Source organism: Pseudoalteromonas sp. P1-8, from assembly GCF_001399985.1.
Lineage (GTDB): Bacteria > Pseudomonadota > Gammaproteobacteria > Enterobacterales > Alteromonadaceae > Pseudoalteromonas.
Genome location: NZ_LJSO01000020.1, coordinates 1 through 57,437, shown reverse-complemented (window position 1 = coordinate 57,437; position 57,437 = coordinate 1). Strand labels below are relative to the sequence as shown.

At 41.8% G+C, this 57,437-nt stretch carries 53 protein-coding genes and 4 tRNA genes; 34 read left to right on the top strand and 23 right to left on the bottom strand.

What is annotated here, in order from left to right; genetic code table 11:
* Window positions 1-222 precede the first annotated feature (222 nt).
* From AN213_RS19160 to uvrD, 4 genes are all read right to left on the bottom strand, one after another.
* Window positions 223-1,071: a CZB domain-containing protein gene (locus AN213_RS19160; RefSeq protein ID WP_055199374.1), complete on the bottom strand. Its 849-nt coding sequence runs from the start codon at window positions 1,069-1,071 to the stop codon at window positions 223-225.
* Window positions 1,072-1,138: 67 nt separating this feature from the next.
* Entirely contained in the window at window positions 1,139-2,263 is a 1,125-nt protein-coding gene (locus tag AN213_RS19155; RefSeq protein WP_095209797.1) for an ABC transporter substrate-binding protein, read from the bottom strand.
* Entirely contained in the window at window positions 2,226-4,295 is a 2,070-nt protein-coding gene (locus AN213_RS19150; RefSeq protein ID WP_055199373.1) for a GNAT family N-acetyltransferase, read from the bottom strand. Before AN213_RS19150 ends, AN213_RS19155 begins: the two co-directional genes overlap by 38 nt.
* A complete protein-coding gene (gene uvrD, locus AN213_RS19145) occupies window positions 4,273-6,438 on the bottom strand; it encodes a DNA helicase II (RefSeq protein ID WP_055199372.1) in 2,166 nt (721 codons plus the stop codon). The genes AN213_RS19150 and uvrD overlap by 23 nt, the downstream gene beginning before the upstream one ends.
* Before the next feature lie 258 nt (window positions 6,439-6,696).
* Between uvrD and AN213_RS19140 the strand changes: the two genes are divergently transcribed.
* Window positions 6,697-6,921: a hypothetical protein gene (locus AN213_RS19140; RefSeq protein ID WP_054554878.1), complete on the top strand. Its 225-nt coding sequence runs from the start codon at window positions 6,697-6,699 to the stop codon at window positions 6,919-6,921.
* A gap of 121 nt (window positions 6,922-7,042) precedes the next feature.
* Window positions 7,043-7,411, top strand: a complete 369-nt coding sequence (locus AN213_RS19135; RefSeq protein WP_055199371.1) for a YacL family protein — start codon at window positions 7,043-7,045, stop codon at window positions 7,409-7,411.
* A 32-nt stretch (window positions 7,412-7,443) separates the two neighbouring features.
* Here AN213_RS19135 and AN213_RS19130 read toward each other — a convergent pair whose 3' ends face one another.
* Window positions 7,444-8,073 (bottom strand): peroxiredoxin-like family protein, encoded by a 630-nt coding sequence (locus tag AN213_RS19130; RefSeq protein ID WP_055021757.1) that lies wholly within the window; start codon window positions 8,071-8,073, stop codon window positions 7,444-7,446.
* A 133-nt stretch (window positions 8,074-8,206) separates the two neighbouring features.
* On the opposite strand from AN213_RS19130, the gene AN213_RS19125 reads away from it, so the two are divergent.
* A complete protein-coding gene (locus AN213_RS19125; protein ID WP_055199370.1) occupies window positions 8,207-8,827 on the top strand; it encodes a dUTP diphosphatase in 621 nt (206 codons plus the stop codon).
* On the opposite strand, the gene yrfG is transcribed toward AN213_RS19125, so the two are convergent.
* A complete protein-coding gene (gene yrfG, locus AN213_RS19120) occupies window positions 8,828-9,484 on the bottom strand; it encodes a GMP/IMP nucleotidase (protein ID WP_055199369.1) in 657 nt (218 codons plus the stop codon). It lies immediately after the preceding gene.
* A 61-nt stretch (window positions 9,485-9,545) separates the two neighbouring features.
* Here yrfG and nudE point away from each other — a divergent pair, with 61 nt between their 5' ends.
* The 8 genes from nudE (at window position 9,546) to AN213_RS19080 (ending at window position 22,204) form a co-directional block, all read left to right on the top strand.
* Complete coding sequence (gene nudE / locus AN213_RS19115; protein WP_171040476.1) at window positions 9,546-10,118, top strand: ADP compounds hydrolase NudE; 573 nt, start codon at window positions 9,546-9,548, stop codon at window positions 10,116-10,118.
* Complete coding sequence (gene cysQ / locus AN213_RS19110) at window positions 10,111-10,908, top strand: 3'(2'),5'-bisphosphate nucleotidase CysQ (protein WP_055021754.1); 798 nt, start codon at window positions 10,111-10,113, stop codon at window positions 10,906-10,908. Before nudE ends, cysQ begins: the two co-directional genes overlap by 8 nt.
* A gap of 138 nt (window positions 10,909-11,046) precedes the next feature.
* Window positions 11,047-11,123 (top strand) — tRNA-Met (locus tag AN213_RS19105).
* A 633-nt stretch (window positions 11,124-11,756) separates the two neighbouring features.
* Complete coding sequence (locus tag AN213_RS19100; RefSeq protein ID WP_055199368.1) at window positions 11,757-15,743, top strand: two-component regulator propeller domain-containing protein; 3,987 nt, start codon at window positions 11,757-11,759, stop codon at window positions 15,741-15,743.
* 297 nt (window positions 15,744-16,040) lie between these two features.
* On the top strand, window positions 16,041-19,544 hold the full coding sequence (locus tag AN213_RS19095; RefSeq protein ID WP_150114741.1) for a PKD domain-containing protein: 3,504 nt from the start codon (window positions 16,041-16,043) through the stop codon (window positions 19,542-19,544).
* A 53-nt stretch (window positions 19,545-19,597) separates the two neighbouring features.
* Complete coding sequence (locus AN213_RS19090) at window positions 19,598-19,969, top strand: hypothetical protein (RefSeq protein WP_054563936.1); 372 nt, start codon at window positions 19,598-19,600, stop codon at window positions 19,967-19,969.
* A gap of 70 nt (window positions 19,970-20,039) precedes the next feature.
* Window positions 20,040-20,654, top strand: coding sequence for a trimeric intracellular cation channel family protein (locus tag AN213_RS19085; protein WP_055199366.1), 615 nt, complete (start codon window positions 20,040-20,042; stop codon window positions 20,652-20,654).
* A gap of 38 nt (window positions 20,655-20,692) precedes the next feature.
* A complete protein-coding gene (locus tag AN213_RS19080) occupies window positions 20,693-22,204 on the top strand; it encodes a YifB family Mg chelatase-like AAA ATPase (RefSeq protein ID WP_055199365.1) in 1,512 nt (503 codons plus the stop codon).
* Between the two features lie 8 nt (window positions 22,205-22,212).
* On the opposite strand, the gene AN213_RS19075 is transcribed toward AN213_RS19080, so the two are convergent.
* Both AN213_RS19075 and AN213_RS19070 read right to left on the bottom strand, forming a co-directional pair.
* The gene (locus tag AN213_RS19075; RefSeq protein ID WP_055199364.1) at window positions 22,213-22,917 is read right to left on the bottom strand and encodes a response regulator transcription factor; all 705 of its coding nucleotides are present in this window, start codon (window positions 22,915-22,917) and stop codon (window positions 22,213-22,215) included.
* 165 nt (window positions 22,918-23,082) lie between these two features.
* Complete coding sequence (locus tag AN213_RS19070; RefSeq protein ID WP_055199363.1) at window positions 23,083-25,578, bottom strand: S9 family peptidase; 2,496 nt, start codon at window positions 25,576-25,578, stop codon at window positions 23,083-23,085.
* A 144-nt stretch (window positions 25,579-25,722) separates the two neighbouring features.
* Between AN213_RS19070 and AN213_RS19065 the strand changes: the two genes are divergently transcribed.
* A complete protein-coding gene (locus AN213_RS19065) occupies window positions 25,723-26,787 on the top strand; it encodes a hemolysin family protein (RefSeq protein ID WP_054563948.1) in 1,065 nt (354 codons plus the stop codon).
* Here AN213_RS19065 and AN213_RS19060 read toward each other — a convergent pair.
* Window positions 26,784-28,004 (bottom strand): EAL domain-containing protein, encoded by a 1,221-nt coding sequence (locus tag AN213_RS19060; protein WP_054563931.1) that lies wholly within the window; start codon window positions 28,002-28,004, stop codon window positions 26,784-26,786. The genes AN213_RS19065 and AN213_RS19060 overlap by 4 nt on opposite strands.
* Before the next feature lie 175 nt (window positions 28,005-28,179).
* On the opposite strand from AN213_RS19060, the gene AN213_RS19055 reads away from it, so the two are divergent.
* The gene (locus tag AN213_RS19055; RefSeq protein ID WP_055199362.1) at window positions 28,180-29,196 is read left to right on the top strand and encodes a metalloprotease; all 1,017 of its coding nucleotides are present in this window, start codon (window positions 28,180-28,182) and stop codon (window positions 29,194-29,196) included.
* A gap of 50 nt (window positions 29,197-29,246) precedes the next feature.
* Here AN213_RS19055 and AN213_RS19050 read toward each other — a convergent pair whose 3' ends face one another.
* Window positions 29,247-30,560, bottom strand: coding sequence for a short-chain fatty acid transporter (locus tag AN213_RS19050; protein ID WP_055021747.1), 1,314 nt, complete (start codon window positions 30,558-30,560; stop codon window positions 29,247-29,249).
* A gap of 115 nt (window positions 30,561-30,675) precedes the next feature.
* A complete protein-coding gene (locus AN213_RS19045) occupies window positions 30,676-31,629 on the bottom strand; it encodes a chemotaxis protein CheV (RefSeq protein WP_054563928.1) in 954 nt (317 codons plus the stop codon).
* A 145-nt stretch (window positions 31,630-31,774) separates the two neighbouring features.
* Between AN213_RS19045 and AN213_RS19040 the strand changes: the two genes are divergently transcribed.
* Both AN213_RS19040 and AN213_RS19035 read left to right on the top strand, forming a co-directional pair.
* Window positions 31,775-32,839: a potassium channel family protein gene (locus tag AN213_RS19040; protein ID WP_054563927.1), complete on the top strand. Its 1,065-nt coding sequence runs from the start codon at window positions 31,775-31,777 to the stop codon at window positions 32,837-32,839.
* Between the two features lie 43 nt (window positions 32,840-32,882).
* On the top strand, window positions 32,883-33,095 hold the full coding sequence (locus tag AN213_RS19035; RefSeq protein ID WP_054563926.1) for a hypothetical protein: 213 nt from the start codon (window positions 32,883-32,885) through the stop codon (window positions 33,093-33,095).
* 26 nt (window positions 33,096-33,121) lie between these two features.
* Here AN213_RS19035 and AN213_RS19030 read toward each other — a convergent pair whose 3' ends face one another.
* Together AN213_RS19030 and AN213_RS19025 are read right to left on the bottom strand one after the other, a co-directional pair.
* Complete coding sequence (locus tag AN213_RS19030) at window positions 33,122-34,153, bottom strand: hypothetical protein (RefSeq protein ID WP_055199361.1); 1,032 nt, start codon at window positions 34,151-34,153, stop codon at window positions 33,122-33,124.
* Between the two features lie 86 nt (window positions 34,154-34,239).
* On the bottom strand, window positions 34,240-34,701 hold the full coding sequence (locus tag AN213_RS19025) for an EVE domain-containing protein (protein ID WP_055199360.1): 462 nt from the start codon (window positions 34,699-34,701) through the stop codon (window positions 34,240-34,242).
* A gap of 79 nt (window positions 34,702-34,780) precedes the next feature.
* Between AN213_RS19025 and tesB the strand changes: the two genes are divergently transcribed.
* Window positions 34,781-35,638, top strand: a complete 858-nt coding sequence (gene tesB / locus AN213_RS19020; protein WP_054552365.1) for an acyl-CoA thioesterase II — start codon at window positions 34,781-34,783, stop codon at window positions 35,636-35,638.
* Here the strand turns inward: tesB and plsB are convergent.
* Entirely contained in the window at window positions 35,635-38,085 is a 2,451-nt protein-coding gene (gene plsB / locus AN213_RS19015; protein WP_054563923.1) for a glycerol-3-phosphate 1-O-acyltransferase PlsB, read from the bottom strand. The two genes, tesB and plsB, sit on opposite strands and share 4 nt — an antisense overlap.
* A 431-nt stretch (window positions 38,086-38,516) precedes the next feature.
* On the opposite strand from plsB, the gene rpsJ reads away from it, so the two are divergent.
* Genes rpsJ through rpsQ form a run of 11 tightly spaced genes read left to right on the top strand, consistent with a single transcriptional unit; the run spans window position 38,517 to window position 43,484 of the window.
* Window positions 38,517-38,828 (top strand): 30S ribosomal protein S10, encoded by a 312-nt coding sequence (rpsJ, locus tag AN213_RS19010; protein ID WP_002957900.1) that lies wholly within the window; start codon window positions 38,517-38,519, stop codon window positions 38,826-38,828.
* Between the two features lie 27 nt (window positions 38,829-38,855).
* Window positions 38,856-39,491 carry a 50S ribosomal protein L3 gene (gene rplC / locus AN213_RS19005; protein ID WP_036974218.1) on the top strand — a complete coding sequence of 212 codons (636 nt, stop codon included), beginning with the start codon at window positions 38,856-38,858 and terminating at the stop codon, window positions 39,489-39,491.
* Between the two features lie 17 nt (window positions 39,492-39,508).
* Window positions 39,509-40,114: a 50S ribosomal protein L4 gene (rplD, locus tag AN213_RS19000; RefSeq protein WP_054552367.1), complete on the top strand. Its 606-nt coding sequence runs from the start codon at window positions 39,509-39,511 to the stop codon at window positions 40,112-40,114.
* A complete protein-coding gene (gene rplW, locus AN213_RS18995) occupies window positions 40,111-40,413 on the top strand; it encodes a 50S ribosomal protein L23 (RefSeq protein ID WP_054552368.1) in 303 nt (100 codons plus the stop codon). Before rplD ends, rplW begins: the two co-directional genes overlap by 4 nt.
* A gap of 17 nt (window positions 40,414-40,430) precedes the next feature.
* Complete coding sequence (rplB, locus tag AN213_RS18990; RefSeq protein ID WP_054552369.1) at window positions 40,431-41,255, top strand: 50S ribosomal protein L2; 825 nt, start codon at window positions 40,431-40,433, stop codon at window positions 41,253-41,255.
* A gap of 16 nt (window positions 41,256-41,271) precedes the next feature.
* Window positions 41,272-41,550 carry a 30S ribosomal protein S19 gene (gene rpsS / locus AN213_RS18985; protein WP_010376377.1) on the top strand — a complete coding sequence of 93 codons (279 nt, stop codon included), beginning with the start codon at window positions 41,272-41,274 and terminating at the stop codon, window positions 41,548-41,550.
* Window positions 41,551-41,564: 14 nt separating this feature from the next.
* A complete protein-coding gene (gene rplV, locus AN213_RS18980; protein WP_004588690.1) occupies window positions 41,565-41,897 on the top strand; it encodes a 50S ribosomal protein L22 in 333 nt (110 codons plus the stop codon).
* Window positions 41,898-41,908: 11 nt separating this feature from the next.
* The gene (gene rpsC / locus AN213_RS18975; protein WP_054552370.1) at window positions 41,909-42,610 is read left to right on the top strand and encodes a 30S ribosomal protein S3; all 702 of its coding nucleotides are present in this window, start codon (window positions 41,909-41,911) and stop codon (window positions 42,608-42,610) included.
* A gap of 12 nt (window positions 42,611-42,622) precedes the next feature.
* Window positions 42,623-43,036, top strand: coding sequence for a 50S ribosomal protein L16 (gene rplP, locus AN213_RS18970; protein WP_036974208.1), 414 nt, complete (start codon window positions 42,623-42,625; stop codon window positions 43,034-43,036).
* Complete coding sequence (gene rpmC, locus AN213_RS18965) at window positions 43,036-43,227, top strand: 50S ribosomal protein L29 (RefSeq protein ID WP_054552371.1); 192 nt, start codon at window positions 43,036-43,038, stop codon at window positions 43,225-43,227. Before rplP ends, rpmC begins: the two co-directional genes overlap by 1 nt.
* Window positions 43,227-43,484, top strand: a complete 258-nt coding sequence (rpsQ, locus tag AN213_RS18960) for a 30S ribosomal protein S17 (RefSeq protein ID WP_054552372.1) — start codon at window positions 43,227-43,229, stop codon at window positions 43,482-43,484. The genes rpmC and rpsQ overlap by 1 nt, the downstream gene beginning before the upstream one ends.
* Window positions 43,485-43,712: 228 nt before the next feature.
* On the opposite strand, the gene AN213_RS18955 is transcribed toward rpsQ, so the two are convergent.
* The 8 genes from AN213_RS18955 to AN213_RS18925 form a co-directional block, all read right to left on the bottom strand.
* Window positions 43,713-44,597, bottom strand: a complete 885-nt coding sequence (locus tag AN213_RS18955) for a hypothetical protein (protein ID WP_055199359.1) — start codon at window positions 44,595-44,597, stop codon at window positions 43,713-43,715.
* Window positions 44,598-44,726: 129 nt separating this feature from the next.
* Entirely contained in the window at window positions 44,727-45,920 is a 1,194-nt protein-coding gene (locus tag AN213_RS18950) for a dipeptidase (RefSeq protein ID WP_054563921.1), read from the bottom strand.
* 60 nt (window positions 45,921-45,980) lie between these two features.
* Window positions 45,981-46,238, bottom strand: a complete 258-nt coding sequence (locus AN213_RS18945) for a YheU family protein (RefSeq protein WP_054563920.1) — start codon at window positions 46,236-46,238, stop codon at window positions 45,981-45,983.
* Window positions 46,235-47,215, bottom strand: coding sequence for a hydrolase (locus AN213_RS18940; RefSeq protein WP_055199358.1), 981 nt, complete (start codon window positions 47,213-47,215; stop codon window positions 46,235-46,237). Before AN213_RS18940 ends, AN213_RS18945 begins: the two co-directional genes overlap by 4 nt.
* A gap of 142 nt (window positions 47,216-47,357) precedes the next feature.
* A complete protein-coding gene (locus AN213_RS20205) occupies window positions 47,358-47,498 on the bottom strand; it encodes a DUF3149 domain-containing protein (protein ID WP_119852677.1) in 141 nt (46 codons plus the stop codon).
* Between the two features lie 237 nt (window positions 47,499-47,735).
* Window positions 47,736-49,892, bottom strand: coding sequence for an ATP-binding protein (locus AN213_RS18935; protein ID WP_055199357.1), 2,157 nt, complete (start codon window positions 49,890-49,892; stop codon window positions 47,736-47,738).
* Between the two features lie 112 nt (window positions 49,893-50,004).
* The gene (locus tag AN213_RS18930) at window positions 50,005-50,661 is read right to left on the bottom strand and encodes a response regulator transcription factor (RefSeq protein ID WP_054563917.1); all 657 of its coding nucleotides are present in this window, start codon (window positions 50,659-50,661) and stop codon (window positions 50,005-50,007) included.
* A gap of 230 nt (window positions 50,662-50,891) precedes the next feature.
* A complete protein-coding gene (locus AN213_RS18925; RefSeq protein WP_055199356.1) occupies window positions 50,892-51,263 on the bottom strand; it encodes a histidine triad nucleotide-binding protein in 372 nt (123 codons plus the stop codon).
* A 105-nt stretch (window positions 51,264-51,368) separates the two neighbouring features.
* Here AN213_RS18925 and AN213_RS18920 point away from each other — a divergent pair, with 105 nt between their 5' ends.
* Window positions 51,369-51,998, top strand: a complete 630-nt coding sequence (locus AN213_RS18920; RefSeq protein WP_055199355.1) for a DUF2057 domain-containing protein — start codon at window positions 51,369-51,371, stop codon at window positions 51,996-51,998.
* Between the two features lie 52 nt (window positions 51,999-52,050).
* On the opposite strand, the gene AN213_RS18915 is transcribed toward AN213_RS18920, so the two are convergent.
* Complete coding sequence (locus AN213_RS18915) at window positions 52,051-53,895, bottom strand: M1 family metallopeptidase (protein ID WP_055199354.1); 1,845 nt, start codon at window positions 53,893-53,895, stop codon at window positions 52,051-52,053.
* A 145-nt stretch (window positions 53,896-54,040) separates the two neighbouring features.
* On the opposite strand from AN213_RS18915, the gene murB reads away from it, so the two are divergent.
* From murB to AN213_RS18885, 6 genes are all read left to right on the top strand, one after another.
* Complete coding sequence (gene murB / locus AN213_RS18910; RefSeq protein WP_055021741.1) at window positions 54,041-55,051, top strand: UDP-N-acetylmuramate dehydrogenase; 1,011 nt, start codon at window positions 54,041-54,043, stop codon at window positions 55,049-55,051.
* Window positions 55,048-56,040, top strand: coding sequence for a bifunctional biotin--[acetyl-CoA-carboxylase] ligase/biotin operon repressor BirA (gene birA / locus AN213_RS18905; RefSeq protein WP_054563912.1), 993 nt, complete (start codon window positions 55,048-55,050; stop codon window positions 56,038-56,040). The genes murB and birA overlap by 4 nt, the downstream gene beginning before the upstream one ends.
* Complete coding sequence (locus tag AN213_RS18900; RefSeq protein ID WP_055021739.1) at window positions 56,037-56,735, top strand: type III pantothenate kinase; 699 nt, start codon at window positions 56,037-56,039, stop codon at window positions 56,733-56,735. Before birA ends, AN213_RS18900 begins: the two co-directional genes overlap by 4 nt.
* 214 nt (window positions 56,736-56,949) lie before the next feature.
* Window positions 56,950-57,034: transfer RNA gene (locus AN213_RS18895), tRNA-Tyr, on the top strand.
* A 44-nt stretch (window positions 57,035-57,078) separates the two neighbouring features.
* Window positions 57,079-57,153 (top strand) — tRNA-Gly (locus tag AN213_RS18890).
* A 13-nt stretch (window positions 57,154-57,166) separates the two neighbouring features.
* A tRNA-Thr gene (locus AN213_RS18885) sits at window positions 57,167-57,242 on the top strand.
* The last annotated feature ends 195 nt before the right edge of the window (window positions 57,243-57,437 follow it).

Sequence of the window (57,437 nt, the reverse complement as noted above, 5' to 3'; positions counted from 1 at the left end):
CTAGAACCTAGAACCTAGAACCTAGAACCTAGAACCTAGAACCTAGAACCTCCGGCAGAGGAAGACGCAGCACTAAACACCCATACCGCGCGGCTGAACGCTGACGGCTGAAAGCTGATAGCTCTGTGATGTGTTGGGTTTCGCTTCGCTCTACCCAACCTACGCCAGGCCTTTCAACTTTCTCCTCGCTAACTTTACTCTTTCTAGCTCGCTAACTAGCGACTAAAAAAGCCCATACTCTTCGGTTTCTTCTGCTTCGTGGCGCATGAGGTGCTCTGGGCGGAAGATGGCACTTGGGTCTAATAACAAGCTGTGTTTATGCTTCATTTTGATTAGTCCGCGCATCATGTTTTTAGTTTGCGGATCAACATCAAAACCAACCGAGGTAAGTTGGTCTAACGGTTTGATGTCTTCTTTTTTTACGTTGATGTTGTCTTCTACTTTGTCGACTAGAAGGCCTATATGAGGTGTTACACCGTCTTTTGTGGTGAAGATGATGATTGGCTTGTAATCAAGAATGATCTGCTCACGTGCCGATTCAAACAATCTAATAAGCTGGTTGAATGTTTGGCGCTTTTTCTCTGCAAATAGGCTAATCACCTTGTCGTGAGGTTGGCTTTTTTGCAATTCTAATAACTCACCGGCCATAGCATGTAATTCACGGTGTGGCTTATCAAACTTGGCTAAGATACTTTGTAAGTCTTCGTTATCGGTTTCAAAGTTGTTATACCAACGACCGAATGCACATTTGTCTGGATCTGTGGCTTTTGTAAAAGGTGCACCTGTTACTAGGCTATTTTCTAAGGCATCTAGCCAATCTAAATGGTCTTTTTCTCTTTCGACTAAAAGGTCAGATAATTCAGCATTGGTTTCTTTGGTTGAGTGATTGTTTAATACAATTCCTAAATCAAAGATAGGCGTTGGAGTTTCCATATAATCTTTAACTCCAATGAAGCTTTTATTTTCATTTGGCAACGACGTTAAGTTTCCTTCGTAACGCTCGGTTAGAAGAATATCGAGAATTTTTAGTGAAATGGTCTTTTGGCCAACTCGAAAATTAATCAGATCCATATTTCCCTCAAAGCCTTGTTAAGTCTCTATAGCATAGAACATTATTGTAATTTAGTCGTAGTTTAACCTAATTACTTTTAAAATATGAGCGGTAGATTTTTTTGTTATTTCCCGCAGTGTGAGTGTTAAATAGATCAGCGAAATCTGATGTGTCAGTAAAGAGACGATTTAGCTCAGTCAGCAGACATTGATTGTTTAGAGGCGTTGGACATTTTTGGGCAGCGCTAACCAATGCAACGGCATTCAAATAACCTTCAAATATAATTCTATTCGCACTCGTGTGATAAGGCTCGATATCTTCAATAAACTGCTTACACCAAGGGTTTTTACAGTTATTAGGGTCGGGAACCACTTCAGTGACCATAATGTTGGCGGGCTGCTTAATTCGCTGATATAAATCATGACTCGATACAAAAGACACCGAAGTATAGTCTGGGTTGAAGTTTTGTTTGTTTGCAGCGTTAACAAATTCAGCGAGAGGCTTGTAGGTACCGACTAAACAAATTGCGGTTGCATTACTTTCTTTTAGAAGCGCTAAAGCTTTTGAAATATCATCACTATTGCGCTTAAATCGCGTGACTTCTACAGGTTTAATACCATGTATTTTTAGGGCGTTAACGAGATTGCTCTCTACCATATAACCAAACTCATCGGCTTGGATCATTAAACCAATTTTTTCATGCTTACGCTCTTTAACTAGGTAGTTAATTTGCTCTATGGCTTCATCTTGGTAGCTCGCACGAAGATTAAATACATTTGGCATTGAGCTGTTATGTAAAAAGTCAGCGCCTGTAAATGGCATGAGAAATGGAATACGGTGTCTATCTAGCAGGGGCTTAATTGCATGGGCTGTTGGTGTGCCCATAGAGCCAAAAATCGCATGGATTTTTTGGTCAAATAAAAACTCGCGGGTATTCACTACGGTATTTTTTGGCTCGTAGCCATCATCAGCTAATATCAGGTCGATACTTTGGCCGTTAACACCGTTTTCTTTGTTGATTTTATTAAAGTAAATATTACTGCCAAGCGCCAGTTGTTCGCCTATTTGCTTTGCAGGTCCTGTGAGTGCAGTGGACATTCCGAGTTTAATGGTAGGCTGTGAGTGTTCAGCTAAAGCTATCTGAGATAGCAGCAAGGTACAAATACTTAAACACTTAATAGCTGTTATTTTGAAGTGATTTATAGTGAGCATACCAACCTTGCACTGCGGTTTTGAACTGTGAGTCTAAGTCTTTTTTACCTGTAAAACCGGCTTCTTCGATTAAGCTATTTACAGAGGTTTGCTGTAATACTAGTCGAATAAGGATGAATTTTGTATGTTCATCTAATAAATTTAGACTAATTGGTGTGCTCCAAATCATTTGCCATAGCAATGGCTGCACTTGGAAGAGGTTAATATCACCGGTTAACAGCCGCTCAGCTCTTGCATCTAAGGCAGAAGATAGGTCACTTTTTGGTAAGCGTTTGAATAGCTCTGCAATAAGCTGCCAAGGAAGTGAGCTAAAGTGACCAAGGAGTTGCAAAGACAGGTCTTGTTTAAACTCTTCTATTAAGAGTGCTGCGCTATCTGTGCTTTGCTTATCTAACGCTTTAATCACTAAAGCAGCATGTTCAGCCGTTGCTTTGTCATGACTAAATCCAAGCTTAACAATATTAAAGCCATTACTTTGCCAAAACTTAACTAACGCTGCATTTGCGCCAAAACTGGCACCAAAATAACTGCAATTATTTAATTGGCTTTCGCAGTAGTTTAACAGGGCTGAGCCAATACCTTGTTGATGACATTCAGGTGCAACAGCTATTCTCACAACTCTCGCTGAGCGTTTACACAAGTCTTCTGTATTTCGGCTCAATTGAGTCAGAGTTTGCGCCATTAAATGACCATGAGGCCTGCGCTTTCCTTTTATAACTTGCTCAGCAATCTCAGGCGTTAAGCCACCCTCAATAGCAATTAAGCAAACGGCTTTTAATGCATTTTCTTGTTTGCAGATCGATAGCTGTAACTCTGGGGCATCAAGCAATTGGCGTAAGTCATTTACTGTGGTTTGGTAATGAGCCAGCGCCAGTAGCGCCATAATTTGACTAAGCAGCTGCTCATCTTCAACGAGTTGATCTTTGCTTATATTTTCAAATTGGTAAGACTTACCACTCTGCATATCTAGGTACTTTGCATCGAGTAGTAATAGTTCGCGTAGGCTATTTTCGAGGGGGTCATGTTTAGCAAAACGAATAGGTTCATCCAGAGTAACTGCCTTTAGCGATTTATATTGGCTACGTAAGTAATGTAAAAAGCGTAACGTGTAACCACGCCCATTTCCTTCATAACCAACCATAGTGCTAGCAAATACGATTCGTGGATAACTTTTTAGGATCTGCAATAGCATAGGAACCGGAATCGCCGCTGCTTCGTCGACAAATAACAGATCGCAGTCAGGTTTTTCGTTTAGTAGTGTATCTGGCGCAATATAGCTAAGATTAGCTAGTTGCTTAAAGTTTTGTTCTTTGCTAACACCAAGCTCAGTGGCTAAATGCTTAAAACTTGTTTGTACGGCTTTGGCTTGCGTGGCACAAATAAGGATTTTTTTATCTTGAAGACTTGCTGCTGCAATCCCTAAAGCAGCTGACTTACCACGACCTCGGTCCGCACTGATCACAAAAGGGCGATTAGCGCGCCCTGTTGCGGTTTTAATAATTTGCTCAACACATGCTTGTTGTTGCTGATAATTTATCTCAGCAGTTGCTGGCGATACTGATTGGTAAGCAGGGAGCGAGTGTTCAGTAAAATAATGTGGCTGCAACTTTAGCTTGGAGAATAAACGCTGATTAAAAAAGCTGTGTTTAATCACTTGGCCATAAGAGGTAATACTTGTGAGTGCAGGGTCTTGCCACTTGCGGTCATCGGGCAGCAACATTATCAGTACACCACCTGCTTTTACGGTACCTGCAAGCGCTGCGAGTTTATCGGCATATAAGCCGCTAAAACCATCAAAAATTGCGTGTTGAAACTCTTGGCCAAGAATTTGGTGAGCATGTTTTGGAAACTCACTATTTGCTAATAATGAGCTGCTACTGAAAACATAGGTATTTTTGAGCGCTAATTGGTTTGCAAACTGGTAGCACCAAGTTTCGCTGCCTTGCACAATGACAAGCTGGCGATGCTTTGCAATCACCAGCTCATTACACAGTGCTGTTAAGTACTCATTATAAGGCTTGAAGTCTTGCATACTGTGTTACAAGCCATTTGCTGCCTAGGTCATCAAAGTTCACTTGAATACGTGACTGTGCGCCGCTACCTTCGTAATTGAGTACGGTTCCTGCGCCGAACTTGGCGTGTAATACGCGTTGTCCTAAGTTAAAGCCGCTATCTTCAAATGCGGCATGTGTTACTGATGGACTAAAGCGACCTGCCGCTGGCGGTCTTGAAACCTGTGTTTTAATACGGATTTCTTCGATACAGTCTTCAGGCATTTCACGTAAAAAGCGTGATGGGCTATGGTACTTTTCTTGTCCGTATAAACGGCGACTTTCTGCATGGCTAATATATAGTTTTTCCATCGCGCGAGTCATACCAACATAGCAGAGGCGGCGTTCTTCTTCTAAACGACCAGACTCTTCATTACTTTGTTGTGATGGGAACATGCCCTCTTCAACACCAACCATAAATACCAATGGGAATTCTAGGCCTTTTGCTGAGTGTAGTGTCATCATTTGCACCGCGTCTTCGTGCTCATCAGCTTGACCTTCGCCAGACTCTAGTGAGGTATAAGCCAAAAATCCCTGTAGTGGTGAGCTGAACTCTTCATCTTCAGGAAGTTCGTATTGACCACAAGCACTAATAAGCTCTTCTAAGTTTTCTACGCGGGCACGGCCTTTTTCACCTTTTTCAGCTTGATACATTGCCATTAACCCTGAGGTTTGAATGGCATATTTCGCTTGCTCTTCTAAGGTGAGATCGCTGATTTTATCTTCGATATGCTCAACAAGTTCTAAGAATTTAGTGACGGCACTTGCTGCACGGCCAGATAGGTGTTGTTGCTCTACAATTGCTTTTGCGGCATACCAAAGTGGCAATGACTCATTGCGCGCGCAATCACGGATATGACTTAGCGTTTTATCACCAATGCCGCGGGCAGGGGTGTTAATAACGCGCTCGAAAGCAGCATCATCTTGACGGTTACCCACTAAACGTAAATATGCAAGCGCATCTTTGATCTCTTGACGTTCGAAGAAGCGCATACCGCCGTAAATGCGGTATTTTAAACCTTCTTGTAGCATTGCTTCTTCGAGTACACGAGATTGCGCGTTGTTACGGTATAAAATCGCGGCGTCTTGTAATGCATTACCTGCATTTAGCCAGCTACGTAGTTTGCTGCTGACAAAGCGTGCTTCGTCTAATTCATTAAACGCAGCGTAAACAGAAATAGGCTCACCATCATTGCCGTCTGTCCAAAGGCTTTTACCCATGCGTTCAGCATTGTTTTTGATCAGTGCATTTGATGCTTTTAAGATTGTTGCCGTTGAACGGTAATTTTGTTCAAGGCGAATAGTTTCGGCTTCGAAGTCAGTTAAAAAGCGTTTGATATTCTCAATTTTTGCGCCACGCCAGCCATAGATACTTTGGTCATCATCACCTACGATCATAATACTGTTGGTGTTACCTGCGAGTAATTTTAACCAAGCATATTGAATAGTGTTGGTATCCTGGAACTCGTCTACCAGCATGTGGGCAAAACGCTGTTGATAGTGACGTAAAAGTGTTGGGTGATTCTTAAGTACTTCGTAGCAGCGCAGCAGTATTTCTGCAAAGTCGACTAAACCTGCACGGTCACAAGCCTCTTGATATGCAGCATAGACTTTCAGCATCATTTGCTCATTAATATCGTAGGCTTGAATGTCTTTAGGGCGCAGACCTTCATCTTTTTTCGCGCTGATATACCAACCAAATTGTTTTGCTGGCCACTTTTTATCATCGATGTTCATCGCTTTAAGTAAGCGTTTTATCATGCGTTGTTGATCGTCAGAATCTAAGATTTGAAAGCTTTCAGGCAAGTTCGCTTCACGGTGATGGGCGCGTAAAATACGATGAGATAAGCCGTGGAAAGTGCCAATCCACATACCACCAACCGGTGCTTTTAACGTTTCTTCTACACGGGTACGCATTTCTTTCGCGGCTTTGTTAGTGAAGGTTACCGCAAAGATGCTGTATGCAGAAGCTTGCTCAACTTGCATGAGCCATGCGATGCGATGAACAAGTACTCGAGTTTTACCAGAACCTGCACCTGCAAGTACCAGCATATTTTGCAATGGGGCTGCGACAGCATCCCGTTGTTTGTCATTTAAGCCATCGAGTAATTCAGAAACGTCCATCGTTACGCCTTTTCAATCTATAATGGGTGGAGTATAACAGGTGTTTATGCAAGGCTAAATAAAATACTGTTTTTATAAACAGCTATTTTGGCAAGTTATTAAAATTGTAAATGAAAATTGTGAATTTGACCGATTTTTAGCAAAAAGAACTAAAATTAAAATAACGCTACTTTTTAACACTTTGATTTGTAAGTCATAATAAGTTGGCATAAAGTGTGATTATAAAAAGTATAATCATTAAAAACTACAGAGGTTAGTATGGCAGAGCAAGGTTCTGGCGGTAATGTAATCGCAGCAATATGTAATATCTTTTTTCCTGGTTTAGGACAATTGGTACAAGGTCGTTTAATGGCGGCTATTGCATTCTTTTTAGCATGGGTTATTAGTGGTGCACTAATTTATGTGGCAGTTGGTTTTATTCTACTGCCAATCGTATACCTATGGGCGATTATTGATGCTGCACGCTTCAAGTCGCGACTCTAGCTATTTAATTAGCACAAACACGAGCGCCACTTAGGCGCTCGAGTTGTTTTAAGGCGGCTAAACTCGCCACGTTTAGCTGCAAACGGTATAATCAGCAGATAACGTATTAAGAGTACCCTCCATGGAATATCAATTTATCCGCGACCCTATTAGCGGTTTACGCATTAAAATTTCCTCTGAACACGCCATCATAGGCCGTTGGCTAAACGAAGAAGTCGGAAAAGAAAAAATTGCGATGGTGCAAGCGTTGATCTCTGCTGTTAAGAACAGTCATGAGTCTTTAACCTTACAAGGTCAAGAAATTGATTTGATCTTAAGTAAAGACGAAGCGCTGTTCGAAGCACATGCATTACATCAAGATAACGAAGACTTAGTTGCCTACCAAGATGATGATTTAATGCTTGAAGAAGAAGGCCTGTGCAGTGGCTGTGGCTTTGAAGATTTTGTTGATTTAATTGAATCTTGGCAAGAATTTACACAAGGCCGATAAGCAGACACATGTTCTGCTTATCGGTAGCTAATTTATTGCTCACTCACTGATTTAACAGCAGCTAGTAATAAATCTTCTGTTAAGCGTACTTTGTAATTTGGGTTGGCGTATTGAAAATGAACTAACCCATTTGTATCTATCACGAATACTGCGGGTACTGGCAGTGCTACTTTTGGCTCACCTTCTAACGAGACAAAGTTAACCCCAAGCTTATTACGGTAAATCTTTGCTGTTTTGTCATCTAAATAAAATGCTAAACCTAACGTTTGCGCCAAAGTAAGGCTGTCGTCAGAAAGCAATTGATAGCTAGGAGCTGTAATTTTTGTTTCAGCGAGTTTTTCAGGACTATCTGGTGAAACGGCAATTAGTTGCGCGTCTAAGCTTGCTAATTCTTTCTCTATTTTTTGCACGCTGGCCAATTGTTTTGAACAATATGGGCACCAGCCACCACGATAAACAATCAGCACGGTAGTTTTTTCTTTAAAGCGCTCAGCTAGCGAGACGGTTTTACCGTATTGGTCTTTCAATTCAACATTTGGCACCGTTAAGCCAGGTAATAACGGACTAACTTGCTCTGCTGACTCGGCAATATTAGTCGCAGTTGCAGCGATAACGTGGCTTGATAGTACAAACAGTGCACTAATGAATAGAGATTTAAACATGGGCTTCCTCGGTTATTTTTATCAACTACAAAGATGACCTGATTGTTGCGGGATTTATTTCATCTTTACCTACATCAAACTCAAATTTAACTGTAGTATATAGGCAAATAAAAAATGCAAGTTGGGATAAAGAATGTCTGCTAATTTACAAAAACTCGTTGTTATGCTCGAGATGCAAAATGCGATGAATACCAAAGTTCATGAGCAATGGTTTAGCCAAGGTTTTGAATGGTATCGTGCAATTTGGGTTGAGTGTGCTGAAATGCTTGACCACTACGGTTGGAAGTGGTGGAAGAAACAAACCCCAGATACAGAACAAGTTATTTTAGAGTTAGTTGATATTTTCCATTTTGGTTTATCTTTACGCATTGATGGTGAAACCAGCTATGAGCAGTTAGCTGCGCAACTTGAAGCTGAGTTAAGTGCACCAGTTCAAGCCGATGACTTTAAACAAACACTCGAATTATTAGCCGCGTCAGCAGTCGCTGAAAAGAGTTTTAATGCAGCTGCATTTGCAGGTTGTATGGCGCAAATCGGTATGGATATCGATGATTTATACCGTGGCTACGTTGGTAAAAACACCTTGAATTTCTTCCGCCAAGATCATGGCTACAAAGACGGTAGCTATATCAAGGTGTGGAATGGCCAAGAAGATAACGAGCACTTGGTTGAAGTGGTAAAAAGCCTAGATACAGAGCATGCAGATTTTGCAAAACTTGTATATCAAGGCTTAGAGCAGCGTTACCCGAAGTAATCATTCAACGGGTATAAGCTCGCGAAAATCGATGGTTGATAAAAAGCCATCGAACTGCTTATGCGGTTGCTGGCTATCAGGGTTGGCAACCGCAAGTATATGACCAATACCAAACTCTTTTGCTGCATCTAGCACGGCAGGGCTGTCGTCCACAAATAAAGTCCGTTCCTTATCAAACTGCCATTCTTGATGTACTTGTTGCCATAATGGTTGATGCTCTTTACTCACGCCATATTGATGAGTTGAGATAACCCCATCTAAGTAATTATCGATAGCAGTGTGTTCAAACTTTAACATGGCACAATCTGGGTGTGCGTTAGTAAGCATGATCAATTGCTTGCCTGCTTTTCTAAGCTCAGTTAAAAACGGCGGAACATCTTCACGAATTCTGATTAAATGTTGTATGTCACGTTTTAGCGCCATAATTGGTAAATCAAGTTGTTGTTGCCAATAATCTAAGCAGTACCAATTAATTTGTCCGTGAACTTGTTGATAACGATGTAAAATGTTAGCTTTTGCTTCGTCTAAGCTGATTTTATGTTTACGCGCATATTGCTCGGGAATGACAGTTAGCCAAAAGTAATTATCGTAATGCAAATCGAGTAGGGTGCCATCCATATCTAACAACACTGTATCGATTTTTGACCAATTTAACATAGGCAATTCACTTTAAAAGATTTATGATGAGCATAACTGCCATGATAGCAAATTAATGCCAATGACACAGAAAAAGCATCCTACACCACCGCAAATTTTGTCTAATGAAGTTGTCGCTAAAAGTCGACTATTTACTGTTGAATCTCTCGAATTGAAGTTCTCAAATGATGAGCAAAGGCAATACGAAAGAATTCGTGGCGGTGGCAGAGGGGCAGTTATGATTGTGCCAGTAACGGCCGATAACGAACTGTTATTAGTGCGAGAATATTGTGCAGGCACCAATGATTATCAGTTGGGTTTTCCAAAGGGCTTAATTGACCCAGGCGAAACCCCACAGCAAGCTGCAGACCGTGAGCTTAAAGAAGAAGTTGGTTTTGGTGCTAAACATTTTGCTGAACTTAAAAAAGTCAGCATGGCGCCGAGTTACTTTAATGCCACTATGCATATTTTGTATGCTGAAGACCTCTACCCTGAAACCTTACCCGGTGATGAGCCTGAACCGCTTGTCGTGGTAAAATGGCCAATAAGTGATTGGCAATCATTATTGCAACAAGAAGACTTTACTGAAGCACGAAGTGTCGCAGCTTTGCTATTATTAACAAAGTACTTAGAGTCGGGAGCGGGCAATGAATGATTTTTTAGAACCGTGTATTCGGTTAGCTGAGCAAGCAGGCGATGCCATTATGGCCATTTATCAGCAGGATGATATTGGTGCTGAGCAAAAGTCAGATCATACTCCGGTCACCAAGGCTGACTTAGCATCGAACGATGTATTAATGGCTGGTTTGAAAGCCATAGCCCCTGATATTCCAATTATGTCAGAAGAAACACCCATTCCGGCGCTGGCAGACAGAAAAGATTGGCACCGTTATTGGCTGCTTGATCCTATGGATGGTACCGGGGAGTTTATTCTCGAAAGCGGTGATTTTGCAGTTAATATCGCGTTAGTTGAAAATAATCGCCCAGTACTGGGTGTTATCCATTGGCCAGCGAAACAAGTGACTTATTTTGCTAGTTATCAAAATGGCGCCTTTAAACGTGAAAATGGCCAAGATCAGCAAATTTCGGTAGCAACGCCGGATAATTTAACCTTAGCTGTAAGCCGCAGACAAAAAATTGAAGCGGTCAGCCAGTATTTAAATACTCAGTTTGCGACGGTGGCATTAGGCTCATGTTCATTAAAAGCGTGTATTATCGCTGAGGGTAAAGCGGACTGCTTTTTACGTATCGGGCCAACGGGTGAGTGGGATACTGGTGCGTCACAAGTGATTGTCGAAGAAGCTGGTGGCTGTATTACCGATGCCGAATTCAACCCGTTAACTTACAATCAACGAGAAAGCACAGAAAACCCTGACTTTATCGTGATGGGTCACCCTGATTGGGAGTGGCAAAAAATGATTAGTCCTCATCAGCGTGCATTCTAACGGTGTTTTGTGTGCTTTTTGTTCGCTTGAATTAAATTTGTCACTATAACCCTTGATTTCTAATCTTATTGCTATATGATAGCGCTCTCTCTGAAACAGGGCAGCAATAACATGCTTATGTTACTTAGAGATTACAGGCGCGGGATGGAGCAGCCTGGTAGCTCGTCGGGCTCATAACCCGAAGGTCGTCGGTTCAAATCCGGCTCCCGCAACCAACTGAAATTACATAATAGGCACGCGAAAGCGTGTTTTTTTATGCCTGAAATACAGGTTCAGAGCCCGAAGGTTGTCGGTTCGCCCTCAAAATTCACAGCTCCTGCAACCAACTGAAATTGAACATTAAAATTAAATGAGTTTGATAAGTAGGCACGCGAAAGCGTGTTTTTTTATGCCTGAAATTCAGGTTCAGAGCCCGAAGGTCGTCGGTTCGCCCTCAAAACTCACAGCTCCCGCAACCAACTGAAATTGAAGATTAAAATTAAATGAGTTTGATAAGTAGGCACGCGAAAGCGTGTTTTTTTATGCCTGAAAAAGCTGGAAGCTTTAAGCTATAAGTTTTAAGTAGAATGAGAGTGTTGTTTAGTGCAGTGTTTTCACTCGGGTTCACCCAGTTCATTCTTTGTGTAGGTTGGTTTGAGCGTAGCGAAACCCAATACAATTCATGTTAAACCTTTCTTCTGATTGTGCTTGACCTAGCACCTAGCACCTTTACCCCCTAACTCACACCTAAATCCAACCCCTTGATATCTATCCTAGTTATTCATCCCTAAATTGGGAAATGATTATGAATGTTAGCTGAACTGAACTACGCTTGATTAATAACTAATAATAAATAAGTAGATTTAGGGATGATCCGTTTTTTAATAGCGCTGTTAGCACTTCTGTTCTTACCTTCAGCTTTGTGTGCATTTCAAAACTACGATATTGATGATGGTCTATCGCAAAGTGTTGTGTTTGATATTGTTCAAGACCAGCAAGGTTTTATCTGGATTTCAACACAGGCAGGCTTAAATCGTTTTGATGGCAATGAATTTACTGTATTCACAGCATCCGATAAGGAAAATAGCCTAGCGAATAACTATATCTATCCGTTGGCACTTGATAGCGAATCACAGCTGTTTATAGGTACTCGAAATAGTGGTGTAAACCAACTCGCATTACATAATTATCAATTTTCTAAGCCGCTTCTAAAAGAGCGTCGCATTACTAGTTTATTGGTGGCGCAACAGCAAGTTTATATTGGCACTTACGACGGCAGCCTGTTTCGTTACGATAAGCGAACAGAGCAGCTTGAAACGTTAATAACAGGGTTAAAAAAACCTATTTATGCGCTATCAAAAATCGCTGACATCCTTTGGATAGGAACGCATGGAGCTGGGTTACTTCATTATGACCTTATTAATAATCAACAAATCAATTCGGTTTTTTCTGGCTTTGCTGAGCCTGTAGATATTCATGCTAGTATCTTTGCTATCAAACAGTCTTCTGATGGCAGTATTTGGTTGGCAAGTCAGGGCGGCGGCTTATATAAAATTGCGTTAAGCACCCAAACAATAACGCAGTGGTTAACTTCTAATGATGATAATTCTGGGCTTAGTAGTAATGAAATTCGTGATATTGAGTTTGATAGCCAAGGCCGAGTTTGGCTAGCAACGCGAGGCGGCGGAATTAATGTTTACGACCCTATTGATGCAAGCTTCACCGTTTTAGCGCATGACCCGTTTGATAAATATAGTCTTGCTCATGACCGGGTATATAGTATCTACCGAGACAGTAGCGACATTATGTGGTTTGGTACTGCACATGGGATCAGTAAGCTCGACCCTGCATCATTGCAATTTAGTAAGTTAAAAAAGCCAACGCCACTTTCAAGTAACGATGCGTGGGCGTTATTTGAAGACTCAAAGCAACGTATTTGGTATGGCAGCTGGGGTGGCGGTATCGATATTCTTGATCAGCAATTAAATCGTTTAGATCGCATAACCACCGAAAGTTCACCGTATTCAATCAGTAGCAATGCAATTAAAGCCATCGCCGAAGATCGTAATGGCGATATATGGATTGGCAGCTGGCAGCAAGGGATTGATGTTTTGCATACCGATGGCAGCATCAGTCACTTTCGGGCAGATGAAGGCGGGCATGGCTTAACTGAAAACAGTATATATGACCTTTTAGTCGATGAGAAAAATAATGTTTGGGTCGGCACTAATGGAGGGGGGCTGTTTTGCTTTGATAGGCAGCGCGGCAAATTTATTAGTTTTGCACAGCCTGTAGCAAATACACAACTTGTAATTCCAACGGCGCGGGTGACGAGTTTATACAAAAGCTCGCAAGCAGATCTGTGGATAGGCACAGATGGTGATGGGGCTTATCACTACAACGCAGCAACCGATACCCTCACTAATTATCGCAAAGGAGACTTGGCTTTATCTGATAATACAGTGCGAGCGTTTTTAAAAATTGATCAGCAAATGTGGCTCGCAACATCGAACGGCTTAAATATTATTGATTTGAGCAACCAGCAAGTTCATCAGCTTAATGTCGCTCAAGGCCTTCCTAATCAAGTCGTTTATGCGTTGCTAAAAGACAATGAAGATAGGGTCTGGCTAAGTACCAACAACGGCCTCGCTAAAATAGACCCTGTAACCATGAGCATAAAAAATTATAAAGCTCGACATGGCTTACAAGGTAATGAATTTAATGCCGGTGCTTATTTAAAAACCCGTGATGGCCGCTTGATGTTTGGTGGCACTCAAGGGGTTAGTGTCATTAATCCTGCTGACCTTGAAGTTAATACTATTGGCGGGCAATTAGCACTCACTAGTTTGCAGTTTGATGATGAGGATGTGGTAAATCAGGGAGTCAGCCGTTTAGGCAGTTTATACCAAATAGAAAAAAGCCGTTCAGTGACTATTCCTGCGGGAATTAAACGGGTTCATTTTCAGGTTAGTTACCTACACTACTCTGAGCCACAGACTAACCAGTACTCCTATCAGTTAGCAGGCTTTGAACACCAATGGCGAAAAGCTACAGGGTCGTTTTTATCTGTTGACTACACTAATCTTCCTGCTGGTAAATATCAGTTGAAAGTTAATGCTAGTAGTGAAAATAGGGCAAATGCGCTCACCCCATTACTGTTAAACATAACGGTTCTTGCGCCTTGGTGGCAAACAAGTGAGTTTTATCTGCTAGCAGCCATGCTGATTTTGGCTATGGTGTGGTTATTCACAGTGCTTTGGACTCGCCGTATACGCAAACAAAAATATTATCTGGAGCAAATTGTTAGCGAACGCACTGACGAAATCGCAGAGCAAAAAATGCTAATCGAACAGCAAGCTGACGCTCTGAGTGACTCACTCGAAAATAAAGTGCGTTTTTTCACACATGCATCCCATGAATTACGTACTCCTTTGAGTTTGTTAATTGCGCCGTTGCAAAAGCTCGTAGCAGATGAGCGAAATACTGAAAAGCGTGAGCAACTGAATTTGGTATTGCGTAATAGTCGGCGTTTAGAAAACTTGGTCGATAAGCTACTAACCTTGACTCGCTATGATGAGCGCCATGAAGAGATTATTAAAGTTGTATCATTATCGGCAATAGCCAGAGAGGTCGCGGGGCAGTTTGCTGTGTTAGGTGAAAAGCCCATCGACTTTAAGGTTGATATTGAAGAGGCTGTATTTATTGAAAGCACCCGAGAAGGGGTGATCACGATTCTTACTAATCTCTTAAGCAATGCTTTTAAATATACTCAGCAAGGCCAAGTCAGCTTAATCATAAGCGCATCAGGTGAGCTTGCCTACATAGAAGTAACAGACACAGGTAAAGGCATCGCAGACGCTGAAAAAGACAAGGTGTTTGATACTTTCTACAGAGTAAGTAGTCATGCAAATGTAGAAGGCAGTGGCGTAGGTTTAGCTATCGTTAAACGTCTGGTCGATAAATACAAAGGCAATATTGTGTTGGCAAGTCGTTTAGGAGAAGGAACCAACTTTAAACTCGCATTTAAAACAGCACAATTTGCAGAGCAAGTTCCTGTTGATAGTACAAGCCTAAAATCAAAAGTGAGTCATGACAAAGCAAGTGTATTAATTATTGAAGATAATGACGAGCTACGTCATTACCTAAAAACAGAGTTACAGCACCGCTATCAAGTATTATTAGCTGAAGATGGTCAGATCGGTTTGCAAATAGCGCTGAGCCAAGTACCAGATTTAATAATTACTGATCTAATGATGCCAAAAGTCGATGGCTTTACTGTTTTAGATTCATTACATAATTCGCCCGTTACTTGTCATATTCCGGTGATTATTTTGACCGCCAAGGGCGACTATGAAACCCGAGTAAGTAGTTTGCAACAGCATGCGCTAGATGTGATCACCAAACCATTTGATAGAGAAGAGCTATTTTTAAAAGTTGAGAATTGGATACATTGGGTCAATTTATATTCTCAACAGCAAACTATGGATGCACCTGATCATGTTGAGACAAAGCAACCGGTTGTGGTTGATCCTCGTGACAAACAGCTGCTTGAAAAGCTTGAGTTGTATGTTGCTGAGCATTACCAGCAACAAGGTTTCTCTATGGTGAATTGTGCGAAAGAATTAGCGCTTAGTGAGCGTCAATTACAACGTAAGTTAAAAGTTCTATTAAACATTACTCCTAGTGAGTATTTGCGTAATTATCGACTGAGTAAAGCTGCTGAATTACTAAGACAGGGGCGACAAATAAGCTTAGTAATAGATGATGTGGGCTTTTCGTCACGCTCGTATTTTTCTAAATTTTTTAAAGCAAAATATGGCATGACAGCGAAAGAGTACCAATGTCATTACATATAACATGTTGTTTATATAGGAAATGTCGTATTTGAGTACATTTTTGTCGGCATTCAGCATACTTATTTCTTGTAACTAATCTACCCTTGAACCTTAACGAAAAATGAATCGCTTTGATGGGATCTCGGGTGTTCATATTTGACGGGCAAACATGACTGAATTCAGATTATGGTTAAGGACGACACTGAGATCCCGCCTTTATTTCATGTTCAAAATAGGTTTTGCTTCCCTTGAGTTATGGCAACTGTGTATGCAGTTGCCTCTTTTTAGGGAAATACAGTACTCAATGTAAGGATTAGCATGATGAGCCCCCCTAATTTTCACTCCATAAAGTATTTAAAACAATTATTACTAGCGACAAGTCTTGTCGCTTTAACCGCTTGTGGTGGAGGCGGTGGAGGTGGTGATGACGATGATGATACCCCTCCCGTCGCTACAAACAAAAATCCCACGGTATCTATTAGTAGTGATAGCAGCGTAACAGAAGGTGGTGATTTAGTCCTACAAGCGACGGCAACAGACAGTGATGGCACAATTGCAAGTTACGCATGGCAGCAAACATCAGGTCCAGATCTAACACTTACCGGCAGCGATACAAGTACACTTACGATCACCGCGCCTGAAATCGAAGATGATGCAGATGTCGTTGTTTCACTGACAGTCACCGATGATGATGGTGCAACCGCCACAGCAACAGTAACGATTGAGCTTAAACGTAAAGTGCTCAGCGTAACGATCACCGGTATTGTAACCGATGAGCCGATTATCAACTCAAGTATTGTGGTGCAGATTGGTGATGAACAATTTGAGATTACCGCTGATGCTCAAGGCCGCTATAGCGTAAACATTGAGGTTGATGACTCAGATGCTGATGAACTGGTTAAGCTGGTGGCGTTGGGTAATAACTCCATTGATCCGGGCGTTGAATTTGTATCCCAACTGAAGTCTATCGCAACGCTTGTTTCACAAGCAGGAGCCGATGGCACATTAAGCAAAGATGAAAACTTTGGCGTAAACATTACTAATGTCAGTACTGCAGAGTTTGCACTTTTAAGCCGCGACGGTACAAACATCGATTCTGAACAAGCATTAGATGAAGCTTTGCTCGCTGTTGATGCTGACGAAAAACTGCTACTTGCAGCGTTAATCAAGATCATTGTAGATAATGATGACTACGAACTACCTGAGGGTGTCGATTCGACCCTTGATTTAATATCTAGCGCTGAACAAATTGATGACTTTATAAATACAGTTGAAAGCCAAGACCCAGGATTAATTGACTCTACAAAAGAAGAGATTAAAGATGATGATGAATTAGTTGATCAAACAATCAATAATCTGACCGGCAACTATTTATTAATGCAGCCACAATATTATCGAACTTCAGTTGGGCAGTTTGAGTTTAATAATGATGGTACCGGGTATGTCAGTTTACTGGATGTTGATACTGACTTTAGTTGGTCGCAACAAGAGCAAGACATCACAATTACTTTGGCTGAGCCAGCATTAATGAGTTGCTTTGTGGTTACTGATGGAAACGATGAACAGCTAGATGTTTGTGAGTACTTAGTTGAGTTAGACCTAACTATTCTTCTTGAAAACGATGCAAACAGAACGGTTGAGTTTTTCCGTAAAAGCGAAACACGCATAACCAGTTCAGATGTTGTATATAGAACTACAGAATCGAACTATAACGCCACCCTTATTGAACAACAGCAAACACTTGCTGTGACAGCTGATGAACTTATTGGTAATTGGGTTATTGATAACCTAAGCGAGTTTGGTGGATATAGTAGTGCAGTAAGTGTTGAGTTACTTTCTGGTGGAACAGGAACGCTCATTGATAACGATAACGCGCCTGTTAGTGTGACTTGGCAAGTTGATGGGAATCGACTGCTTATAAGCAATAATGCAGAAACTATTAGTTATGACATCGCTATTTGGCTCGTTAAAAATGTACAAGTGGGCTATCAATTTGCGGCTTCACTCGAAGCTAAAGCGGACGATAGCTCACGTACAGTCACAGGTTTAATGGTGAGAGATAATCAGCTTTCATTTACTAAGTCAGACCTATTGGGTAAATGGACTGTTTACCAAGGCTATAACTCACCTCAAACAGACCTCCACTATGATGTGTATGATGATGGTTTAATGAACTTTAACCTGAATCAAAACTTTCGTTCTTGGCAAGTAAGCAGTGAGGGAGTGTTCTTAAGATATAACTATTTTACGAGCAATGGTGTTCAGCCAATTTGTCCTGAAGGGGAAGTTTGCCAAGTATACAGTGAGTTCTCGCAGCGATTATTAGCCACTAACAATGGTCAAAACTTTACCTATCGTAAATATCGCTTTTTTAACTATGATGGTTCGGAGCGTGTCGAAGATTATTCATCTCATCTACGTAACTTCTCTGTGTCAGATGAGTATGGGGTCACCAAATTCGCACCCTATTGGTTAGAAGAAAACGCAAGTTTTGATAATAATGGCTACCCAATTACAACTAACTACATTGAACTTTATTCACCAAGAGAGCTAGGTGTAGAAACCATTAAAATAGCGACTATTTATGATGAGATGACGGCAGAGTATAGCCATCAAATCACCTTCACTTACCTTGGAGTGGTCAATCAATACGACTACAGTTTAGCGTCAGGGAAATTACTATTTGATAGCATGAAGGCTGAAGTGAGTGACTTTGATCGAAACTTCTTAAATATTTGCGTGTATGAGCAAGCAGGTAGTTGTACTGAAGATGCTAAACAAGCGTGGTACTTTGATAAGGCAATGGCTGAAGAGCAAGTCGTTGTAGAGCGTCCTGCAACGGATCATCCATTAGATGGGGCTTGGCAGCTTGCTGATGAGCCTGATGTCGCGGTAATTATTCGTGATGGAAAATGGTTACAAATTCAAGCAATGGACGACCCTGATGATGACACCGCATTCCCTGGTTTTGAAATTGGTGACTTTACTTGGGATGAAACAACAGGCGCTTTTGATGTCACTATTACGGAAGATACCAATGGTAGTTTCGGTATAGATGATGCTGGCAGTATTGTTGCCAGTGTTGATGGAGATACGCTGACATTCGATATCGAAGGTGAGGGTACTATTACGCTAAGTAGAATCTACAGTGAATCAAATCCGCTAATAGGGGGTTATACATATGGCTCTTACGATGGAGATTTCTTCATTGCTGTATTTAAAGAGGATGGCACTTTCTTAGAGCTTGCTCATGATACTGAGTTTGATGAGTTAGGTATATCAGGTGGTTACTACACCTATGATGCAGAAACTCAAAAGGTAGTGGTTGATTTCTATGTAAAAACCTATGGTGACCCAATTGAATTTGCTGACCCTTACTTTATTGTGAAGCCACAAGGTAACTTTATACAGTTCAAAGACGGCGATGATTTTGGCCTCTTCGAACGCGTTACACGAGTTATTGATCAAGCAGCTTTCACTGAAGCAGATCTTATTGGCTCACATGTATTTACCTTTATGGCTGATGATGGCAGTGGTTTAGAAACCTCTAATGTCGTTATAAGTAATGATGGTACTGCAACATTTGAGTTAGATGGTGAAGTACGCTCAGCAGAGTGGGCATTAGATCTTGGGTCGTTGATGATGTATAGCGAACCAACAGCTACGCAAAATTATGGCTATGGTGTGACTATGACCCCCGTGATAACCATTGAAGGTGGTTTTAGTGTAGCAACGCTAGGTTTCGAAGTACCTGAAACCTACGATGATAATGATGATCCCGAGTTACACACTTTTGTATCGGGCAGTTTAATTAAGCAGTAATTTTCTGAGCCCAGTAGCAGCAATGCTACTGGGCTTTTTTGAGGAGTTAGTTTATGAAAGCGTTATATTTCTCAGTATTACTTCTTACCCTTAGTGGGTGCCAAACGATGGATGCAATGCAAGAAGACATTAGTGATTTAAGTAATAGCTTGTTTTCAAGTGAAGATATGAGCGAAGAATCACAAGATGCATTCTTAAAAGCACAAGAGGCATTTTATGAAGCCGACAATGTTCGTAAAAAACATGCGCAATTAAATGCTCAAGAACGAAGCTTATGGGTCGAGTTAGAAGATGATTATAACATCTTGTTGGCAGCTCCTAGTAAAGCCACTGAGAAGGAATCTTACTTTTCAGACTCTACGCTTGCAGATAACGTTATGATGCAAAGTTTAAAGTTTATTGAGCTGGTCGAAAAAGGCGAGTAATCGAAACTTCGCTTAAAAGATTGAAAAGTTTATGTTACAACGGCACTAACATTACTTTTTAGTTACAAACATGACTGAACTTTACCATTGGTTTGATTTATTCGGCGTAGCCGTGTTTGCAGTTTCTGGAACGCTACTGGCGTACAACAAAAAAATGGATGGCTTTGGGGTTGTTGTGTTGGCCACAGTCACTGCTATTGGCGGTGGGACTGTGCGCGACGTTATTTTAGATGTTCCTGTATTTTGGCTACATGATCAAAGCTATTTCTGGGCTATTTTATTGTCTGTATTTGTCACCACTCGATTAATCAATAAGCAGCGTTCTATTTCACTTAATGCGCTGCAAGTTGCTGATGCTTTCGGTTTGGCATTTTTTGCGGTGATGGGCACACAAAAAGCCATGCTCGCAGGTATGCCAGACACCACGGCGATTATCATGGGTGTAATAACAGCCTGTTTTGGCGGTGTTATCCGTGATGTGCTGGCTGGAAATATGCCGATGCTATTAAAGGGCGAGCTTTATGCAATTGCTTGTATCGCTGGTGGCATTGTTTATACATTAAGTACTTCGCTGGGTTTAGTGGCCGAAGTAGCTATGATATTAGCCATGCTAATGACCTTATCACTGCGTTTAGCTGCAATGAAATGGCAACTGACATTACACGTTTTTAAATATCCCGACTAAACTTAATTTAAGGATGAATGATAGGGACATCATGGATCGTGTCTTTAGCTAGAATATTTTCACGCGCACAAGTGGGTGTGCAAGCTCCTGAAGTGATTGTAGAAGTACACTTAGGAAATGGCTTGCCCGCTTTTCATATCGTTGGCTTACCTGAAGCGTCAGTCAAAGAGTCGAAAGATAGAGTGCGTAGCGCACTCGAAAACTCTCAGTTTGGTTTTCCAGATCAACGAATAACCGTCAACCTTGCACCTGCTGATTTACCTAAAGAAGGCGGCCGTTTTGACTTGGCTATTGCTGTGGGTATTTTAGTCGCCTCTGGGCAAATAAACTGCCCTGATATTCATCGTTATGAGTTTTACGGAGAGTTGGCTTTAAATGGTGAGGTAAGAGGGGTTAACGCTATTTTACCTTCGGTGTTAGGAGCGAAAGAGCAGGGTCGCTGTTGTTTTTTACCCGCTGAAAACGACAATCTCGCAAGCCTTGTTTCGGGCGTCGCTCGAAAAGCCGTTTACTCCTTACAAGATGTTTGGAATGACTTATTAAATCAGCAACCCCTGCCACTTAATATTAGCTATCCTGAGCAGCAGTCGCAGCGTGACTCGCTACTCGATTTAAGTGATGTGAAAGGCCAACCTGGCGCCAAAAGGGTACTCGAAATAGCAGCCGCTGGTGGCCATAATTTACTGTTTCTTGGCCCTCCAGGTACTGGCAAGTCAATGCTTGCCCAACGTATGCCTACGATTATGCCAACCATGTCGGATGATGAAGCAATTAGCACTGCCGCGTTATATTCGATAATTGGTCAGTCGGTTGATTTATCTAATTGGCGTGAACGCCCCTTCAGAAATCCACATCATACTTGCTCTGCTGTGGCCCTTGTTGGTGGCTCTTCGAACCCTAAGCCGGGAGAAATTTCTCTTGCTCATAATGGTGTACTGTTTTTAGACGAGCTGCCTGAATTTGAGAGAAAAGTGCTCGATTCACTGCGTGAACCAATGGAAACGGGCGTGGTGACTATATCGCGAGCGGCACGACAAATGGAATTTCCATCGCAATTCCAGCTGATCGCCGCATTAAACCCTAGCCCCACAGGAAGCCATACAGATAAGCGTGCAACGCCTGATCAAGTATTGCGGTATTTATCTCGAGTATCTGGACCATTTATCGATAGGATTGATCTACAAATTGAGCTGCCGCGACTCACCAGTAGCCAATTACAGAGCACGCAAGTAGAAGAGAGCAGTGAACAAGTAAGAGCCAGAGTTGAAAGAGCTTATGCAATTCAACTTAACCGGCAAGGCAAAGTGAATGCGCGCTTGAATAATAAAGAAATGAGCATTCATTGTGAGTTGGCAGCTGCTGAGCTGCAGTTTTTAGCAAAAGCCAGCGAAAAACTGGCTTTATCACCACGCTCATATCATCGTGTTATTAAAGTTGCGCGTACCATTAGCGACTTGAAAGCACAGCCAGCAATTACCTTAAATGAATTAAAAGAGGCGCTGAATTATCGCGCCTTTGAGCGGTTAATTAGTCAATTAACGCAGTATTAGATAACTTGCTAAATAGAGAGCATGTAACCTTTGCCGCGAACGGTAACGATACGTTTTTGGTCTTTTTCATCGCTTAATTTTTTACGTAAGCGGCCAATAAGTACATCAACGGTACGATCGCTTGGGCTCCAGTCAGGTTGACCTATTTCTTCGGAAATTTTTTCACGTGATGTCGCTTTACCTGCATTTGCAATAAGGCAAATAAGTACCTTGTGCTCTGCTTCGGTGAGACGAGACTCTTCACCATTAGGGGTCACTAATGTGCGGTTATCTGGGTGCAGTTTAAAGTCGGCATATTCAATAAACTCTTCACTCTCATCATCTTGCTGAGAGCCTTTTATGCGCTTAAAAAGGGCGCGCATTCTTAGTTCAAGCTCTAGTAAGTCAACCGGCTTGCAAATATAGTCATCGGCACCTTGTGCAAGGCCTGCAATACGGTCAGCTTGCGAGTCACGACTAGACAGCACAATAACACCAATATCTGTTAGTGCATTAAGTTCTTTGGCAAGCAAAAGCCCATCGCGTTTTGGTAACACAATGTCGATAACGGCTAGAGAAACTGCTTTTTTAGTTGAAGCACGCGTTTGCACAATGCTTAATGCATCGGCCCCCGTTGAATCTACCTCAATATTAAACTCAGTTTCTTTGAAATGATTAAGAATGCGTTTAACGAGTAGTTCGTCGTCTTCAACCAATAAAACTTGAATAGTCATTCGCTTTAATTTCACACTTGATTTGTTGTTATGTTAGCACTGTATAGCAAAGGCTGAGAAGTGTATTGGCGAGGTTTGTAACTATTTCTTACAATTTAATGGCTTAGCTATAGTTGAAAAGGGTGAAAGCTGAGCACTCGCACAGTACTCAGCCAAGTTATTAATCTACTTTTCAGGATAAAGATATTGCCACCATTGTGGCTGATCTTTTAAGTTTTTATCGAAATAAGCCAACATGGTATTCCACCAGTCGAAACGTTTATCTCGAGCAAAAATTTGGTGATCTGCACCTTTGTACTCAATCAGGTCAACATCTTTACCTAATAACTTTAATGCGGTGTACATATTGTGGCTTTCACCAACTGGTACGTTGGTATCCGAATCCCCATGAAGGAGTAATAGCGGCGTTGTTACTTTGTCAGCATGAAACACCGGGCTGTGCTGGCTATAAAGTGTAGGATTGTTCCACGGGTAGCTATTTTTAGATGCCTCAGCTGAGTATAAGTAACCCCACCAACCTTGGCCCCAGTACGAGGTGATATTTGAAATTCCAGCATGAGCAATCGATGCACTGAACATATCTGTTTTAGTTGCGAGTAGCATGGTCATAAAGCCACCGTAAGAGGCTCCTAAATTACCTACACGCTTACTATCTACAAAGCTATATTTATCTAAAAAGGCTTTTGTGCCGTCGATGATGTCGTTGGCGGTGTATTCACCCCATGCGTTGACGTGTTTAGCCGAGAACTCTTGGCCAAAGCCGGTTGCGCCAGTAGGTTGTACAACGTAAACAACATAACCATGCTCAGCCCATAGGTTAAATGGGTAGCGACCGGTAAAACCACGAGTTACTGGCGATGTACCGCCATAATAATAAACCAGCGCAGGATATTGTTTATTGCTATCTAAATCATGCGGTAAATAAACGCGACCCTTAATTTCAATGCCATCTTTATTAGTAAAGTTAAACTCTTCCAATGAGGCTACATGCGTATTTTCATAGCCAATTGGCTTAGAGTCCCACATTACTTTAGCGCGGCTCTTACCTAAGCTTAGTTGTTTTAACTGCTGAGGTGTTGACGCTGTGGTGCCGGTAACCAAAATGCGCGGGGTGCGTTCGTGTGAATAGCTAACTTGCTCAACAACATCAAAGCCCGTATTCACTTTATTAAAACGCTTTTTGCTTAAGTCGAATTGATAAAGTTGTACAGTATCTTGCTCGGTAACTTTAATCAGTGCATCACCGTTTTTAAGAACGTTTAACTGGCCGATAGCCGGGTTAAACTCTTTACTTAAAGGGGTTGCTTTTTTACCGTCACGGCTGAGTAAATAAAGTTGACCATCATAGTTATTAGCAAGCATTCCTTTAGGAAGATTGCGACCTAAGCCATTATTAAAATCTGGTCCGGCAGTGACATAAATTCCGTCGTCAGTATATTTAGCCTGATTAAATGTTTTGTATTGACCAAGTACCGTAAGAGCCGATGAAGCTAAGTTTAGCTCAACAAGTTCTGTTGCTGGCTGTGGTGAGAGTTGCATAGCTTGTGCTGAGCGGCTCATTAAGACGTGACCGCTTTTAGCGTCAAAATCTTCAAGTGAATGGCTAAGTGGTCCTTGGCTTAAGGTTTTGCTTAGACCTGTTGATATATCGAGTAAATAGACTTGCGATGTAGTACGAGCATAAGACCAACGGTCTTGCAGGCCTTGATAATGTTTAGTGAGCTTGCCATTGTCTGTTGGGGACTTTGACCAACTAAAAATTAAGCTGTTGTTATCAAAAAACTGAAAGCCATTTGCACCAGAGAGGTTTTTAGCAATGACGCTAAGTTGCATGGTTTTTAGGTTCAAACGCTTAAGCTCGCCATCTAATAAATACACTAAACTTTTGCTATCTGGGCTCCAAGTAATGTTACTTGGTTGGGCTGACTCAAAGCGATAAAGTGTATTGTTTTTTTCGTCTTTAAGTTCAGTAACATATTGCGCTTGATTAGCGCTTGCATCTTCGTAATGACGTTGGCTAGTAATGAAGTAATCGCCATTTGGTGCCATTGAAATATAACTGACCGTTGGCGCATCAAATAATTGTTTAGCAGACAAACCGTGTTGTTGTTTAGCACTAAATTGCACAGCGTCTAGTTCTGACTTAGCCGTAAAATCAAGCTCAACCTCATTCCAGTTGGCTACTTGCTCAGTGATGATAACAAACTGATGATCGCCTTGGCTTAAAGCTAGCTCATAGCTTTTATTTTTTTCTGTTTGCTTTTCACCATCAATAAATAGCTGTGCGTTTTCAATGCCTTTAAGTGTTAATGAGCCTTGGCTAAAACGCTCTGTCGAGGCGGTAAATTTGAGTGCTTGCAAACCACCAAGTGTTAGCGCGCTCACTTTGTCGAATGATTGCCAGTCAAGCTCATTACCAAAAACGCGTATGCTATCGGTGCTTTTTTGCAAGCTAGGTAATAGGTTAGCAATAATGGCATCGCGATGATCCGTTTGATATGGCTTAAGTTGCATATCTTCGCCAAGAGGGCCAATAAATTGCACCGCTGATTTATCAATGACATCGGCCATCGCTGTATTACTTAACGCACATAACGCTAATGCACTGAATGTTGTTTTTAGCTTGGCTGATTGGCTTAGCCAAGTAGTTGAAAGTGTCATAGTTTCGCCTGTTGAAGGTAATTTAAACCAATATAGCACGCTGCAAATTACCCAAAAAGTGCTCTGCGTTAGATTGCAGTCGGGTTTGAGCTTGTGGTTTTCAATTGCTATGGTGAGCAGGTTAACTTTTTAAGAGGGCTTACAGTGACATTGTTACTTGTTTATATGTTTGTTGCCATTGCGGTTTCGTTTTTGTGCTCAGTGATGGAGGCGGTACTGTTAAGTATTACGCCCAGTTATGTTGCCATGCTCAGAAAGCAACAACCACAATTAGCAAAACGTGTTGGTAAGCTTAAAGACAATATAGACCAACCTTTAGCTGCAATACTTACGTTAAATACCATAGCGCACACAGCAGGTGCCGCTGGCGTTGGCGCACAAGCTGCAGTGGTGTTTTCAGATGCTGCGGTTGGTGTTGCCTCTGCAATTATGACGCTATTGGTACTAGTGCTTTCTGAAATTATTCCTAAAACATTAGGAGCTAATTATTGGCGAGGATTAACACCCATTGTTAGTGTGAGCCTAATTTGGTTGGTGTTTATTCTAAAACCCTTTGTGTGGTTTGCAGACATTTTAACGCGCTTTTTGGGGCGTAATTACGATGAAGCCTATTATATTCGCCAAGAGATTGAAGCCATGGCTGATATCGGTACTGAGTCTGGAGCACTTGGGCAAGATGAATCTGAAATCATTCGTAGCCTGCTGCACTTTCGTCATGCCAAACTCGATACCTTAATGACACCACGTACGGTGCTTTTTAAAGTGCATAAAGACTTAACCGTAAACCAATACTTGGCGGAGCATGGTTCTTCTTCGTTCTCTAGAGTATTGGTTTATGACAAAAATGGTGATGATATTATTGGTTTTGTGCATAAAAATGACATTATGCTGGCTTATCACCGTCTGGGTGAAGACTATAAAATTAGCAAGCTTGTTAAGCCTATTTACACCGTACCAGAAACCTTGCATGTGCCGACCTTACTCGAAACCTTACTATCTGAGCGCACGCATATTTGTTTAGTCGTGGATGAATATGGTGATGTACAAGGTATTGTCACTCTTGAAGATTTAATTGAAGCATTAATGGGGCTCGAAATTGTTGATGAACATGATCAATCAGCCAATATGCAAAAAGTCGCCAAACAGCGTTGGCGACAACGCTTAGCATCGAGTAATACCATCGTTAGTGACGATAAGCGTAAACCTTAGCGGCGATGTCCTGCTGCAGTTTTTACCATTTGCCGCCATGAGAGTGACCAATTTAAAAAGTCTTCTTTAGCTTTCGGGCGGCACAGCAAAAAGCCCTGCATTAAAATAAACTCTTTGTAGCGGTCGAGGTATTCAAGTTCTTCAACTCGTTCAATCCCTTCGGCCACAATAGCGAGATCTTCTTGTATCGCTATATTCACCAAGCTACTAACAATCACTTGGGAAAACTGATCGGTTTCAATATTGCTAATCAAGGTGCGATCGATCTTAATTTCGGTAAACGGTAGTGTTTTTAGCTGCTGAACATTGGTAAATCCTGTACCAAAATCATCAAGAGAAATACCAAAACCGCGCATTCGTAAACGGTTGAGTGTTTCGAGTTGTGCAGTGCTGCGTAGAGCATACTGTTCGGTAATTTCTAAAATAACTTCACTGGGTGTTAGGTTGTTAAGGTGCAGTATTAAAGCCAGTTTATCTGGGCAGCTTAAGTCCTCGAGCTGCGAAGGAGATAAGTTAAACGCCAGTTTTAAGTTAGGATCAAACTGCTCTTTGATTTCTGCAAAATCGTTAGTGGCTTTTTCAAACAATTGAAAAGTAATAAGGTTTATTAAATCTAGGTCTTCAGCGATACAAATGAAGCGCTCCGGTAAGATAATTTCATCTGCTTGGCTTGTGTTGATACGGGCAAGCACCTCAATACTTTCAACCCGATTATCGTGGCGATTTATCTTAGGTTGATAAAACGGAATAATTTCATTATGACTGATGGCATGTAGTAGCAGTGACTCAGAAATAGGGGTTTTTGTACGCTCAACATGAATAGCAAAGTGCTCAAGCTTTTGCAGTAGTAAATACACTTGATTGAGTTGCACTGGTTTAGTGACGTTACCAATTAAGTGAGCGTTATGTTTACGAGCAAGGTCTGCTGCAAGGTCTATAACTTTAGGATCCATCTCAGAAATAATGGCAATTGCACCTTGGTATTTCATAGCGCCTAAGTGACGAATAAGCTCCATACCATCCATATCTGGCATATTGAGGTCGGTAAAAATAGCATCAAAGAATCGAGGTGCTTTTTTAATTTTTTCTAAAGCTTCTTCTGCACTTAGGCAGGTTGTGATGTGCGGAACCTCAAGCTCATTCAAAATGGCATGCATAACAATCAGGATGGCTTTTGAGTCATCCACTACGAGAATGTGTCTATTTGACTTCACCATATTCACTCCATGAACAAGAACGCTATAGTTAAAAGTAGTAGATAAACGGTGTTTCGTCATGTTTTTTGCTTGTTTTGTGGTGCGAAAAGTATACCTCCTTGTACCTAAAGGAAATTCGTAATTTTGTAAGGCCTCAGTATAATAGCCGCACTTTTTATTCGTATTTATAAGAACTATGGTCAGACTTCAGCTGAGCCTCGCAGACGAAACCTTTATTTTGCATTTAAACGGCTCACAGTTAATTCAGCTTTTTCATCAACAACAAGCAATTGCCTTCGATAATCCAGAGTCAGATCTTTATGAGTTTGATTTTCAGGGGCAGCGTATTGGCCTTGATACTAGTAAAGTGCAGGAAAAAAGCTTAGCAATCTTTGTTAACCAGCAGCAGGTGAGCCAACTTGCTTTACCTGAGTTACAAGAAGCTGAACCAAAACGCGGCATTATTGGTTTGCTGGCACTGGGCTTTAAATTATTCAAAAGTGCAAAAGTCGTCAAAGCGGCTTTAGCGGGTGCTTCGGTGGCAGGCTATGCGTGGTTATTCTCAATCGAGTTTGCCTTGATGCTAATTGCTTGCTTGGTGGTGCATGAATATGGTCATGTGCGCGCTATGAAATATTTTGGCATTAAAACTAAAGGTATTTACCTTATTCCCTTTGTCGGTGGTTTGGCTGTTTCTGATGATAAAATTACCACCCGGTGGCAAGACGTGGTGATCTCACTCATGGGGCCCGCTTTTGGCTTAATTACCTCAGTGCTGGGAGTGGTGCTTTACTACGCCACAGAAATGGAAATATTCGCAGGTGTGGCGGTACTTAGTGCACTGTTAAACCTATTTAACTTGTTACCTATTCTGCCCTTAGATGGCGGCCATGTACTTAAAAGCATCAGTTTTTCGATGCGTTCATGGATAGGCCTTAGTGTGTGTTTATTAGGTGTGTTATTTGGCTTGTGGTTAAGCTATACCTTCGGCTTGATGCTACTGGTGTTTTTCTTATTTGTAGGAGCACTTGAGATTATCTTTGAGTGGCGCGGACGTCACTACTCACACCTCATCCCTCTCGATACTTATGGACAAGGTTTTTCAGCGGTAATGTACGCACTGGTTGTTGCAGGTCACGTTGCGGTGATGATGCACTTTGCTGACTCAGAAAGCCCAATCCTCAGCTTACCAATGAAGATTTTAGCAAGTTAGCATGCACCGCCAGATATTAGGAAGTGTTTTTAACACTTCCTAATATCGTGTTAAGGGTAAAAACTCAGCATTAACGATATAAACACGCCGGTGATGATCAGCTGCACAAGACAAAAGCCCATGATGTCTTTGGCTTTTAAGCCGGCAATAGCAAGTACGGGGAGTGCCCAGAACGGCTGAATAAGGTTAGTCCAAGCATCGCCCCATGCGACAGCCATAGCCACCCGTGGCATATCTGCGCCAAGTGTTTGTGCTGCAGGAATGACAATTGGCGCTTGCACTGCCCATTGGCCGCCACCTGATGGCACAAAAATATTCACAAACCCTGCACTTAAAAAACTCCAAAAAGGCAGTGTTTCGGCTGTTGCAATGGCAATAAATCCTTCAGAGATTTGTTGAGCAAGTCCCGTTTTTACCATAATCGCCATGATCCCCGCATAAAATGGAAATTGAATCACAATACCAGCGCCACTAGGGATTGCTTGCTGTAAGCTACTAAGTAAATTATGCGGTGTTTGATGCAGTAAAATTGCGCTAAATAAGAAAATTGCGATCACGCTATTTAAGTTTAAGCCGCCTCCGTTTAGCACAAAATAATAGAATAAATAGGCAAGACCAAAGGCACCTACCCCCATACCAAGCAAACGACTATGCTCTATTACTTCAGCAGGGCGGGTAGGCGTATCTGCTTGCTGTGATTCATCTTCAAGCTTTGCAGGGTCAACATACACACTGTCTTTTTCGCTCGGCAACATATAGCGATTTACCAGCGGCATGACGATAAACAAGCCCACAACAATAGCGATATTAAATGCCGAAAAAATCGTGTTTTCGGTGCCTATTACCCCAATACTTTGCTCTGCAAAGTGGCCATCGGTTGCGATTGTCAGCGGCACTGAACCGGCTAAGCCGCCATGCCAAACAATAAAACCCGAATAGGCACTGGCCACTAACAAACGGTAATCAACGCGGGTATGTTTCGCAATTGCTTTGGCGAACAAAGCGCCAATCACTAAACCAAAGCCCCAATTTAGCCAGCTTGCTAATAAAGACACGAGTGTAACGAGTATGATCGCTTTAGCAGGGCTGTTGGCAAGAGTCGCGAGTTTGTTGAGTATACTGCGCATTACCGGGGTGCTCGCTAGCATGTAGCCCGTTAGCAGCACTAGCAGCATTTGCATGGCAAATTGTAATAGGTTCCAAAATCCACCACCCCAAGCCGCGAGCACTTGCGTGGGCGTTGACGGCGTAAAGAGGCTCGCAACGATAAAGCTCAGCAAGGTGAGTAATATAACAAATACAAACGGGTCGGGTAGATAACGCTCTACTAGTTTAGTGAATGGTTTAGCAACGCGATTTAGCATAGTTTTTATTGTTGTCGTGGAATCGATAATGCCAATAAATCATGATTAACGATGATTGGCAAATTGCGACGTCGTTGCTTTAGCTTATGCCTTTAAAAACTGATGCTAAATGCGCTTACTGTGAATCTTGCTCTAGCACGGCTTTTAAGCGGGCTTGAACTTCTTCTACTAATAGTATTGGCTGGAACTTTGATAAGAAGGCATTACAGCCAACCTTCTCAACTAAAGCTTGGTTAAAGCTACCACTCAAAGATGTATTAAGCACAATATGTAGGTTCTTCATTCGGCTGTCGTTACGAATTTCGTGTGTTAAACGGTAGCCATCCATTGCTGGCATTTCAGCATCGGTGATCACCATGAGTAGCTCTTTCTCAACATCTTTGCCTTGATCAGCCCAGCCTTTTAGCATTTCGAGTGCTTCAAGTCCGTTACGAGCAGGTATGATTTCGATGCCAAGTTGCGACAAGGTATCGCTTACTTGCTTACGAGCAGTTGGCGAATCATCGGCGTGAAGAATTTTGCGGCCTGCAAACTCGTTCACGATGCTTTTATCTAGAATGTCTTCAGATATTTGAACTTCGTACTCAACGATTTCGGCGAGCACTTTTTCTACATCGATAATTTCAACCAGCTGCTCTTGGCCATCGCGTTTTACTTTAGTTAAGGCTGTTAGGTAATGATTTTTACCAATTGCAGTTGGTGGCGGCATAATATCTGACCATGTCATATTGATGATTTGATCAACTTTACCAATTAAAAAGCCTTGCACGGTACGATTGTATTCAGTGATAACGAGGTTTGTATCTTCGATGTGTTTAGCTTCAGGCATGTTTATCGCTTTGCGCAAATCAATCACCGGAATTGATTCGCCACGAATATTTACAACCCCAGAAACTTTAGGGTGGGCGTGGGGAATTTTGCTAATTTGCGGTAACTTCACCACTTCTTTAACTTTAAACACATTGAGAGCGAATAAGTGGCGACTGTGTAGGTAAAATAGTAAAAGCTCTAAGCGGTTTTCACCGACCAGTTGCGTACGCTTATCGACGGAAGCAAGAACACCTGACATATTTCACCCTAAACACCTAATACAGAGATAGTATAGTCTACTATCATTTTTCATCGACATGCATTAGTAATTTTCCATCAGTTGCCAAAGAGCAAGCATTACAGTACCGTATCGATAATTTCTTCCACTATAAATCGCAAGGATTATGCATCATATATTTAATCGTTTAGTGGTACTTATTCGCAGTCACATTGATCAAGTAAGTTGGCAGGCTGTGGTATTTACTACGCTTTTGCATATGCTACTTATTTGGTGGCTGCTTATGCTTGCAGGAGAGCAAGCGCTCACACCACTTAGTACTTATTTTTATTATTATGTAGTAACTACATCTACAGTTGGCTATGGCGATTTTAGCGCGAGCACTGAGCTTGGCCGTTGGATTGTCGCATTACTGCAAATACCTTTTGGTTTAGCATTATTTGGCGTTCTGTTAGGAAAAACAGGGCAAACAGTAACTTATTTAATTAGGCGCGCTATGACGGGTGATAAAAGCTTCGCACATATAAACAATCACATTATTATTTTTGGTTGGCATGATACACGTACTAAAAAGATGGTTGACTATATCTTGGCCGATCATAAACGCTTAGATCGTCGTATTTTATTGGCGGTTACTGAGCAAATGGAACATCCGTTTTTAGCAAATCCTATGGTTGATTTTGCTCGTCTAAGTAGCTTTACTGACCTAGATGAGTTGAAAAGAATTGCCATTGATCGCGCCGACAAAATTATTATTGATGGCCAAGACGATGACCAAACGTTTACAACAGCCCTGCGTATTAGCAAGTTGGTCAATGAACAGTGCCACATTAGCGCACACTTTACTGATGAAACTAAAATCGAAATGCTACATGAGCATTGCCACAATGTAGAATGTAGCAGTGCTAAGTCAGCCGAGATACTAGTGCGTTCAATGCAAGACCCAGGTTCAAGCCGGGTGCAAGAAGAGCTGTTATCAACACTTCATGGTGATACTCAGTTTAGTTTACCAATTCCAAAAGGCGTGCAAGCAATGGAGTTTGGCAAGCTGTTTCATCACTTTAAATATAGTCACGATGCTATACTGCTGGGTGTAGCACATAATTTGAGTGCAAAAAATATGGACTTAAACCCGCCACTTGATTATGTAGTAAGTGAGGGAGATATTTTGCATTATATTGCTGCGGAGCGTGTTTTGAGTGACGAAGTTGATTGGTCTGCGTTGGTATAGTACCAATCCGCAATAATACTTTTAATTAAGCGAATTGGTATTTATGAACGAAGTTGTGTTTTTAATTATTGTACTCAGTGCCTACATTTTACCTGTGGTCATTGTGCTCAATAGTAAACGCACACAAGGCCACGAAAAGAATGCTTGGTTAATAGGTATCATCTTCTTTTCGTGGTTAGCTTTGGTAATGTATTTAACAATCATCCCTAAACACGGGCGAGTCAAAAAGCACCGTAAAGTAAAACCTAAGGGTTAACTCTCCTCAAACTTACAGCAGCTGTATCATTTCAACTGTTTTAGTTTATGGTCTATCACAGGATCATCGGGTGAGAGTTGCTGCGCCACTTCTAAGACCTTAATTGCATCGTTTGGGTGCTCATCTTGATGTTTGATTGCAACATCAATCAGCGGTTGCACATCAATCGCATCTTTTTGCTCTTGCATGTGCTCGGCTTTTTCTTCAGCTAAAATTGTATGCGCGGTGCTCAGTAAGGCTAAACGATGTGGCGAACTCTTGTTTGCCTTATTTAGACGACGATAATAATCTTCTTTAAAGCGCAGCGTTTTGGTTTGCTGGCGGAATTGGGCTATATCAACTTGCTGGTGGCTAATAAAATCAACAGCAACATCTTTATAAAAACCAAACTTATTTAAATATGTTGCATGAACACTATGGCCCATACCAAACACGCGTAAGTGGGTTAGTTGTGGGTAACGTTTAGCATGAGCTCGGTCGATGCGATTCGTTGGGTCGTAAATAATATAACCCTTTGCATGGCCTAAATCTAAATCGTGGTAGTCACCGTTCCAATCAAATTTTTGCGCGATGTCGGTACTTGAACGGTCATCCCATGGCGCTTTTTCTTTGTTTTTTGTGCTAACTGGGTGAAAGAGTAAAACCTTGTCTAGCTTTAATAGATTGGCAAAGGCACCAACGGCAAAGCCTCCTCGACTCAAACCATAACCTAATCGCTCTTTGAACCCGCCAATCAGTGGTGCTAGCTGCTCAATGAAAAACAACAGATTACGGTGTCTAAACCAGTTGCTAATGCCTAAATGTTGAAAGGCGATGATATTCACATCTTGCTTTTTCGCGAGCTTATAAGCCCAAGGCGAAAAATCATCATTGATATCATGTTCTTGATAATTTGTTCCAGCAGGAGAGAAGGTAATTAGCAGGGGCTTATTGGCATCAATGATATGGTATTTCACATAAACGTCGCCGAGCAAATCACCGCCAGTCATAGGAACACGGCTTTGTTGCTCATCGCGTGGGAGATTGGTCCATTCCTCTAACCAATACAATAATTTCATACACCCCCCCTTAGTACCTCTAAAATAAAGGGGCGAAATTATAGCAAAAATAGCAGCTCATTAAAAATGGCCGCTACTTTATATGCTTAGCCCTCGCTCATTGCGATGATCTGTTGCCAGTCATGTTCAGTTACAGGCATTACTGACAATCGACCACCTTTTTTAAGGGCGATTTCGGTAATTGACTCATTGGCTTTAATCGCCTGCAGGCTAACTAGCTTTTTAAGGTGTGCTTGATATTGCACATCGACTACAAACCATCGCGGGTTATCAGCAGTTGCTTTGGCATCGTAGTAATCGCTATTTAAATCAAACTGTGTTGGGTCGGCATAGGCTTCGCGAGTTACCGTAGCGATACCTGCAACACCCACCTGTTTGCAACTTGAATGATAAATCATCACCAAGTCACCTTGCTTGATACCATCGCGCAGAAAGTTGCGGGCTTGATAATTACGCACGCCATCCCACATAGAGGTTTGCTCAGGTGCGTTTTTTAGATCATCAATTGAAAATGCATCGGGTTCGGTTTTAAAAAGCCAATAAGCCATAATGAGGTGCTCTTACAAAGATTTACTTCCAATTAGTCTATAGTATCATTAAACGCTTGTCGGGATTGAGGATAAATAAATGAGCCAAGTATTAGATGACCTACTGTCATTAATGTCGTTAGAAGAGATTGAGCAAGGCTTGTATCGCGGGCAAAGCCAAGATTTAGGATTTAGAGCTGTATTCGGTGGCCAAGTAATGGGCCAAGCTCTATCTGCCGCAAAAGAAACATTACCACAAGGGCGTATTGTTCACTCTTTACACTCTTACTTTTTGCGCCCAGGTGATGCTGCAAAGCCGATTGTCTATGATGTAGAGAATATCCGTGATGGTAAAAGTTTTAGTACTCGCCGTGTAAAAGCAATTCAATATGGTAAGCCGATTTTTTACATGACCGCTTCTTTCCAAGGTGAAGAAGAAGGCTTATCACACCAAGCGCAGATGCCTGATGTACCACAGCCTGAAGAACTAAAGTCATCGCTTGAATTTTACCAAGCAAATGCAGAGCTTATTCCTGAACCAATTCGAAATAAGTTCATCCGTGAAGTGCCAATTGAAATGCGTCCTGTGACCTTTCATAACCCATTCAAACCACAAGTAATGGAGCCCGTTAAGCATATTTGGTTTAAAGCTAATGGTGAGATGCCTGACGATCAGCGCATTCATAATTACTTACTTGCGTACGCATCTGACTTTGAATTTTTACCAACTGCATTACAGCCGCACGGGGTATCGTTTATGCAGCCGAATATGCAGGTTGCAACGATTGACCATGCAATGTGGTTTCACCGTCCGTTTAGACTAGACGATTGGATTTTATATTCGATTGATAGCCCAAGTGCGAGCTCTGGTCGTGGTTTGGTGCGAGGTCAGTTCTTTGACCGTCAAGGCAATTTGGTTGCCTCAACGATCCAAGAAGGGGTCATGCGTCAGCGTTAATCTTTTATGTGCTGAGCTTGGCTTTGCACTATATCGTCAATTGACTGCCAGACCCGTGCTGGCAGCAATGCTTTAAGATATAAATACACTTCACACAGCTCATTGCTGCCCGTTAAGCCTTGCTCTGTTTCGGTAATTAGCTTTTGCTCTCGCAAGCTTGAAATAAAACCAATAAGTACTTTTTTGTCGAAGAACTCAGGGGTTTTAATGCCGTGCAAGGTGCCTAAGCGCTCTGCTAACACTTGGCTTTCATGTTCAAGTTCTTCACGCTCAATACCACTGCTAGTTTGAATAAAACCAACCACGATAGCGTAGCGTTGTAGTGTTAAGCTTAGGGCACGACCGAGCATTTCGAGTTTCGCTAAGCAGTCGTTGCTGTTAGTGATCTTGATATTATCGCCATCAATTTCAATCAGGTCTTGATCAACGAAGCTTGCGAGTACGCGAGTAATGTAGTTTTCATCTAACTCATGCAAGAACCACTCTTTGGCAAACAACGGGTAAAAACGTGCAATCAAGGCTTGGCAATCAGCCATGGTAGTTTGATGTGCTTTGAATAAATGCAGCGCCAATAAGCTCGGTACTGCAAATAAGTGCAACACGTTATTACGGTAGTAGTTGAACAGTGTTTTTTCTTTATCGTTAATCGCGATAATTTCGCCAAACTCGTCACTGATCACATCAAACTTATTAAGTTTAAGTGCATGCTCTAATAGCTGCTCGGCGCTTTCGTCTGGTGTGGTCACCTTTTCACTGTAGCTTGCGCTACGTTGTAAATGTAAATAAAACTCAAGCTGAGCTATCAGCTTAGGTTTACTTAGCGCGTGTTTATCATTTACCAGTAATATCATCGCAAGTAGATTCACTGCATTGAGTGCAGCGGCGCTATTAATATTAACCATTACCTTATCAGCGAGGTTAGCGACTTGTGGTCCAAGCCATTGTGGTTTCTGAACATCAGTTGGGTGAATCGACTCTCGCCAATCAGGTTGTTGATCATTGAGATATTGGTTTATCGATATAGGGTCGCCAAAGTTTAAATAACCACGACCATAGTTTTTAAGGTTTTTAATTGCCTTAAAGATACCTAATACCGACTCACCTTTTTTATCGTTACCGGCAAGCTCTTTTAAGTAAGTATTAATTTCCATTACGTGCTCATAACCAATGTATACAGGCACAATTGAAATAGGGCGGTCTATGCCACGTAACATGGCTTGTAATGTCATGGCGAGCATACCTGTTTTTGGCGGTAACAACCGACCAGTACGGCTACGACCACCTTCAGTGTAAAACTTTACTGAATAGCCTTTGATAAATAACTGGCTCAGGTACTCTTTAAATACTGACGAATACAATTTATTGCCCGCGAATGAGCGGCGAATAAAGAAAGCACCACTGCGACGGAAAATCCCTCCTGCCGGGAAGAAGTTTAAGTTAATACCCGCAGCGATATGTGGCGGAACTAACCCTAAATGGTAAATAGAATAGGTCAGCAATAAGTAATCCATATGCGATCGGTGACATGGCATATAGATAATTTCGTGGCCTTTATCTGTAAGCTCATGCACCTGCTCAGAAAACTTAATATCAATCCCATTATAAAGCTTATTCCACAGCCAAGTTAAAATACGGTCTGCAACACGAATGGTGGCATCGCTATAATTGGCGGCAATCTCATCAAGTAGCTTCAGCGCATTTTGGCGAGCTTGCTCTTGGCTGATGTTTTTTTCTTTCGCTTCTATTTGAATTGCTTTTTTTATTGTTGGTGAGGCAAGTAGCGAATTAAATAGCTGCTCACGTGATGGCATTTTCGGGCCTGTCGCTGCCAATTTTTGACGACGAAAGTGCACGCGGGCTACACGTAATAGTTTATGCGGTAGCTCATCAACCTCAGCTTTTTCATTGACCAATAACGATAAATCGAGCGGCTGACTAAAGCGAATAAAGTTATCGCGCCCAGAAAATAGCAACACAAAGAATTTACGAAACCAGCTAGGTGTTAATGAATGAGACACCAAAGTACCTAAACCTGGCTTTTCTTTACCCGGATTACGACCCCATAAAATCGTCACCGGGATCACTTGGACGTTTTTCTCACCTGATTGCATCAGGTGGTCAATAATTTGTTTGCCTTGCTGCAGGGCATTGCTTGGTTTGCTTTTATTACCAAATAGCGGTGGTGGGTTTTGAATACCGATAAAGCGATCAAGTTCTGCATTACCTAATAACTGCTCTTCGGTCGGGTTAGGTAAGCCGTATTTTTTACATACCCTTGCCAGTGCAGCTAAATCAGAGCGTGCATTTAGCCTAACAATATAAAAAGTAGGGTTGGCTGGGTTTAGGTTGTATTGTTCAATCGGATTCTCTGGCAACACCTTACTTTTTACAAACAAGCGGTTCATACCGGCAGAAATGAAATTTAAACAACGATTAATGATACGCATCAACTCACCAAAGTTATTAGTAGATATTAAATAGACCGAGTCTGGTCAAAAATAAGCGGCATAGAATAACAATTATTAACTGGACTGACCATTTAAAAGCGATTTTCTAGCTTCTTTACTCGCACAAGTATAATTTAAAGACGCTAATGTTATTGATAAAGTTCGAAAATTAAACAAAATTTAATTTAGACCTTTGAGATTTTCAAAATAGTTGTTGCATTTATCACCAATCTATCTATAATACGCAGGCTTTCAAAATTCCCTCGGGAACTTGGAAGGAAAGATTAAGCTTGGATTTCAAGCTAATAAACAGGAATTCCGATTTGGAATTCATCGTAGATATAAGAAAGCAGCCGACATCTTAGTTATTAAGATTGTTTCGGTCGTTTTTTTATGCTCTTTTTAAATGCTCTTTATATTGAGGTTTAAGAATGTCAAATCAACGCATTCGTATTCGCCTAAAAGCTTTTGACCACCGTTTGATTGACCAATCAACGGCGGAAATCGTGGAAACTGCGAAACGCACTGGCGCACAAGTACGTGGTCCAATCCCACTACCTACACGCTTTGAACGTTTTACTGTACTAACTTCACCGCACGTTAACAAAGACGCGCGTGATCAGTACGAAATCCGCACCCATAAACGTCTGATCGACATCGTAGAACCAACTGACAAGACTGTTGACGCTCTAATGCGTTTAGATCTTGCTGCTGGTGTTGATGTTCAAATCAGCCTGGGTTAATCGGAAGATTAGAGAGGTTTTAGGAAAATGGCATTAGGTCTAGTCGGTCGTAAAGTGGGTATGACACGTATCTTCACTGAAGATGGTGTATCTATCCCTGTGACAGTTATCGAAGCGACACCTAACCGCATTGCTCAGATCAAATCTGAAGCAACTGACGGTTATAACGCGCTTCAAGTAACCGCAGGCACTAAAAAAGCAAGCCGTGTAAACAAAGCAGCAGCGGGTCACTTCGCTAAAGCTGGTGTTGAAGCGGGTCGCGGTCTGTGGGAATTCCGCCTAAATGGTGGTGAAGGCGATTTTGAAGTAGGCGCTGAGCTTACTGTTGAATTATTCAACGAAATCAACAAAGTTGACGTAACCGGTACTTCTAAAGGTAAAGGTTTCCAAGGTGGTGTTAAGCGCTGGAACTTCAGCATGCAAGACGCTACTCACGGTAACTCTCTATCTCACCGTGCTCCTGGTTCAATCGGTCAAAACCAATCACCTGGTAAGGTGTTTAAAGGTAAGAAAATGGCCGGTCACATGGGTGCTGAGCGTGTAACGACTCAAAACTTAGAACTAGTTCGCGTTGACGCTGAGCGTAACTTGCTTTTAGTTAAAGGTGCAGTACCTGGCGCTATCGGCGGTGACGTTATCGTTAAACCAGCTGTTAAAGCATAAGTCCTGGAGATTTAGTGATGGAATTAGCAATTAAAGACGCTTCTGGCGCTCTTGAAGTTTCTGAAGCTACTTTTGGACGTGAGTTTAACGAAGCATTAGTACACCAAGTAGTTGTTGCTTACGCAGCAGGTGCTCGTCAAGGTACTCGTGCTCAGAAGACACGTTCTGAAGTAAGCGGTGGTGGTAAAAAACCATGGTCTCAAAAAGGTACTGGCCGTGCACGTGCTGGTACAATTCGTAGCCCAATTTGGCGTTCAGGTGGCGTTAGCTTCGCAGCTAAACCACAAGATCACAGCCAAAAAGTAAACCGTAAAATGTACCGCGGTGCGATCAAAAGCATCTTATCTGAATTAGTTCGTCAAGAGCGTTTAATCGTTGTTGAGCAGTTTGGTCTTGAAGCACCAAAAACTAAAGAACTAGTTTCTAAGCTTAAAGAACTTGAGCTTAAAGATGTTCTAATCGTGACTGAAGAAGTAGATGAGAATCTTTTCTTATCGGCACGTAACCTATACAAGGTTGACACGCGTGATGTAGCTGGTATCGATCCTGTAAGCCTAATCGCTTTCGATAAGGTACTTATTACAGCTGCTGCTGTTAAGCAACTTGAGGAGGCGCTAGCATGATCCGTGAAGAACGTCTTTTAAAAGTGATCCTTGCTCCACACATCTCTGAAAAAAGCACTATCGCTGCTGAAGAGAACAACACGATTGTTTTCAAAGTAGCTTCTGATGCAACTAAAGCTGAAATCAAAGCTGCAGCAGAAAAGCTTTTTGAAGTAGAAGTAACTGGTGTTCGCACACTAAACGTTAAGGGTAAAACAAAACGTACTGGCATGCGTTTCGGTCGTCGTTCAGACTGGAAGAAAGCTTACGTTACTCTTAAAGAAGGTAGCGAGCTAGACTTTGTCGGCGGCGCCGAGTAATAAGGGGAGTTAGAATTATGGCACTTCAAAAGTGTAAACCAACTTCTGCGGGTCGTCGTCACCTGGTTAAAGTGGTTAACCCAGATCTACATAAGGGTAAACCTTACGCACCACTACTAGAGAAAAACTCTAAGTCTGGTGGTCGTAATAACAAAGGTCGTATCACGGTTCGTCACATCGGTGGTGGTCATAAGCATCATTACCGTGTAATCGACTTTAAACGCACTAAAGATGGCATTCCAGCTGTTGTTGAGCGTCTAGAGTATGATCCAAACCGTAGCGCAAACATCGCTCTTGTATTATATGCAGACGGTGAGCGTCGTTACATTATTGCACCTAAAGGCTTAAAAGCTGGTGATTCAATCCAATCTGGTATTGATGCACCAATCAAAGCTGGTAACACGTTACCAATGCGTAACATGCCTGTAGGTTCGACTGTTCACAACGTAGAATTAAAACCAGGTAAAGGCGCGCAAATCGCACGTTCTGCTGGTGCATACGTTCAAATCCTTGCTCGTGAAGGTCAATACGTAACTCTACGTCTTCGTTCTGGCGAAGTTCGTAAAGTTCCAGCTGACTGTCGCGCAACACTTGGTGAAGTAGGCAATGCTGAGCATATGCTTCGTTCACTAGGTAAAGCTGGTGCAAATCGCTGGCGTGGTATCCGTCCGACAGTTCGTGGTGTTGCCATGAACCCGGTAGATCACCCGCACGGTGGTGGTGAAGGTCGTACATCTGGTGGTCGTCATCCTGTGTCTCCATGGGGTAAGCCGACTAAAGGTGCTAAGACACGTAAGAACAAGCGTACTGATAAATTTATCGTACGTCGTCGTACTAAATAATAGTTGAGGAATAGCCATGCCACGTTCTCTCAAGAAAGGTCCTTTTATTGACCTACACTTGCTGAAGAAGGTAGAGAAAGCGTTGGAAAGCGGTGACAAGAAGCCAATTAAAACTTGGAGCCGTCGTTCAATGATCATACCTAACATGATCGGATTGACCATCGCTGTCCATAATGGTCGTCAGCACGTTCCTGTGTTCATCACAGACGAAATGATCGGTCACAAACTAGGTGAATTTGCACCAACTCGTACTTACCGCGGTCACGCTGCGGATAAGAAAGCGAAGAAACGTTAAGAGGGGAATGATAAATGCAAGCATTAGCTAAACATAAATTCGCCTCTGGTTCGGCGCAAAAAGCACGTCTAGTTGCAGATCAGATCCGCGGACTTCCGGTTGATCGCGCTCTAGAAATCCTGGCGTACAGCCCTAAAAAAGCGGCTGTATTAGTTAAAAAAGTACTTGAGTCTGCTATTGCTAACGCAGAGCATAACGAAGGTGCTGACATTGATGAGCTTCGTGTAACTACGATCTTTGTGGACGATGGTCCAACAATGAAGCGTATTATGCCACGTGCTAAAGGACGCGCAGACCGCATCCTTAAGCGTACAAGCCACATCACTGTTGTGGTTTCAGATAGCTAGGAGTATAAGTAATGGGACAAAAAGTTCATCCTACTGGTATTCGCCTAGGTATCTCTAAACCTTGGGTTTCTACCTGGTACGCGAATTCAAAAGATTTCTCTGATCAGCTTTTTGGCGATCACAAAGTACGTACTTTCCTTACTAAGGAATTAAAAGCGGCTTCTGTGTCTAAAATCGTTATCGAGCGTCCAGCAAAATCTATCCGTGTAACAATTCACACAGCTCGTCCTGGTGTTGTTATCGGTAAAAAAGGCGAAGACGTTGAAAAACTACGTCAAGCAGTAACTAAGATTGCAGGTGTTCCGGCTCAGATTAATATCGCTGAAGTTCGTAAGCCTGAACTTGATGCACAACTAGTAGCTGACGGTATTGCGTCACAGCTAGAGCGTCGTGTTATGTTCCGTCGCGCTATGAAGCGTTCGGTACAAAATGCAATGCGCATTGGTGCAAAGGGTATCAAAGTTGAAGTTAGCGGTCGTCTTGGCGGTGCTGAGATCGCACGTTCAGAATGGTATCGTGAAGGTCGTGTACCTCTACATACTCTTCGTGCTGATATCGACTACGCAACTTCTGAAGCCTTAACCACTTATGGTATCATTGGTGTTAAAGTTTGGATCTTCAAAGGCGAAGTTATTGGTGGTTTACCACTAGTACAAGAGCAAGAGAAGCCAGCTAAACGCGCGCCAAAGAAAGCCAAAAAAAGTGCTAAGTAGAGGTAGCGAGTAATGTTACAGCCAAAACGTACAAAATTCCGTAAAATGCACAAAGGCCGCAACCGCGGTTTAGCGCAAAACGGTAACAAAGTAAGCTTCGGTACTTTCGGTTTGAAAGCTACTGGCCGTGGCCGTATGACTGCTCGTCAAATCGAAGCAGCTCGTCGTGCTATGACACGTCACGTAAAGCGTCAAGGTAAAATCTGGATTCGTGTATTCCCAGATAAGCCAATTACGAACAAACCATTAGAAGTTCGTATGGGTAAAGGTAAAGGTTCTGTTGAATATTGGGTTGCTGAAATTCAACCTGGTAAAGTACTTTACGAAATGGAAGGTGTTTCTGAAGAGCTTGCTCGTGAAGCATTTAACCTTGCAGCGCGTAAATTACCATTCACAACAACTTTCGTAACTCGGACGGTGATGTAATGAAAGCTAGCGAACTAAAAGACAAAAGCGTAGAAGAGCTAAATGCTGAACTTCTAGGACTTCTTCGTGAGCAGTTCAACCTGCGCATGCAAGCAAGCACTGGTCAGTTAGCTCAGACACACACGCTAAGAACAGTACGTCGCGATATCGCGCGTGTAAAAACAGTTATTAACCAGAAGGCAGGTCAATAATGAGCGATAAAATCCGTACTCTTCAAGGCCGTGTAATCAGCGACAAGATGGATAAATCTTTCACTGTTGCTATCGCACGTTACGTGAAGCATCCAGTATATGGAAAATTCATCAAACGTACGACTAAACTACACGTACATGACGAAAACAACACAGCTCAAACTGGTGACGTAGTTACTATTTCTGAGTGTGCTCCTATTTCTAAGACTAAGTCTTGGACTTTAGTAGACGTTGTTGAGCGTCCAAAGAAAGCTTAATTTTTAATTAAGTTTCCTTACTAAAAAGCCCCGGCATCTGCTGGGGCTTTTTGTTTTTAAAAACAGTTGGAAGCTTTAAGCTATAAGTTTTAAGTAGATTGAGCGGGTTGTTTTCTTTCGGTTTACAAAAACTAATAGTTGCTTGAGAGTAAACAGGATTTAGTTTGTCCTAGCACCTACCTAGCACCTAGCACCTAGCACCTAGCACCTAGCACCTAGCACCTTCAATCATTTCCCCAACGCTTTATCTAGCTCTTCTCTTAACCGTGGGCCTTTTAGATTTTCAGCCATGATTTCGGCAACTTTTGTATTGCTACTATTTTCAAGAGCGGTAATGCGTTCTGCTAAATCACTGGCATAACTATTGTTGCCGTCTCTTGTGGCACGGAAAAATTGGCCAATGAGGGCTGTGGCAGAAATATTGCGAACATAATCATTATCGTCAGTTTGTAACAGCTTTTGAAAATGCTCAGCGAGCTTAGGCGATACGTTATTTTGGCGAGATAAATTCTCTAAAGTACTGACACGAATCTTAGGGTCATTGGTGTATTCGCTAATGCTTATCATGGCATCGATTACTGCATTTGCTTGGCTGTCGTCCAAGTCGCGTCTGAGCATGCTTAGGGTCATTTTTAGTTGCCCGTAGGCTGCCAAGCGCTCATTTTCGGACTTACTCAAATTGAGTAAGGTGGCAAGAGCTTCATTTATTGAGCTGTCGGCATATTGTGGGTCTGCTTTGATGCGTTCGCGGTAGTCATCAGGTAAATTACTTAGCCAGCCAAGCGCTGGATTTCTTTTCTCAATTTCGACTCGTCGCTCTTTTTCTTGCTGTTCCATTGCTTGTTTAACTAATGAGGCAAGTCGCTCAGGATCAATTGTTGGCGCTTGATTTTCAAGCTCGTGAATGCGTGTTTCGAGATCTAAAATATAGCCATGTAAGGCAACTAGATTTTCTCTGTCTTGCTCTGGAATGGTTAACTTTTTTAAGTTAGGTTTTGCTTGCTGAATAACTACAGGCTTGTCAGTCGAGTTTACTTTTGTATAGCTATAAATTGATAAGCCAAGTGCAATGCTTGCAAATGCCAGCGCAGTATTCCCTTGCCAAGTTGACATATCACATCATCCAAGTTGCTTTGTAATATCAGCAGATTAAAACAAGCTATTTGTATTATCAATTACTTATAATGATAAAAACAAAAAGCGCAGCTAGTTAGCTGCGCTTTTAAATGGAGTTTGTGTCGATTAATGGGCTTTTGCGTATGCTTCAGCTTGTTGCCATACACGTAGCATATTGCCACTTAAAATCTTTTTGATGTCTTTATCACTATAACCACGGTCCATTAGACCTTGCACAAGGTTAGGATAGCTAGATACATCTTTTAAGCCAGTAGGTAGAGAGTCGCCTACACCATCGTAATCTGAGCCAATACCCACATAATCGATGCCAATTAGCTCAACTACATGGTCAATGTGATCAAGTACTTGTTCTAAGCTTGCAAATGGAAACGGGTTTTTAGCGCGATAAGCAGCATCAAAATCTTTGCTTAGCTTAGTACCGTCTTTTTTCTTTTCAGCCTTTGCTGATTTAAGTTGATCGTACCAAGAGCCTGCTTTTGCTGTAACAAAGCTTGAACCGAAGTTAATTTGAATAACACCACCATTCTTTTTAAGAGCTAACAGCATGTCGTCATTCATATTACGCTCAAAGCCAGGGGTGTATTTACGCAGTGACGAGTGTGAAGCAATCACGGGTACTTTCGAGATTTCCATCACTTGGTAAAACGCATCATCAGAAATATGCGATACATCAACCAGCATACCAATGTTGTTCATTTCTTTTACTAGCTCTTTACCGAATGGGCTAAGGCCTTTCCACTTACGACGGATGTCATAAGATGAATCAGAAATGTGGTTGCTCTGTGAGTGAGCTAGCGTGATGTAACGTACGCCACGCTCATAAAAATGCTTAAGGTTTTTAATGTCGCCTTCGATAGGTGAGCCGTTTTCCATGCCCATAGCAATCGACATTTTGCCTTGTTTAAATTGCTCTTTAATATCGGCAGTTGAGTCAGCAATAGCGAATTTACTTGGTGCGCGTTGCACAATCGCTTCCATAGAATCGATTAGCTGATTTGCTAATTGATAGCTTTTACCTTTGCCTTCAAATTCTAGGTTTGCAGGAATGTAAATTGACATGAAAGGAGCGTTCAAACCACCTTGCACAGCACGCGGATAATCAAAGTCACCGTCGCTTGTAGCTTTGGTTACGTCAGCCCACTTGTTATGAATACGGTAAGGCACATCGATATGGGTATCGATTAAAATAGTGTCTTTTGCCAGTTTAATGGCTTTATCTGATGCAGTAACCTGATCTGCATTTGCTTGACCAATTAAGGCCAAAGAAACTGCGGCAACCAGTGAGCTTAGTTTTTTCATTTTTTAATGGCTCTTTAAGTTAAAAAGCCATTGTGAAGGGTTACAGTGTAACTTACAAGTTTAGTCGTTAAACGACGCTTGGTACTCTGGATCTGCTTGTAGAGCAACGAATTCAGCTTTAGATATAATCGTAACTGACTCATGTAACTCAGAAAAAAACACCATGGCTTCACCATTTTTAAGCTGTTGATGAACCTGCGCTACTTTGCTTTCAATGCTAAATTCTTGTTCGCCGTAATCAGTGCCTTCACGTAAAACATAACTTTCGATTAAATTATACAGAGTCTCTTTATCGAGGCGTTCGTGGGGAATGATCATAACTGCTCTTTTTTAACTAATTGTTGAAAATACTCAGGAACAATTCGTTCAAGCCAATATTCGGGCTTAAAAGGGTTTTTACCGCTAATAAATCCGACATGGCCCCCTTGTTCTGAGATGCGCAGCGTAACATGTTCACTCACATCTAAGCTATCTGGCACGGCTTTTATTGATAACATCGGGTCATCTTTGGCGTGCACAATCAGCGTAGGTGTTGCAATGCTTTTTAAAAATGGTTTTGCACTCGCTTGCCGATAGTAATCTTCAGCACCGGCAAAGCCATGCAATGGTGCCGTGAGCATATTATCGAATTGCCATAAGTCATCAATCGCCATAAGTTTTTCTGGCGTTAGGCTAATTTGCTGTTCGATTTGTGGCAGCTTTCTTTGCATCGACTTTTTCATACGGTCGAGCAAATACTTTTGATAAATCTTGCCTAAGCTTTTGCGAATAACTTCGCAAGATGATGACAAGTCAAATGGTGCAGACACAACGACTGCGCCAGTTAAGTTTGATTTAGTACCTTGCTCACCTAAATACTTTGCCAGTACATTACCACCTAACGAAAAGCCCACGGCAAATAACGGGCGTTTTGGAAACTTGCTCTTCAGGTGGTTGATGAAAAAGCGCAGGTCTTCTGTTTCACCGCTGTGATAAGCACGTGCTAAACGGTTAACTTCGCGCGAGCAGTTTCGAAAATGCATCAATACAACAGCAAAGCCTTGTTGTTTAAGCTTTTTCATCATGCCTTTAGCATAAAAGCTGTTTATATTGCCTTCTAAACCATGCAATACAATAGCGAGGGGTGCTTGCTCGTTATGAGGTGTTGCCCAAGCCAGTTCTAAAAAGTCGCCATCTGGAGTATCGATTGTCGATAAGTCGTAGCGGGTATTATGAAAAGGGCGAAAAAAGCGCGGCATTATGGTTTGTAAATGGCGATTGCGCATCCACCACGCAGGCTTAAACTCAGGTAACATAGCTGACACTTTCGAAACAAAATAAGCGCCTATTGTAGCAAGTTTTTGCTTTTTGAGAACCGCTACAAGATTTTAGCTAGCTGCAAATAAAAAGCCCCTAAACAATAAATTGGATAGGGGCTTTGTGCGTCGTGCTTAATTCTTACTTAGGAACTTCTGCGTCGTGTATTTTCTTAATAAAGAAACCAACATAGAAAAGGCATAAAACGATAACAACTGCCAAAATGCCGAATGACATAAATAAAACTGGGTCGCTAAAAAAATCTCTGAAGAATACGTTCATGGTTGTGCCTCCTAATGTCTATGAGTTAATCATAGGCTGGCTTGAGGGCGGCTGATATGATCCAGATCAAGCTATTTTCCTGATGCGAAATAAGGCGATTTAATAGTTGATTTGGATCAAATTTATTTGGGGAGTTCGGAGCTTTCAGACATGCGAGAGAGGGGAATTTCTACGCATATGACAAATGTCGCTTGCTTGAGGCTAATAGGGATTAGTCTCGCTAGGAGCTAGGAGCTCCTATGCTAACTCACTTCTAACATGCTTTAAGTAGGCTTGTAGGCTTTCTTGCCATAGGACTAATGCGTCGGTTAGTGATTCCTTTAAAGGCTTGTTGTCGAGCAGTTTACGCTCGATTTTCTTAAGTTCTAAACCATAGCGGTTAAAGCCTAGTTGTAAAGCGGTGCTGGCTTGGCGGTGCAGTAGCTTGATGCACTGCTCTTTATCATCCTCGACGAGCTGTTGGCAGCGGATCAGTTTGTTTCTGGCTGACAATACAAACTCGTTGTAAATCGATGACACTTCATCTTCACTGAATGAGCTGACAAGAGTCGCTGCGGCTGTTTCATCATAGAGTGTATCGCGCAGCTCAACAGCAATGCTTGCTGCTTGATTACTTTGTGAGTCACTGAGTGCTTGACGTAGTTTTTGTTGCTTAATGGGTTTGCCAACAATGTCTTTGATACCAAGTGCTAAGTATTCTTTTATTTCATCAGGGCTAAGGCTCGCGGTAAATGCTAACACCGGGGTTCGCTGGTTTAAATGGTCGATATTTTTTAGCTTTTTCAGCACTTCTTGGCCTGTTAAATCAGGCAAATTCATATCGAGTAATACCACATCAAAGTGATGTTTTTGCATTAGTTCAATGGCACTAGTACCATCTTTTGCAAGCTTAATCTTGTGCTCGTCATCGGCCATAAATTCAATGGCAATTTTTTGGTTTAAGTCGAGGTCTTCAACTAATAACACGTCTAGGCCAGTAACATAATCTTTTGATTGGTGGCGCTGTTCAACAAGGCTAAGCTCGCCAATCGCAAGTGGAATATCAAAGCTGAAAGTACTGCCTTTATTAAGTTCACTCTCAATATTGAGCTTGCTGCCTAACTTTTCCAGTAAGCGGCTGGTGATTGCTAAGCCAAGGCCTGTACCACCTTTCTCTTTGCCTGCGCTGCTTTGAACATAAGGTTCTGTCAGGTATGCAATTTCTTCATCTTCAATACCAGGTCCTGAGTCAATAACACTAATGCGAACAAGGTGATCTAATTGCCCTTCATTGAGCAATTTTACTTGGATTTTTACGGCTCCTTGGTCGGTAAACTTAATCGCATTACCTACTAAGTTAATAATAACTTGTCTGAGTTTTTGTTGGTCGCAGTAATAACATGCTTGATCGGGCAAGTTGTATATAAGTTCAAACTTTAAATGTTTTTGCTCTGCTAAAGGGCTGAGTAAAAGGCACAGGTTATTGAGCCAGGTTTTAAACTCGACGTCTTCTTCGTAGAGCGCTTCATCACGCTGATCAAGGCTAGCGTAATCGAGTACTTTATCGACCAGTAAGTTTAGCGACTCAGCTGAGTTAATTATTGCTTCGCAATAAGGTTTGTCACGTGGGTCACTCGACTGGTTCATGATTAGCTGTGCACTACCCAAAATGCCATTTAACGGTGTACGTATTTCATGGCTAATAGTTGATAAGAATAAACCACGAATTTCTAAGTCTTTATGAGCTTTTTCAGCTAACTGATTGAGGTTTTGTTCGCGGCGTTCATTACATAATAGTGCCATACCAGTTGCATAAAACATCGGCGCAATAACACCATTAATAAATAAAGTGATACTAAACCAATCCGCTGACAATAAGCTTGCTGTTGTGACATCTCCCATCATTAAGGTTCGGCCTGTAAATATAGCCAGAATAATGCTGAGAATTAAAATGTAGACAATACTGCCATTAGGGTAACTTTTACGGCCATTTCGAATAAATAATGCCAGTAAAAACAAAGCTTCAACTATATGCTGAAGATCAGAAACCAAAATTCGACTACGTAACTCTGCGCTATCAGTGGCAAGGTAAATCATGGTAATCGCGAGCACCACCGTTATCGCAACAAAGGTTTTAAAACCAACGCATTTGGCATTTAAAAATTGGCAAATCGCAAGTACATGAATAATGGAAGCACTAAAGAGTAGGGTGTTTGCGATAGCAATACTGGCAATATTATTGATATGACCATGCAATGCAAAACTCATTACCGATGCAAACATCACTAGAGGGTAGAAAATATAGAGTAAGGTGCCCGGAGTATTATTATTGGTTCGCCATGTAAGGTAATTAAGAAGAGTCATCACTGCCATCATGGCAGCACTGGCGTAATATAAAGTGGCTGAGTCGAGCATTGTATTTCCGGTGTTTTGCAATCAGTTTGAGCATAAAGTCAATTACAGTGTTTAGCAACCAGAAACAAAAACAGACGCGGCTGCGTCTGTTTTAACTTGTAGGATGTTTAGTTTAGCGAATTTCGTCTGGAATATTCTGCTGTGCCCAAGACAATAGCTCGATACGGTTACGACATTTAGTTTTTCTAAATGCACTATATAAGTGAGTTTTAACTGTATGTGGGCTGATGCTTAAGTCTTCAGCAATTTCTTTATTCTTCGAACCTTTACTCATTAGTGAGATTATTGCTTTTTCACGTTTAGTAAGTTTAACCGGTTCGATGTCACCATCTGTCAATTTGTGGAGTGCGTCTTTATTGAACTGCAACATACGATTTAATGCATTACACATGATGTCGCGGCGATACCATAGTTGATCTTCAAGTAATAAACGAATGCCTTTCATTAACACATCTGCATTATCTGTTGTGTAAAACACACCACGAATACCACTTAATAGAGCACGGTTTGCAAGTTCAGGATTTTCATCTAGGTTAAACAGCACGATATCGCATTTTAATCGTAAATTAACTAGCTGCTCTTTTAACTTGCCCCACGGATCTGTGCTTGACGTTTCAATAAATAACAAGCGTGTTCCTTCTGGTACTTCAGAGATATCAGTACCAGATGTCACTGCTAGTCCTTGTGTTTTTAACAATGGCTCTAATACGTTAATGCCAATAGTGTTAATTGGCTCTGGATCTAATAATAAAAAGGCTGAACTACTCATATATATACACTCTTGAATAAAGTTGACAGTTAAATCCTATCACGCAATCCACCCCTTTCGTATTAGAAATTTCTGAGAGTTGTGCAGGAAAAGTACAGTTTGTGTCTGTTTTGTGTCAAAAATTACAGTTAGTTAACTAATCGCAATATGTTAACTAACTGATATATATTTATTATAGCCAAAAATAATATGTTTGTGCTACTTTTTACATTTGTTTACATGTTAAAGTATTAGGTTGCTGTTTTTTTCTTGTCCTGATATGGAGGCCAGCCCATTTCTTTACCTGCTAACATGTGTAGGTGTATATGGTACACAGTTTGTCCGCCGTGGTCATTACAGTTCATTACGACGCGAAATCCGTCTTCACTAAAGCCAAATTGTTTAGCGAGTTTTGCAGCAACTACATATAAGTGACCGACTAAAGCTGAGTTTTCTTCCGTAACATCATTAATCGTCGCTATTGGCGTTTTTGGGATGATCAGCACATGAAAAGGGGCTTGTGGGTTAATATCTTTAAAAGCTAAAGATAGATCGTCCTCATAAACAATATCAGCTGGGATCTCTCGGTTAATAATCTTTGTAAAAATAGTCTCTTGGCTCATACTTAGCTCTCTTATAAATGTGGTTAAATGACCGCCCACTAATGACAAACTTTATTTGCAGTGTCAAACTGAAACTGCCGCAAGTTGAACAACCAAGGAGTGAACATGCGTAAGTTAGTATTACTGAGTAGTGCGTTAATGCTATTTAATAGTTTCAGCAGTGTAGCTGAGACTATTCACTTTCCCGAAGAGTTTGTACCCTTACAAGTTGGAGAGCGCCTAATTGAACAGTCGTTTTTCAGTCGTGTTGACGATGTTGAGCTTGCTCCTGGTACGTACCAAGTGAAGATGAAATATACCGATCTTTACGAGCAAGGTTATGATGACCATCAAGTTGTTGAGTCAGAGCCATTTTGGGTTGAGCTTACGGTAGAGAGTGGCAAAGACTATGACCTAGTGTTTAATCGTGCCAGTAATGCTGTTGCGGCAGAAGTGTTTGCTGAATCACCGCAAGTAAGCTTAAAAGCCAAGGGCAGTGAACTTGCTGTGCCGCTATCGATAGTTAGCTATCGTGCAGCTAGCGCGCCTGTACAAGCTGTAGCCAGTGCCCCAGTTGCTGCTACAAGTACAAGCAACAAACCTGCGACTGCAATCCCTGTCACATTGCCTGCAAAAGTACCCGGCGGACAAGCGGGTTTGAAAAATACGCCAAGTGCGGCTGCGATGCTTGAGTTTTGGTGGCAACAAGCAAGCCCTGAAGAGCGCCGTGCGTTCTTACAAAAAGTAAGTAACTAATAAAATAATTAAAAAAGGCGCTGATTGCAGCGCCTTTTTTGTGTTTGATGACTTACTTTGCAAATAAGTCGTCAACAGTACCTTGTGCAAGTGGGTGGTAACCCGGACGTGCTTTTAAGTACACATCATGCGCCCAGTCTTTTTTACCGTTTTTAATAAGTGCTTTATAGAGTGGCACAATTAATTTACGACGACCGATGCCTGATAGGTGTTCATCAAGCGCTGGGTAAATTGGTTGATAACCATTACCTACCGCTAGCATAAACCATGCGAAAGCACGCTCCGCATTAGTTGACTGTGTTAGGTTGAATTGATTATCAAGCTCAGTCATTTTTTCGATGCTTAAATCGCGAGGTAGGTTATTCAAAAAGTGTAGCCACTCGTGAACTGACCAATCCGCTGTTGGTAACTGGGCTGCAATGAGCTCACCGTTTAACCATGTTTTGGTTACAGCATCAACTTTATCGAAGGCATCAGACGTTGGGTTAGGAGCATCGCTTGGTAAACCAGGCTCAAAGATCCACTCATTAACTTTATCCATGCTCACAACGCCTGGGTATTTGTCGATCAAGTTAGCTTTTAAGTAAGTAACAAATTGCGCTGTTGTAAGAGACTTAAACGCAAATTGGTCAAAGTAACCTTTTACGAATGGGTCAAACTTATCACGGCCAAATTTGTTTTCTAGATAGATTAAGAAAAGCTGACCTTTAGTGTAAGGCACTGAGCTAAATGCATCATCAGGATCGCGGCCATTAAGTTTTAAGTTAAGACGCGTATCTGGTGCTGGTAGAGTTTTAAGTAATGCACGTAAGCCGGCAGCATCAAGCGCTTGCTCCATAACGGCACGGTCACGGCCAAACACTTCTTCCATAATGCGGTTTTCAACGTAAGACGTGAAACCTTCATTTAGCCATAAATCTTCCCAAGTCGCATTGGTTACTAAGTTACCAGACCAAGAGTGAGCAAGCTCGTGAGCAATTAGGTTTACTAAGCTTTTATCGCCAGCAACAACCGTTGGTGTGATGAATGATAAACGTGGGTTTTCCATGCCACCAAATGGGAAGCTTGGCGGTAGCATTAATAAGTCATAACGACCCCATGCGTATTCGCCATACATCGCGTTAGTTTTATCGATCATCGCTTGTGTGTCGTTAAACTCAGCAACTGATGCATCTAAAATTGTTGGCTCAGCAAAGATACCCGTTTGTTTAGACATGGCTTTGAATTCTAAATTACCTGCACCAATTGCGATTAAGTATGGCGAAATTGGTTGTGGCATATTAAATAGGTAATCGCCGTCCTTATAAAGTGCATCTTTGTTATCAGCACTCATCACCGCACGAATGTCTTTAGGAGTGTGAATACGTGCCGAGTAGGTTACACGCATTGCTGGCGTATCTTGTACTGGGATCCAACTACGAGCATGAATTGCTTGTGATTGGCTGTACATAAATGGGTGTGATTTACTGGCTGTTTGCTCTGGCGTTAACCACTGTAAACCTGAAGCTTCTGGGCGGCTGTTGTAGTAAATACGTGCTTTAACTGCTTGGCTTTTAAATTTAATTGTTAATTTTGAGCCCTTCACGTCATCACGTGCAGCAAGGGTGAAGTCAGCTTTGTGCCAGCTGCCTTTTTGATCTTGATACATTACTTTGTCGATATCTAAATCGCGAGTATCAAGCACCAGTGTTTTGCTTGTTGCATTGTGCCAATCTAGCGTGTGCTCAACAAAACCTTCTAGTTGTTTGTCATCAAAATCAACATCTAAATCTAGTAGTAGGTGAGTGGTTGTTACGTCATCTAAGTTTGCGTAAGTGTGCTGGCTGATTGCATCTGCAGTTGCTTGAGAGCAAGCACCGGCCATAGCAAGACTTAAAAGTAATGGTTTAAACTTCATAATAACCCTGGAACGGAAATGAAAAAGAGCCCGTTTTATAACATGATTAGTGCAGTGGGTTGAGTGATTTTTACAATCTAATGCGTATTTTGCGACGATAGGTTACACTAATGCGATTAGTTACCGGTAACCTTTGAGGCGTTTTGTGGCTCAGTCCCTGCAATCTTTTCATACCTTTTCTTTGCCAAGCCAATGCCAGCATTTTTATCAAATTGATGAAGTGAATCAGCTTTTAAGCACAGACTTTTCTGGGCCATTTTGTATTTTAGGTGAAGGCAGTAATACGGTGTTTTTATCTGACTACCAAGGTTCTGTGATCCACATGAATACGAAGGGCATAGATATCGAGCAGCAAAGCGATGGCTTTTTATTGCACATTGCAGCCGGAGAAAACTGGCACCAATTAGTTGCTATGACTATTGCTAATGATATGCCTGGGCTTGAAAACCTTGCTTTAATACCTGGGACTGTTGGTGCTGCACCAGTGCAAAATATAGGTGCTTACGGTGTAGAGCTTGAAAAGTTTGTGAGTTATGTCGACTACTTTGATATTGCCACCAAAACCATAAAGCGCTTAACTAAAGGCGAATGCCAATTTGGGTATCGTGACTCTATCTTCAAGCATGCACTGAAAAATCAAGCGGTGATCACCCAAGTAGGGTTGCTGTTACCTAAGAAATGGCAGCCAGTGCTTAGTTATGGACCATTGCAACTGCTTTCAGAACCCTCTCCACAGCAGGTATTTGAGCAAATCATCACAACCAGAAACAGCAAACTACCAAACCCCAGTGAACTTGCAAATGCAGGCAGTTTTTTCAAAAACCCAGTGATCAGGAATGAGCAACTTGCGTTACTTTTAAAACAGTACCCAGAGCTACCTCATTACTTTGTGGATGCTGAGCATCATAAAGTTGCGGCGGGGTGGTTGATTGAGCAAGCCGGGTTAAAAGGCTTTAAGGTCGCAGGTATTGAAGTGCATCAGCAGCAAGCGTTAGTGCTAGTAAACCACGGTAATAGTACAGGTGGTGACTTAATTGCCATGGTAAAGCATGTACAACAACAGGTTTGGCATAAATATCAGATTGCTTTACAGCACGAAGTACGCCTGATCAATGCCGAACATGAATGCCACATTGAATTGGGAGCTTCATCATGAAAGCACCAGATGGAAATAAGCTCGCTATTTTACAAGCTCTAAATACCGGTGGTTTTATTTCTGGTCAGCAATTGGGCGAGCAGCTCGGTATTAGCCGTGCAGCAGTGGGTAAACATATTCACTCTTTGCAGGAGATGGGGCTCGATATATTTAAGGTTACGGGTAAAGGGTATTGCCTAAATAATAGTGCAGGCTTACTGAACAAAGATAAAATTGGTCAGCATTATAATGAGTTAGGTGGCAGCACCGCGGATGTTGAAGTGCAGCCTATTATTGACTCAACCAACAGTGAGTTAATGCGCCGTTTGCAAACAGAAGTATCACTGCCATCTGGAAGTGTATTAGTTGCAGAAATGCAGCAAGCAGGAAGAGGGCGCCGTGGGCGCGTTTGGCAATCTCCATTTGGTGCAAACTTATACTTTAGTTATTTTTGGCGTTTGGATGATGGTTTGCAAGCTGCTATGGGGGTATCTATTGCTGTTGGGCTTGCTGTTTACGATACGCTTAAAGCCTTATATCAATTGGATGTAGAGCTTAAGTGGCCAAACGATATCTACTTAAACCGTGAAAAATTAGCGGGCGTATTAGTTGAACTAGATGGCCAACCACAAGGGCCTTGTCAGCTTGTAATAGGTATAGGTATTAATTTACATATGCCAGAAAGTGTTAGCCAACACATAGATCAGGCATGGACTGATTTAAGCCAGCATGTACAGGGATTAGATAAAAACAAGCTGGTGGCCTATTTATGCTTTTATTTAGAAAAACGCTTAGCCCAGTATCAGCAATCAGGTTTAAACGATATGTATCTACAGTGGAATCAATTAAATGCATTTGCTGGCGAGTGTGTTGAGCTCAATACGGGTCATCGTAGCTGGCGTGGTATTTGTGAAGGGATTGATAACCAAGGTGGCGTACGTATTCGTCAAGATGGCGAAGTGAAAAGTTATTATGGTGGTGAAATTTCATTACGTAAGGCTGAGCTATGAAACTATTAGTGGATGTTGGTAATACCGCAATTAAAGCCGTTTTGTTTGATGGCAAGGATTACCAAACCTGTGAACTCAGCAATTTACCTTGGTCACAAATAACAGAGCTGGTCTATGCCTGCGTAGGTAGCACAGAGCTACTTAAACCGTTATTAGCACAGGCGCAGCAACATGCTGTTCCTTACTTTGAAGCAGAGGTGACAGCTAAACTCGCTACGTTAACTTGTGCCTATCAGCAGTTTCAAAACCTAGGAATTGATCGCTGGCTCGCGGTGATCGCTGCGTATGTAGAATATCCCGAGCAAAACTGCATTATTATCGATGCCGGTACAGCAACGACAATTGATGTGCTTAATAAAGAAGGCGCGCATCTAGGAGGCTGGATCTTACCTGGCCTTGATTTAATGACCTCATCACTTACCCAAAATACGCAACGCGTGTTTGATGATGAGCAAACCCCATTTACGACTGAGTTAGGGCGTAATACGCCAAATGGCCTAAAAAATGGCGCTATGGTTGCTACTCTTGGTGCAATCGAGCAAGCAAAACAACATCTTAACCAGCAGGGTTGTCAGTTATTATTTGCTGGTGGTTATGGCAAATTGTTAGCAGATACATATATAGATGCTAAGTTTGACAGCTTGCTCGTGTTTAAAGGACTGAATTATTGGCGTGAATTAGCTATAAAGCAGTAAAAATACGGGTTTTTGCCTGAATAGTGAGCGTTTAACACATAAATTCACATTTTTTTTAATTTTATGGTTGCATCACAATAAACCTTACCTTAGAATCTCGCCCCGTACTAAAGCAGTGCCGACTTATGACTTGTAATCAGTAGGTCATCCGTTCAACTCGGATAGTCGGCACCACTTTCCTTTTACCGGAAGTGACTTAGTAAAGAATTTTCGTGGAGGGGTTCCCGAGCGGCCAAAGGGATCAGACTGTAAATCTGACGGCTCAGCCTTCGCTGGTTCGAATCCAGCTCCCTCCACCACTTTATTCTTGACGGTTAGAGGTAGTTTAAGAACAGGTTCCTATGCGGGCATCGTATAATGGCTATTACCTCAGCCTTCCAAGCTGATGATGCGGGTTCGATTCCCGCTGCCCGCTCCAGACTTCTGGTGTTGCTGATATAGCTCAGTTGGTAGAGCGCACCCTTGGTAAGGGTGAGGTCGGCAGTTCAAATCTGCCTATCAGCACCAGTATCGAGAACTCATCTTAATTTCTTCCTTTATCTGTCAGAAAAAACTATTTGAAATTTGAAAAAATTAAATTAATCTACCCTCGGTGGATTATTTTCATATGTAATCTAGATACACAAAACTGATAGGTTCCGTCATGGCAAAAGAAAAGTTTGAACGCGTAAAACCGCACGTAAACGTTGGTATAATCGGCCA

Bases quoted from the DNA above. Each gene is read 5' to 3' on its own strand.
- rpsJ (WP_002957900.1), top strand. From the start codon at position 38,517: ATGTCAAATCAACGCATTCGTATTCGCCTAAAAGCTTTTGACCACCGT.
- AN213_RS19125 (WP_055199370.1), top strand. From the start codon at position 8,207: ATGTCTGCTAATTTACAAAAACTCGTTGTTATGCTCGAGATGCAAAAT.
- AN213_RS18930 (WP_054563917.1), bottom strand. From the start codon at position 50,661: ATGAGTAGTTCAGCCTTTTTATTATTAGATCCAGAGCCAATTAACACT.
- AN213_RS19070 (WP_055199363.1), bottom strand. From the start codon at position 25,578: ATGACACTTTCAACTACTTGGCTAAGCCAATCAGCCAAGCTAAAAACA.
- AN213_RS19100 (WP_055199368.1), top strand. From the start codon at position 11,757: ATGATCCGTTTTTTAATAGCGCTGTTAGCACTTCTGTTCTTACCTTCA.
- cysQ (WP_055021754.1), top strand. From the start codon at position 10,111: ATGAATGATTTTTTAGAACCGTGTATTCGGTTAGCTGAGCAAGCAGGC.
- rplP (WP_036974208.1), top strand. From the start codon at position 42,623: ATGTTACAGCCAAAACGTACAAAATTCCGTAAAATGCACAAAGGCCGC.
- AN213_RS19085 (WP_055199366.1), top strand. From the start codon at position 20,040: ATGACTGAACTTTACCATTGGTTTGATTTATTCGGCGTAGCCGTGTTT.
- rplB (WP_054552369.1), top strand. From the start codon at position 40,431: ATGGCACTTCAAAAGTGTAAACCAACTTCTGCGGGTCGTCGTCACCTG.
- AN213_RS19095 (WP_150114741.1), top strand. From the start codon at position 16,041: ATGATGAGCCCCCCTAATTTTCACTCCATAAAGTATTTAAAACAATTA.
- AN213_RS18920 (WP_055199355.1), top strand. From the start codon at position 51,369: ATGCGTAAGTTAGTATTACTGAGTAGTGCGTTAATGCTATTTAATAGT.
- rpmC (WP_054552371.1), top strand. From the start codon at position 43,036: ATGAAAGCTAGCGAACTAAAAGACAAAAGCGTAGAAGAGCTAAATGCT.
- AN213_RS18945 (WP_054563920.1), bottom strand. From the start codon at position 46,238: ATGATCATTCCCCACGAACGCCTCGATAAAGAGACTCTGTATAATTTA.
- tesB (WP_054552365.1), top strand. From the start codon at position 34,781: ATGAGCCAAGTATTAGATGACCTACTGTCATTAATGTCGTTAGAAGAG.
- AN213_RS19045 (WP_054563928.1), bottom strand. From the start codon at position 31,629: ATGTCAGGTGTTCTTGCTTCCGTCGATAAGCGTACGCAACTGGTCGGT.
- AN213_RS20205 (WP_119852677.1), bottom strand. From the start codon at position 47,498: ATGAACGTATTCTTCAGAGATTTTTTTAGCGACCCAGTTTTATTTATG.
- birA (WP_054563912.1), top strand. From the start codon at position 55,048: ATGAAAGCACCAGATGGAAATAAGCTCGCTATTTTACAAGCTCTAAAT.
- yrfG (WP_055199369.1), bottom strand. From the start codon at position 9,484: ATGTTAAATTGGTCAAAAATCGATACAGTGTTGTTAGATATGGATGGC.
- AN213_RS19060 (WP_054563931.1), bottom strand. From the start codon at position 28,004: ATGGTGAAGTCAAATAGACACATTCTCGTAGTGGATGACTCAAAAGCC.
- AN213_RS19030 (WP_055199361.1), bottom strand. From the start codon at position 34,153: ATGAAATTATTGTATTGGTTAGAGGAATGGACCAATCTCCCACGCGAT.
- AN213_RS18935 (WP_055199357.1), bottom strand. From the start codon at position 49,892: ATGCTCGACTCAGCCACTTTATATTACGCCAGTGCTGCCATGATGGCA.
- AN213_RS18940 (WP_055199358.1), bottom strand. From the start codon at position 47,215: ATGTTACCTGAGTTTAAGCCTGCGTGGTGGATGCGCAATCGCCATTTA.
- AN213_RS19150 (WP_055199373.1), bottom strand. From the start codon at position 4,295: ATGCAAGACTTCAAGCCTTATAATGAGTACTTAACAGCACTGTGTAAT.
- rpsC (WP_054552370.1), top strand. From the start codon at position 41,909: ATGGGACAAAAAGTTCATCCTACTGGTATTCGCCTAGGTATCTCTAAA.
- AN213_RS18925 (WP_055199356.1), bottom strand. From the start codon at position 51,263: ATGAGCCAAGAGACTATTTTTACAAAGATTATTAACCGAGAGATCCCA.
- plsB (WP_054563923.1), bottom strand. From the start codon at position 38,085: ATGCGTATCATTAATCGTTGTTTAAATTTCATTTCTGCCGGTATGAAC.
- AN213_RS19155 (WP_095209797.1), bottom strand. From the start codon at position 2,263: ATGCTCACTATAAATCACTTCAAAATAACAGCTATTAAGTGTTTAAGT.
- rpsS (WP_010376377.1), top strand. From the start codon at position 41,272: ATGCCACGTTCTCTCAAGAAAGGTCCTTTTATTGACCTACACTTGCTG.
- AN213_RS18955 (WP_055199359.1), bottom strand. From the start codon at position 44,597: ATGTCAACTTGGCAAGGGAATACTGCGCTGGCATTTGCAAGCATTGCA.
- AN213_RS19040 (WP_054563927.1), top strand. From the start codon at position 31,775: ATGCATCATATATTTAATCGTTTAGTGGTACTTATTCGCAGTCACATT.
- AN213_RS19035 (WP_054563926.1), top strand. From the start codon at position 32,883: ATGAACGAAGTTGTGTTTTTAATTATTGTACTCAGTGCCTACATTTTA.
- AN213_RS19140 (WP_054554878.1), top strand. From the start codon at position 6,697: ATGGCAGAGCAAGGTTCTGGCGGTAATGTAATCGCAGCAATATGTAAT.
- AN213_RS19160 (WP_055199374.1), bottom strand. From the start codon at position 1,071: ATGGATCTGATTAATTTTCGAGTTGGCCAAAAGACCATTTCACTAAAA.
- AN213_RS19075 (WP_055199364.1), bottom strand. From the start codon at position 22,917: ATGACTATTCAAGTTTTATTGGTTGAAGACGACGAACTACTCGTTAAA.
- AN213_RS19025 (WP_055199360.1), bottom strand. From the start codon at position 34,701: ATGGCTTATTGGCTTTTTAAAACCGAACCCGATGCATTTTCAATTGAT.
- AN213_RS18950 (WP_054563921.1), bottom strand. From the start codon at position 45,920: ATGAAAAAACTAAGCTCACTGGTTGCCGCAGTTTCTTTGGCCTTAATT.
- rplW (WP_054552368.1), top strand. From the start codon at position 40,111: ATGATCCGTGAAGAACGTCTTTTAAAAGTGATCCTTGCTCCACACATC.
- nudE (WP_171040476.1), top strand. From the start codon at position 9,546: ATGACACAGAAAAAGCATCCTACACCACCGCAAATTTTGTCTAATGAA.
- AN213_RS19130 (WP_055021757.1), bottom strand. From the start codon at position 8,073: ATGTTTAAATCTCTATTCATTAGTGCACTGTTTGTACTATCAAGCCAC.
- uvrD (WP_055199372.1), bottom strand. From the start codon at position 6,438: ATGGACGTTTCTGAATTACTCGATGGCTTAAATGACAAACAACGGGAT.
- AN213_RS19055 (WP_055199362.1), top strand. From the start codon at position 28,180: ATGGTCAGACTTCAGCTGAGCCTCGCAGACGAAACCTTTATTTTGCAT.
- rplC (WP_036974218.1), top strand. From the start codon at position 38,856: ATGGCATTAGGTCTAGTCGGTCGTAAAGTGGGTATGACACGTATCTTC.
- AN213_RS19050 (WP_055021747.1), bottom strand. From the start codon at position 30,560: ATGCTAAATCGCGTTGCTAAACCATTCACTAAACTAGTAGAGCGTTAT.
- AN213_RS19090 (WP_054563936.1), top strand. From the start codon at position 19,598: ATGAAAGCGTTATATTTCTCAGTATTACTTCTTACCCTTAGTGGGTGC.
- rpsQ (WP_054552372.1), top strand. From the start codon at position 43,227: ATGAGCGATAAAATCCGTACTCTTCAAGGCCGTGTAATCAGCGACAAG.
- AN213_RS19135 (WP_055199371.1), top strand. From the start codon at position 7,043: ATGGAATATCAATTTATCCGCGACCCTATTAGCGGTTTACGCATTAAA.
- AN213_RS18915 (WP_055199354.1), bottom strand. From the start codon at position 53,895: ATGAAGTTTAAACCATTACTTTTAAGTCTTGCTATGGCCGGTGCTTGC.
- AN213_RS18900 (WP_055021739.1), top strand. From the start codon at position 56,037: ATGAAACTATTAGTGGATGTTGGTAATACCGCAATTAAAGCCGTTTTG.
- rplV (WP_004588690.1), top strand. From the start codon at position 41,565: ATGCAAGCATTAGCTAAACATAAATTCGCCTCTGGTTCGGCGCAAAAA.
- rplD (WP_054552367.1), top strand. From the start codon at position 39,509: ATGGAATTAGCAATTAAAGACGCTTCTGGCGCTCTTGAAGTTTCTGAA.